The organism is Staphylococcus sp. URHA0057 (assembly GCF_000620265.1).
GTDB classification, from domain to species: domain Bacteria; phylum Bacillota; class Bacilli; order Staphylococcales; family Staphylococcaceae; genus Staphylococcus; species Staphylococcus pasteuri.
The window spans coordinates 1-57,671 of sequence record NZ_KK211097.1; the positions used below are offsets into that span (position 1 = coordinate 1).

Genomic DNA, 57,671 nt, shown 5'->3' on the forward strand with positions numbered 1-57,671 from the left:
GGCCGTCTTTCACTATTGAACCATGCGGTTCAAAATCTTATCCGGTATTAGCTCCGGTTTCCCGAAGTTATCCCAGTCTTATAGGTAGGTTATCCACGTGTTACTCACCCGTCCGCCGCTAACGTCAAAGGAGCAAGCTCCTTATCTGTTCGCTCGACTTGCATGTATTAGGCACGCCGCCAGCGTTCATCCTGAGCCAGGATCAAACTCTCCATAAAAAATTATGATGTTTGATTAGCTCATAAAAACTAAATTAATTGTTGTAACTTTCGTTACATTATTGGAATTAACGTTGACATATTGTCATTCAGTTTTCAATGTTCATTTCTTTACCGACAAGAATTAATTATACGCTTTATTAACTTTAAAGTCAACAACTTTTTATAATTAATTTTTGAAGTGTTTTGTGTGTGTTTCGCTTTGTTCCGCTCAACAAATATATACTATACAGGCTCACAAAGCTTTTAACAACAGTAAAATTTACACTTTCTTAACAAACGAGAACTCCTATTTAATCATATGCCGAACGATATAGACTATCCATTATATAAAGTTCATTTTTTTATTATACATTCCATAGAACTACTTACTTATCCCTAAGATAAATCTTTAATTTACAAACTTTATCTTTTTTTAAAATTTTTATTAAGAAATACAAAAAAACGCTGATACTATACATATCAGCGTTTAAACTACATTTCAGTTCTACCGGCAATTGCTTTGGATAAGGTCACTTCATCAGCATACTCTAAATCTCCGCCAACTGATAAACCTTGGGCTAAACGCGTTACTTTTATTCCAATAGGTTTTACAAGTCTTGAAATATACATCGCCGTTGACTCACCCTCTAAGTTAGGATTCATCGCTAAAATTAATTCTTTAACTTCATCACTTTTTAGTCGATCGACTAATGCAGGTATATTGATATCTTCCGGACCTATACCATCCATTGGAGAAATAGATCCATGTAACACATGGTATAATCCTTTAAATTCTCGCATCTTTTCCATTGCGATAACGTCTTTATCATCTTCAACAACACAGATTACTGAACGATCTCGTTGTTTGTCTTCACAAATGTAACAAGGATCTTTCTCTGTAATATGTCCGCAAACACTACAATAAGTAAGTTCACGTTTAACATCCACAAGTGCTTTCGCAAATTGAACAACGTCGTCTTCTTTCATATCTAATGTATGAAAAGCCAGACGTTGAGCTGTTTTAGGGCCAATGCCTGGCAATTTCATAAAACTATCTATAAGTTTGGATATTGGTTCTGGATAATGCATGTTATCACATTCCAGGGATGTTTAAGCCTTGAGTATGTTTACCTAGACGTTCTTGTGTTAATTTATCAGCTTTATTCATTGCTTCATTTGTAGCAGCTAATACTAGGTCTTGTAACATTTCAACATCATCTGGATCTACAGCATCTTCTTTGATTTGTACGTCAACAACTTCTTTGTGGCCAGTAACTGTTACAGTAACCATACCTCCACCTGCTGTACCTTCTACACGTTCTTCTTTTAATTTCTCTTGTTCTTGTTCCATTTTCTTTTGCATTTTTTGCATTTGTTTCATCATTTGTTGCATATTTCCGCCACCGCGCATAATTCCGTTTCCTCCTTATAATCCTTCATATTCTTTAAATTATTACTTTGTTTATATTATACATACGAATATTAGCCTTGTCATGTGTGGCTATTCATCTATCATATGAACTGTTTCTTCGCCAAATAAATCTTTTGCTTTTTGTGCTATATCCTCTTGTTCTGGTTCTTTTTCATTTTCTTCCGCTTCATGATGTTGATCTTGTTTACGATTTTGGAGATACTCAGCTCTAACACGTAACCATTGGTCTGAAGGCACGCCTACCACTTTGACTGTTTTATTGACGATATTACAAACAACACTTTCTATATTATTACGTTTTTCATCGTCTTTATTAACAATTTCGCAATGAATTTCTTCTTCAAACTTAACTAGTACATGATCTTCACTAGCAGCAACAGGTTCTGAATTTTGAAGTAAGCTCACTAAAGATTTTTTGTCATTATTTTTGGCATGATCAATTACTTCTTGCCAATGATTTTTAAGTAACTTAATGTCATCCTTATTCGCTTTATCTAAAACTTTTGCAATTTGTTGCATTGAAAATGCGTTTTTAGAGCGTTGTTGACTACGCACAGGTTTTTTAGGTTGTTGCGTTTGTCCTGATGTAGCCACTCCTTGAGATTTCAAGGTTTTAAGTTCTTGTTCTAATTGTTCCATACGTTGTAATAAAACATCATTATTAGGCTCTGTGGCAACTTGTGTAGTCGCAACATTTTGTACTGTTTCTGGTTTAGCTTTAATCATTTCCGCTAATTTTACTAACAGTACTTCAAAGTGAACACTTTGATTTACACTAAAACGTATAGAAACTAATGTGTCATTAATGATATCAATCATACGATATAAGGTATCTAAGTCAAAATGAATAAGTGCATCATATTCAACGTCTTGGTTAGACGTTTTGTTCATAATAGTATCTCTAACAAAATAAATCATATCATTAATCAAACGATTAACTTCTTTACCTTCTGTAACAAATTGGTGATATCTATTAAATGATTCTTTAACATCACCTTCAACTATATCTTTAAATAATTCATTAAGTGACGCTTCGTCAACGCTGCCTGTAACATTTAACGCATCTTGTAAAGTTAAGTGTTCATCTCCGAACGCAATAGCTTGGTCCATAATACTTAACGCATCTCGCATACCACCTTCAGATGCCTTGGCAATAAACTCTAAGGCCTCATCATCGTATGGTAATGATTGTGAATCAGCTACATATTTCAAACGATCAACAATTTGATTTAAACTGATTGCTTTAAAATCAAATCTTTGTGCTCTTGAAATAATCGTTGGTGGAATTTTATGAGGTTCAGTTGTCGCTAAAATAAAAATCGCGTGTGCAGGTGGTTCTTCTAATGTTTTTAACAATGCATTAAAAGCCCCAGTAGTCAGCATGTGAACTTCATCTATAATATAAATTTTATATTTTGATTCGCTTGGAGCATATTTAACTTTATCTCTAATGTTTCTAATTTCGTCTACACCATTGTTACTTGCGGCATCAATTTCAATAACATCAGAGTTAGTACCTTGCGTAATGCCTTTACAAATTGCACACTCATTACATGGTTCTCCATCCGAACTATTTGTACAATTGATAGCTTTCGCAAATACTTTGGCAATACTCGTTTTCCCAGTTCCTCTTGGGCCACTAAATATGTAAGCATGAGATTGCTTTCCTTTAGAAATCGCATTTCGCAAAGTTTTAGTTACATGTTCTTGACCAACAACATCATCAAAACTTTGAGGGCGATACATACGATATAACGCTTGATAATTCAACTTAGCACCTCCATTAGCAATTACATTCTATTATATCACGCACGTAAACTTGTTCATCAATAAAATTGTGTTAACGCATAATACTTGGATATTGTACTTTCCCAATTGGTGGATCTATTAAGTTATCCCATAGAAATTTCACTAATAAAGGTTGTGACTCATCTCCATATTCTGAATATAAGCCGAATTCACTAGCTAATTGATAACCTAACTTTTTAAAATAGTCTTGTTCTCGGTCAACAACAATCGTTGTATAATCTTGGGATTTAGCTCGTTCTTCAACAGCTTGCATAAGAGCTTTACCTAATCCTTGATTTCTTAATTCTTTTTTTACTGATAAAGACGCGATGGTTAAAGCTGTATATTTCTTTTCTTCCGATGTAACACTTACTTCTATTAGTAATGCATGTCCAATAACCTTATTTTGCTCATTTTTCGCAATGACTTCTAATTCATAATTATAGTCATCTGATTTTCTTAATTTTTTAACGAGTGCTTTTTCTTGCCAACTCGTTTCAGGTTGATCATCATAGTTTTCTTCAATACTATTCAACGATTCTTCATAATCCACTTCGGTTAAGGTACTCAAGTATATTTGCATTGTTTCACCACCATGTTTGTCATTAGCTATTGCACTTATATATCGCTTTAACTTTATCAAATTATGTCATATTTATCTATTTATAAAAAAGAGAGCGACTCATCGAAAATAAGTCGCTCAAATCTATATTTTGTATAATTAGTTTTTTAAAATTAAAAACCGTGCACCTTTGTATCGAACGTATATCACAAACGTTACCGAAGTCGTTAGCTAAATCTCGGCTACCCTACGGCACATATGATTATCCACTTAATGCTGCTTCCGTCAGGACCTGACATGATTCGTGGGTTCATATTGCATAGGACCGAAATCTTCAAACACTACGTGCTTCGGGCAGACTTCACAAAAATACGCCCTCAACAAAGGAATTAAGTCTCGCATAAAGCGGATTTCGAGTACAGGGAACCGCTACCTCCCCACCTAGCACGGTAAGATTTATAATACTATAATTCCTCTATTGTTTGCAAGTTTAAAATCTTATTCTGAAAAATATCTATTAGAACTATTATATTAAAGAAACTACTGGATAAGATTTTCACGACGTCGAGAAAACTCTTTAAATTTAAAATCTGTCGCAATGTGTTTAGATATATTGTATTGAAACTGAGTTGTATCTTTTAAGTAGACTGTACTTCTTACAGTAGCGGTATAAGGCGGATTAATATCGCCAAATACCTCATCATCTATCTTTGAAAATGGTTCAAAAGTAATTGATTTACTCGAATAACTAATCTCTAGTTGTAAATCATTTTCTAAATAATCATATATGGATTGTCTTGCTACTTCATCACTAATGTTTCCAACAATAGATTTTACGAAGAAATCTTCATCTAAAATTTTTACTTTTCCTTCTATAGAACGTGTACGAATAACATGAATTAATTTATCATCTTTTTCCAAGCCTAATTCAAATTGTACTTTTTCTGCATCAGCGGCATTTATTTCTTCATTAATCACAAGTTCAGTATGATGTTTTAAACCCAATTGATGTTGTATCTCTTTAAAACTAATTAATTCTGAAAAAGGAAATTCAGTTATCCCTTGGTATATTACAACAGAACCTTTACCTCTAATTTTTTGAATCATACCATCATTAGCTAATAAGTCCAGCGCTTTACGAACAGTTTCTCTCGAAGTTCCATATGTTGTAACTAATTCATTTTCAGAAGGTAGCTGCTCACTATATCCATATACTTCTGTTAAGATTTGATTTTTCAATTGTTCATAAATTGTGATGAATTTCTTTTGTACCATGGTGTATTCCTCTTTTAATCGTATTTACTTTGCTGTTTCTATAACAATCGCGCCAAATCCTGATATTTTATGCTGATTTACAGTTCCGTTTTGAATAATAGTATCGCCTGATATATCTAAATCATCAGGTAAAGTGACTTCATCTTTTGAGAAATTAGCTATAATTAACCAAGTTTGATGACGATAATGTCGACGATATACAAATAATTGATTGTGATCCATATACATCGGTTCTATATTACCATAAGTTAAAATATCATTTTGATGTCTTAAATTTATTAATGCTTTATAAGTATGCAGAACGGATTCGGAATCTTTCATTGCTTGTTCAACATTAATCTTTTGATAATTATCGGCAGTAGCAATCCATGACTCTCCTGAAGTAAAACCTGCATTTTCTGAATCATCCCATTGCATTGGTGTTCGAGAATTATCGCGTGATTTTTGGTCTAATATTTCTAGAATGTGTTGTTCTGAATAACCTTGGCTCTTCAAATAATGAAAAGCATTCAAAGATTCTATATCTCTATATTCCTCTATTGATTTAAAATGAGGATTTATCATACCTATCTCTTCACCTTGATAGATGTAAGGTGTACCTTGCAACATATGTAGTGCAATGGCTAAAGTTTTTGCACTTGCTTGACGTAACTCTTCTGAACTATCATCTCCAAAACGCGAAACAACACGTGGTTGATCGTGATTACACCAAAATATTGCGTTCCAACCTCCACCTTCGTAAATACCCAATTGCCAATTCATTAATATTTCTTTAAGCTGATGAAAATCCATTTTCCCTTTAGCCCATTTTTCTCCATCAGGATAGTCAACTTTCAAATGATGGAAATTGAATACGCTACTTAATTCTTGTCGATTAGGATTAGAGTATTTAACACAATGATCAATTGTTGTAGATGACATTTCACCTACAGTCATCATGTCTTTATTTCCAAATGTATTTTGATTTAACTCATGTAAAAATTCATGTACTCTTGTGCCATCTGTATAAAATTCTTTACCAATTTTTTTAGAATCTTTAAATTCACCTTTAGAAATAAGATTAATCACATCAAAACGGAATCCATCCACACCAAAGTCTATCCAATGATTTACAATTTTATATAGTGCTTGTCGTACGTCGGGATTATCCCAATTTAAATCAGCTTGCGTAACATCGAATAAATGTAAATAATATTCATCTGTTTGTTCATCATATTTCCAAGCATTCCCACCAAATTTAGATTCCCAATTGGTTGGAGGCCCCTCTTCTGATGATCTAAAGAAGTAATAATCACGGTATGGACTATCCTTAGATTTAATCGCTTCTTTAAACCATTGATGTTCAGTAGATGTATGATTGATGACGATATCCATCATTATTTTAATATTTCTTTGATGCGCCTCTTTTACTAAAAGTTTAAAGTCATCTAATGTACCAAAATTCTCATTAACCTTCAGATAATTACTTATATCATATCCGTTATCATTCATTGGTGATTCATAAATAGGTGTTAACCAAATATAATCAATTCCTAAAAATTGTAAGTAGTCGAGTTTTTCTATAATACCTTTGAGGTCACCTTCACCATTTCCCGTTGTATCATTAAATGACTTAGGATATATTTGATAAACTACTGACTTTCTCCAGTCTTGTTCTTTCATTGTAAAACCACCTTTTTGTACATTGTTTAATAATAAAAAGCGTTCAGAGGTTTGCTAAACATGAACGCTTTAATTTTATGAGTTAGATGTATCGACCATTTTTTTGGCTTTTTGATTACTAAATCTTGAAAATACTATCGTTAAAATTGCTGGGACAATCGTAGCCACTAATATAGCCGGGATATAAATCCACCAAAATTCATTTTTTATTGAAATAAATGCTGGCCAACCACCAACACCCACTTTACCTAATACTTTATTAGCACCAATGAATCCACCGAGTACACTTGATGTTAGAATTGCAGAGATAAATGGATATTTCAATGGTAAGTTCACACCAAATAATGCTGGTTCAGTAACTCCTAATACACCTGAAATACCTGAAGTAAATGCAAGTCCTTCTTCTTTAACCATCTTCTTACGTTTGTAGACAATCCATGCACCAAATGCTGCTGACCCTTGGCAAATATTAGAAATGGCTAAAATTGGCCATAAATATGTACCGCCTAAACTACTACCCATTAATTGGAAGTCAACAGCTAAGAACATGTGGTGCAGTCCTGTGATAACAAGTGGTGCGTATAATAAACCATATAAAGCACCACCTAACCAACCTGCATGTTCGAAAACATATGTTACTCCATTTGTAATTCCTGTACCTAATATTAAGGCAATTGGTCCGATAACAATAAATGCCAAGAAGCCTGTTATTAACAGTGCAACTGGACCGACAACTAGCATTTTAATGGAATCATGTACAACTTTATTAAGTACTTTTTCAATTTTTGCCAAAACATATGTAGCTAATAATACTGGTAAAACTTGTCCTTGATAATTCAATTGTTTAATTTCTAATCCAAATAAATTCCAAGTTGGTATATGTCCTTTACCGATATCGTATTGAGAGACAAGTTGTGGATTCATCAAAATAAGTCCCAATACTAAACCTAAAATCGGACTTCCTCCAAACACACGCATACTACTCCAACCAATTAACGCTGGTAAGAAAATGAAGGCTGTGTTAGCTATAACGTTAATCATATCTGAAATATCCGCAATTTGCGGGTACATTTCTATTAACTTTTTAGGACCAAAAAGACCTTCCATGGTTAAAATGTTATTAATCCCCATTAATAAACCTGCAGTTACAATCGCTGGCAAGATTGGTATAAATATATCCCCTAACAATTTAATCAATCTTTGTATAGGATTCCCCTTTTTCGCTGCAGCTTGTTTAGCGTCATCTTTAGATGCTTCTTCTGCTCCGGTTTCTGCTACAAATTGTTTATAGACTTCATCAACTGTCCCCGGACCAATAACAATTTGGTATTGATGATCTGCTTTGAATTGTCCTTTTACTAAAGGATTATCACTTAATGCATCTTTATCTACCTTGTTATCGTCTTTTAACACTAATCGTAACCTTGTCACGCAGTGTGTTGCAGTGTCTAGATTTTCTTTGCCCCCAATTGCATCTACAATGGCTTTTACATCTTTATTATTTACAGCCATAGCCGTCACTCCTTTGTTTTCTTATGCTGATTATAACTTGTCTAGACAAGTTATGTAAAGGCTTTCAGAAAAGTAGAGTTAATCGTTCAATGTTAAATTCACAAATACGCCATTATTAATATTGATTTAACAGTTAAGAACTAATTATGGACTGCGCAGATTAAAACCTGTATCTATCAAATGTGGACGGACATTACTAATGCATTAAAGATGAGGGTTTTTGACTCCAAAAACAAATAAAAAAGGCAAATACTCATTGATAAATGAATACTTGCCTTTTATATCTATTAGTCTTGGATTTAAAATTCTAATGGCGGAGGAAGAGGGATTCGAACCCCCGCGGCCCGTTAAGGCCCTGTCGGTTTTCAAGACCGATCCCTTCAGCCGAACTTGGGTATTCCTCCATTGAACACAATAAATATATTATAATAGCGTTCATTAAAAGTCAATTCTTTTTTTACACTAGAATTTTTTGATTTAAATAACTTTCAACTGCATCAGCCACTGCTCTACCTTCTTTAATAGCCCAAACAACAAGACTTTGACCTCTTCGAGCATCACCAGCAGCAAAAATTTTCGAATGATTCGTTCTAAAATCTCTATCATTAGCAATAATTTTATTTCTTTCAGTTTTAATACCAAATGATTGTGGAATTGTCGTTTCAGTACCTACAAAACCAATGGAAAGTAATACTAAATCAGCAGGCCAAAATTTTTCTGACCCTTCTCCCATTACAGTTCCATCTTCAGTTTCACTAATTACTTGTGTATAGAGTCCTCTAACATTACCAATATGATCCACATCATACCTCATCGTTTGTACACCATAAGCACGTGGTTCTTGACCAAAACGTGCTTCATATTCCTTATGAGCATAATCCATTTTAAATACTGGTAAGGCTAATGGCCATGACGTATTGGTTTCAAAAGTGATTTCTTCAGGTAATTTCGTATACTTATTAAACTGTACGACAGATTTGCAATTTTCACGTAATGCAGTAGCAACACAGTCTGCACCTGTATCACCTGCTCCGATAATGATGACATTTTTATCTTTAGCTGTTATTGTTACCTCGTCAATTTCACCATTTAAAAATTGAGTTTGTTCAGTTAAATAATCCATTGCAAAATGTATACCGTAACCCATACGTCCTTCTAAAGGTAAGTCTCTAGCATTTTGAGAACCAGTGCATAGAATTATTGCATCATACATCTTTTCTAGTTCTTCACGATTGATATCTACACCTATTTCTATACCTGTTTTGAATGTAATGCCAGCTTCTTCCATTAATTTGACACGACGTCTCACAACATCTTTATCTAACTTCATATTAGGAATACCATACATCAATAATCCACCCGGTTCTTTAGCACGTTCGTATACTGTCACTTTATATCCTCGATGATTAAGTTCATCTGCTGCTGTCAAACCGGCCGGACCACTTCCAACAATTGCAATTGTTTCATTTCTATCCGCTTCAGGATATTTCGGTTTAACCCAGCCATTGTCATAAGCTTCATCAATAATAGTTCGTTCAATACCTTTAATCGCTACTGACTCTCTATTAATTTTCATCACACATGCATGTTCACATGGTGCTGGACATACACGCCCTGTAAATTCCGGAAAATTATTAGTTTCGCTAAGTCTTTCGTAGGCAGTTTTATAGTCACCACGATAAACAAGATCATTCCATTCAGGTATGTAATTACCAATTGGACATCCTATGGTTTCATTCCCATAGGATAATCCACTTTGACAAAATGGTGTACCACAATCCATACATCTTGCACCTTGAATTGAAGCATCATCTTTTGAAAATCGATTTTGAAATGCTTTGTGGTTTGAAAGACGATCAATCAAAGACAACTCTGATAATGCTTGTTTTTCATATTTCATAAACCCTTTAAACTCGCCCATGATAATCCCTCTTTCTTAATAAACTACTGCCGGTTTTAATTTTGTATCTATACTTGTTCTTTCATCATAAAATGCTGCTAACATTGCTTCGTCTTTTTGATTATGATGACGTAATTGAATATCAATTTTTTGCATCATTAATTTATAATCTTTAGGTATCACTTTTACGACTGATTCTGAAATTTGATCGAAGCGTTGTAGTAGTGTTTGTGCTTTTGAACTATGTGTATATTTCACATGAGCTTCTAGCATTGATTTAATAAATTGCTTTTCTTCTTCATATGTCACATCACTAAATTCCATAGTAGAAAGTGCATGCTTTTCTTTAAATTCATTAACATCACTTGGGAAGATGTAACTAACACCACCACTCATACCTTGACCAAAATTCTTTCCAACGTCACCAAGAATTAATACATGTCCCCCTGTCATATATTCAAGTCCATGGTCACCAATACCTTCAACTACTACATCGACACCACTATTTCTGATACAAAAACGTTCGCCAGCTTTACCATTAATGAAAGCTTTACCTTTCGACGCACCATAGAAACAAACATTTCCTGCAATAATTTCATTTTCACGTGATTGATTTGGCGCTTGAACTATCACCGTTCCTCCAGATAAACCTTTTCCAACATAGTCATTCGCATCACCATTATGATGTATGGTTAACCCTTTAGGTGCAAATGCTGCTAGACTTTGTCCAGCATGACCTTCCGTATGTACATATATTGTATCTTCAGGCAATCCTTTTTCCCCATATTGTTTAGCAATCGCACTACCAGTAATTACGCCAACATCACGTTGTACGTTCTTAACTGTATAACTTCCTGAAAATGCACGTCCTGCTTCTATACTTTGTATAGCATCAGGATATAAATAATTTAAATCAAAACCTTCATCTAAATGATGATCTTGCGCAATTTGTTTAGTATCTGGTCCTTCTACTATGCTTAGCAAACGCTCAATATCAATAGATGCAGCCTTAGTACCAGGTGTTATATGTGAGGCACGTTGTAATAAATCTGTACGTCCTATTAATTCTTCAACTGTTCTCAATCCTAAAGATGCAAGTATTTCTCTTAATTCTTCTGCAATAAAGTACATAAAATTAACTACGTGCTGTACTTTACCTTTGAATAACGCACGTAAATCTTTGTTTTGAGTAGCAACTCCCACTGGACATGTATCATTATGACAAACACGCATCATAATACATCCAAGTACAACTAACGGTGCTGTTGCAAATCCAAATTCTTCCGCTCCAAGCGCACATGCATACGCTACATCTTTACCAGTGAGTAATTTACCATCTGTTTCTAATTTCACCCTACTACGTAAATCGTTTAATTTTAATGTTTGATGGGTTTCGGCTAATCCGATTTCCCATGGCACCCCTGCATGTTGAATACTCGTTTTAGGGGATGCCCCTGTACCTCCGTCATAACCACTGATTACAATTTTGTCAGCAAAAGCTTTAGCTACACCTGAGGCAATTGTTCCTACACCTGTTTTCGAAACAAGCTTAACAGCGATATCCGCTTCTTTATTCGCATTTTTCAAATCATGAATCAATTGTGCTAAGTCTTCAATAGAATAAATATCATGGTGTGGTGGCGGTGAAATTAATCCTATACCTGGTGTAGATCCTCTTGTTTCGGCTATCCATGGATATACTTTAGATCCTGGTAATTGACCGCCTTCCCCTGGTTTAGCACCCTGTGCTACTTTGATTTGAATTTCTTTCGCATGTTGTAAATAATCACTTGTTACTCCAAATCTACCTGACGCTACTTGTTTGATAGCACTTATTTTACTACTACCGTCTTTTCGAGGTTGATAACGTAATGGATCTTCGCCACCCTCTCCACTATTACTCTTACCACCTAGATGGTTCATCGCTTGTGCTAATGTTTCATGTGCTTCTGCTGAAATAGAACCATAACTCATGGCACCAGTATTAAATCGTTTTACAATTTCAGAGGCTGGTTCCACTTTAGATATATCAATTGGTTTACAAGACTTAAATTCCAATAAATGACGTATAAAATCTTGTCTTTGATAGTTGACCGCATCTGAATACTGTTTGAATAACTTATAATCGTTATCACGACAAGCATGTTGTAATAGAAAAATAGTCTGTGGATTGAAGGCATGATGTTGACCTTGTTGTCTCCATTGGAATGTACTACCAGGTGCTAAATAATCTGAATGATGACTCTGTCTAGCTTTATTTTCATCATCAATTTGTTGAATACTAATACCAGAAATTTTAGATTGTGTACCTGTAAAATATTTATCAATAACATCTTGTGATATACCAACAGCTTCAAAAATTTGTGCCCCTTGATAACTTTGAACTGTTGAAATACCCATTTTGGCCATTACTTTGATTACACCTTCTGATAAAACATCGGTATAAGTTTTAACATTAGCTGCAACCGTTCCTGATAATTGATTATTAATGGTTAATTGTTCTACTGTTTGTTGTGCTAAATAAGGTACAACTGCATTAGCTCCATAACCTAATAAACATGCTACATGATGTACTTCGCGTGTTTCTCCTGATTTTGCAACTATGCTTGTTTCCATTCTTAGTCCTTCACGTATTAAACATTGATGAACATGACTTACTGCTAATAACATTGGCATTGCAAATCCTTCATTAGACTCTAATAAACTATCATCTAATACAATAATTCCTGCACCATCTTTAACATGTTGTATAACCGTTTCTGCCAACAAATCAAGACTATGTTCTAAATTATCTTGATAAATTGTCGATACATATGTTGTTTTAAATTTCTTTACATCGATAACTTCTAACTGTGCTTCTGTCATTACAGGCCTTTTAAGTTGAACGCGATGTAGTACAGTTTGATCTGGTCTTAATAGGTTACCTTCTCCACCTAGATAAGATAGCTCACTTGTAACAATTTTCTCTCTATATGCATCAATAGGTGGATTAGTCACTTGTGCAAATAATTGTTTAAAATAATTAAATAGGGTTTCAGGTCTATCGTTCAAGACTGCGATAGGTGAATCATAGCCCATCGCCCCTATCGGATCTTTCTTTTGAGTTACTAAATCAACGATATATTTATTGATTTCTTCTTTCGTATAAGCGAATTGATTTTGCAATTTTAACAACGTCTTTGAATCTAAAAGACTTGAACGGTATTCAGTATTCTCAATATTAGCGTCATATTTGTCCGTATGTATCCATTTCGAATAAGGATGTTCGCTTGCAATTTCTGATTTCAAATCATTATTTTCAACTACTTTATTCTGTTTAAAATCAACTAATAATAACTTACCAGGGTTCAATTGTCCTTTAAATGCTACTTCAGATTCAGGTACATCTATAACTCCCACTTCAGATGAGAATACAATGTAATTATCTTTTGTAATCGTGTATCTACCTGGACGTAAACCATTTCGGTCTGTTAAAGCGCCAATTTTATCCCCATTACAAAATGAAATCATAGTCGGCCCATCCCATGGTTCCATTAAATAACTATAAAATTCATAAAATGCACGTACTTCTTTGTCGTTAGATTTGTTGTAAAGCCACGGTTCTGGAATTAATAACATCGCTGCTTTTTCCGGTTCCATTGCTAAAGATAAAAATTCCAATGCATTATCTACAATTGAAGAATCACTACCATCTTCATCGACAATACGGTGTATTTTATGTTGGTCTTCACCAAATAATGTACGAACTAATTTATTTTGACGTGCACGCATCCAATTCACGTTACCTTTTATGGTATTAATTTCTCCATTATGCATGAGGAGCCTATTTGGATGTGCTCGTTTCCAACTCGGAAATGTATTCGTACTAAATCTTGAATGAACAAGTCCAAGTTTAGATTGATAAGATTCATGCGTTAAATCTAGATATAAAGATTTAATTTGGTCCGAACGCAGCCAACCTTTATAAACAATCGTCTTATGGGACAAACTTGTAAAATATAGTTCCAAGTCTTCGTTTTCAGCGTAAAATTCAATTTGCTTTCTAGCTAAGTAAAGTTGTTTTTCTATATGATTAACGTGTCTAATATCAACAAATACTGGTTGAATATAAGGCATTGTATCCGCAACATGTTGTGCTACTGCTTCTTTATTGACCGGCACATCCCGGTATCCAATAATTTTTAGTCCTTCATTTTCGAAATATTGATTCAATACCGCTTCATGATTGCTTCCTATCACTCTCTCTTTTGAGAAAAACATGCCAACAGCATACTCGCCTTCATCTGGAAGCTCTAAATCAGAGAAATGTTCAAAGAATTCAAAAGGAATTTCTGTCATGATCCCCGCACCATCACCAGTCATTCCATCAGCGCCAACACCGCCTCGATGATCTAATCTACACAACATTTCCAATGATTTTCCAATAACATCGTGAGTTCTAATATTATTCATATTAGCGTAAAAACCAATACCACAAGCATCATGTTCCTCACGATAGTCGTATAATCCCTTTTTTAGCCTCTCATTATACATGATGCACACTCCCTTTTAGAATTTTCTGACAATTGATACATGATAATAAATAATATAATGTAATTTTTTCATCTGTTCAATATATAAATTAGATAATATTTATCTAAAAAAGAGAATGATTTGTGTATAAACTGTTATAATAAGTGTTAAATGTAATCAAGAAGCATGGATTGTTAAAGCGAGGGGTTTAATCATGGAAATAAAACAACTTAAATATTTTGTAGAAGTCGCTCGACGCGAACATATTTCAGAAGCTGCACTAGAATTAAACATTGCTCAATCAGCTATAAGCCGCCAAATAACCCAATTAGAAAAGGAACTACACGTCTCTTTATTTAAAAGAAGAGGTCGAAATATTTTATTAACAACTGAGGGCAAACAATTACTAGAAGAGGCAACTAAAATTTTGGATCAGTTTGATAAAACTGTTCAATTATTTCAGCATCAAAATATATTGAGTAATCAAAGTATTTATTTATCCTATAGTGAAAGTGACGTTTCCAATATACTAGGACGACTTGTCCAAACATTTGAACAGCAAACAGAAAGTCTTATTTTTCCAGACTTAAGTGAGGATGAAACTATTTTAGAAGGTGTTTTAGCAGGGGAAATAGATATTGGTATTGTTGAATTAACCGATCAAATCAAGCATCATACAAACCTAATTATGACGCCTTTATTTGAAGAACACTATCACTTATATTCAAATAAAAACAATTCAATTACGTTCACGTTACAACCACAATTGCAACAATTACAACAAGAAAATGTATACTGTCTAACAGCATTACCAGAGTCTATTAAAGCTAAATTGTCATCTTCAATCCGTACGATTACAGATATACAATTAGCACAATATCTTTTAAAGAATGAAAGAGGTGTAGTTATTACCCCCCAAACGATTTCATTAGATAAACAGTCAAACCAATGGACTAAGGTATCACTTAGTCATACGGAATTAAAGCGTACAATTTGCGTTATTGCTAAAAAGGAAAATCTCAAACCAGATTTACCAATAGCATTACAAACAATAAAAACCTTATTCAACAAAACATCTACATATCATTAAATATGAAATCATCAAATGAACTAATTTAAATAGACAACTTTTATAGACTTAAAAATTAAAGGCTACGTTAATTTTTGAAATATAAATTAAATAATCGTATAATCATTCTATTATTTCAACTGTAGAATTGAGGGTTATTGAATGCAATTCCATGCCTTTTTCAAAAATAAATTTTATTGGATCGTTATGATATTCATCTTCCTTTTTATAGGATTATTTATCTTTACGTTATTTAACGAAAAGTTCTATCAAATGCCTATAGGTAAAGTTACAAATGTCCAAAGAATCAATACACAACATGTGACTGACGAACAGCATAACAAAGATATCAAATATAAAGATCGACTTACTATCCAAATTTTGAATGGTAAATTTGAAGGCGCTAAATCAACGATTACTAACGACTATGTTAAGTCACAGGCTGATTCAGAACGTTTTTCTAAAAACGATAAAGTTTTATTACATATCTCTAAAAAACCGAATGATGCTTATATTATTGAAAAAAAGCGTGATAGTCTTGTCGTCCTTATAACCGGTGTTTTCCTTATTACTATACTATTAGTAGGTAGACAAGTTGGCTTGCAATCCATTCTGTCACTCATATTAAATTCAATAGCAGTATTAGGAGCCATATACATTCATAATCAAATAGGTAGCACTAGTCTATTCTTATTAATGGTAATAGCTATGATTGTATCGACAACGCTCACTCTATTACTCGTTATTGGATGGCGAATGCGTACACTTATCACTATTATCTCAACATTAGCCGGAACCTTCCTTTGTATAGGTATTGCTGAGCTAGTCATTCGTATGACACATGGCAACGGTATTAAATATGAAACGATGAGTTTCCTAACATTACCACCTAAAGATGTATTTTTAGCTTCTGTGTTAATTGGTTCACTAGGAGCTGTGATGGATGTTGCTATCACTATTGCTAGTGGTATGAATGAAATACTCCAACGCACACCACAAATTAGTATGAAAAGATGGGCTCTTGCTGGAAGAAACATTGGGCAAGATATTATGGGAACAATGACAAATATTTTATTATTTTCCTATTTAGCTGGTAGTTTGCCTATGTTCCTTATTTATTTAAAAAATGCTAATACCATTACTTATACTATTTCTATGAATTGGTCATTAGAAGTTGCCCGCGCTCTAATAGGTGGTATTGGTATTGTCTTAACGATTCCAATTACGATTGCTCTAATGGAATTATGGTTTAAAGTAAGGGGGCATCAACGATGAGTGCTATTACTATATTAGGTCTCTTATTATTAATATTAATGATTATTTTTGGTGGTAAAAAAGGATTAATATCATTTGCTACATTATTCTTAAACTTTATTGTACTCATTATTAGCATCTTAATGATTATCTTTGGAGTCCCTATCTATCTCACGACAATTATATTTTGTATCGTTGTAGCTGCATGTAATTTATTCATCTTAAACGGTTACGACGTTAAAACACAAGCCGCCTTTATAGGCACACTTGTAACGACAGTAATTTTAATTTTAGCCATATACATCTCAGTAAATGTTGGTCATTTACAAGGTTTCGCTACAGAACAACAAGACGAAACATATGTATACTCAATGAACATTGGCATCAACATGGTCCAATTCATGATATTTACTATCGTTTTAGCAGTGATAGCTGCAGTGATCGACCTAGCCATAACCATTAGTTCACCTATGTACGAACTCAATGAGACGAACCCAAATTTAAGTCAACATCAATTATTCCAATCAGGGATGCGTGTAGGTAGAGAAATTTTAGCCACATCTGCAAACACAATATACTTGGCCTATTTTGGCGGTCAGTTGACTTTGTTTTTCTGGTTCTTCAAACTCAATTATTCATTCGGTCATATCATTAATTCAAAAATATTTGCACAAGAATTTATCTCAATCCTATTCGGTGGTATCGCTGTTGCTATAAGTATCCCTATCACCGCATGGATAACTGCATTTTTAATTAAAAGAAAAATAAATCAGCCAAATACAAAACAATAAAACAAAGCAGAACGTAGGAATGAAACATGCTTCATCATTCTTATCTACGTTCTGCTTTTTAAATTGTATGTGACATAACATAAACAGGTTTACCTATCATTGTAGATTTACCTGTATGTCGATAGCCAGCTTGTTCATATATATATTTTGCTTTTGGATTATCAGTATTTACAACTAAAACAATTTCATTAATATGCGGATATACTTCTTTAATGTACTGATCAAGTTGTTGTATTACATATTTACCAATGCCTTTACCACGATAACGAGAATCTACAACAAATGATCTAAAGAAAATGGCATTAGGATTAGATGAATACGATTCTGGGCCATCACCTTCATGTAAAGTAAAGAAAGCCAAACATTGCTGACCTTCCATCACTAGAGTAGGATGTCTATTTTCATTTTTCCTTGCAGATGCTAAGTTTTCTAATGGCGGTTTAGCAAATCGTAAATCTTCTTCTAATAGTTCTATTGATTTTACTGCATCATAATATTTAGTTTCATATTTCAATATATTCATAGTCTCACCTATTTACTCTGTAGACATTTCATTAATCCATTTTAAAACGGCAGGTGCAATCATATCAACATCATCTTTATCAAACCACTTAATATCAGTAATCTCATTATCTGTATGTATATTATCCCAATTGATTGTTGTTGTAGCACGATATCCGTTTAGTTCTGTAAGCATATTTTCCTGAGGATACGCCTTTCCTACTACTGTACCTATATATGATAACTCAGTTTCTGAAAGGTGAAGATTCAATTCTTCTTTAAGTTCTCTGATTAGTGCTTCTAATTGTGTTTCTCCTTCATCAATTTTACCACCCGGGAAATAATATTTTTCACGATGACGCACTTGTACAAGTAAAATTTTGTCTTTGGTTTCTTCAACTAAACAAACACACTTAATCATGTCATTAACTCCCTTATCAAATATTTTAAAATTCAAAATATATTTAGTATTATGTTATCATAATTCCCCTAAAGGTTTGTTTCATCATTTTATAATTTTTAGTGTATAATTAATAAAATATGGGTAATCAGTATAATCAAAAGTTTTACATTGGAGGGAAAATCATGGCAACAAAATCAAGTACAACACGTTTATCAAATTTATTTGGAATCGCAGGCTTTATTGTTGATGGATATAATGGTATTAGATATGATGCAAAAAATAAACAACTTGTTTATTTATCATTAGGTTTAAGTGCATTAGGAACAATAATAGACTTCTATGTATCAATTAAATCTGCTAGTAAATTCCGTAAATTAAACGCTTTAGTATCTTTTGCAATTAATGGTACTCGTTTATTTACTAGCTTTAGAAAAGTTAAAAACGAATACTCAGATGATTTCAAATAAGCACAAATAAAATTTTTAGTAGCCTAGGACATCGAAGTCTTAGGCTATATTCATTCATATCAACCAATTAATATCTTTCTTCTTTTTACATTTTACTTCAAACAACTATTTATCAAAATATTTGTAATTTTCATTAAAAAATCTTACTATGACAATAATTCAAAATTGAATAATGTTGAATTTATCATTTTATAATAATCTATGGATACTACCGAAAGGAGCTTGCAACATGATTTATACAGTCACGTCCACTTTACCTCCCTCACACGGTGGTAGAACACAAGCCTTATTAAGAAGAATAAAGTTAATCGATGAAGAATTTAATGTACCGACTAAAATTTTGACGACGAATTATAATAGAAACTACCCCAATATTTATAAAAAATTTTTAGAAGATCATAAAGTTACAGATAATATAGAATTTGAAAATATTTATGAATGGTTAACAAATTTCAAAATTTATGATGTTCCAAAGACCAAAATTTTAAAGAAACCAAAATATAACAAAGTATCAAAACGTATTTCTGGTCTTAAAGCTGAAAAAAATCCTCAAAATCATGAAATTAAATATTATGACAAAAATCATCAATTAGTACGTTTTAGAAAATATTTTTCTAACAACTCAATATTACATTACGAAGATGTTATCTCTCCAGAAACAGGTATGAAAACAATGCGTCATGAATACAACTCTTATGGTTATTTACATAGAGTACTTCACTATTTTGACGGTTCAAAAAAGAAAAGCCAGGAAATGATGTTTTACCCTGACGGTGAAATGTACTGTGAACGTCATTTTAAAGATAATGATAAAAATAGTGTGAATCTTGTTAAATTACTTAAAAACGGAGAAGTCTATGAAACTTTCTCTGACGACAAAGCTTTTGCAAAATACTATTTTGAACATAAATTCAATGATGATGATATCGTATTCTGCGATGCTAGACTTTTAGACGATCCGCTACTCTCCCAATCACATCAAACACGAAACATATTAGTTCTGCATAGTTCACACTTATCTGGTGAAAAAATTAAAAAATCATTTAAATACGCCTTTGAACATAAAGAAAATGTAGAAAAATTTATCGTTTTGACTCAGCAGCAAAAAGAAGATATTCAACAAATGTACGATATTGCAGATAACCAATTTACACTTATACCACATTTTATTGAGGATACTACAGCTAAAGAGCCAACTAAAGACGATGAAAAAGAAGACCGCTTCGTGTTTATAGGTAGATTCAGTAAAGAAAAACAATTAGATCACTTACTCAAAGCTTATAATGAATTTCTTAAAAGTGGTCATCAGACCAAATTGGCGCTTTTCGGTAGAGATGTGGATAATCAAAGAGCAATGATGGATGATTTAATTGAAACATATCAGTTAAATGACAAAGTGAGTATTCACAAATATACATCGAATCCATTAGCAGAATTCAAAAAATCTAAAGCATCTCTCTTAACAAGTAGCTATGAAGGATTTGGTTTAACGATTATGGAAAGTATTTCAATGGGTTGTCCAGTTGTTTCGTACGATGTTAGATACGGTCCGAATGAAATTATTGACCATGGTCAAAACGGTTACTTAGTAGAAGCCAACAATATTAATCAGTTGGCTGAATATATGACTCAAATTATCGAACATCCATTAACAAATGTTAAAAATAATGAAAAACTTTATTATTCATCAGCAGTAAATAACTATAAGCAATTGCTTGAACATTTAAATGTAATTTAATGCTAAACATCCATCTTACCTATTCAAAGGTGAGGTGGATGTTTTATTTGTGAATAATATAATTGATTGAATTCTCTACAATAGTCATTACTTCTAATTTCACGTATCCAATTTATATGAATAAAAAATAAAACTACTGAAAAAGTTAATTAACTTAATCAGTAGTCCATTGTTATATCTATTTATTAGTGAATGTATCGATATGAGCTTACTTGATATGATGGAATTGTTCTATATGTTACAATTCCAGGTTTAGCAGCCCAATTCATTTCTGAAATTAAAATACTACCATCACTGTTAACACGTTCTACAAATGCTACATGACCATAATATCCTGCATCACTTTGTGCGATTGAACCAACAGTTGGTTTACCATCAATTGTGTAACCATCAGCTGCTGCTGCGTTATCCCAATTGTTAGCGTTCCACCAATATGTACTAATACCTTTACCGATTTGAGCACGACGGTTAAATACATGATAAGTACATTGTCCCCATGTATATAAGTTTTGATGATTGAAAACAGGTGTTTTATAACCATTATTACTTGCACTTGCATTACTAGAACCAGTGTTAGATGCAGTAGCACTTCCTGTTACTTTTAACTTTTGTCCAGGATGAATAGTAAAGCTATTCAAACCATTCAATTTCATTATGTTTTGATAGCTCGTTCCATACTTAGAAGCAATTGAAGATAATGTATCTCCTGCTTTAACTGTATAAGTAGATGAACTACTTGTTGAAGTTGAATTACTTGGTTTGCTCGTACTACTAGTTGATCCCGATAATTTTAAAACTTGATTTGGAAATATTATATTAGATGTCATTCCATTTAATGATTTTAATTTCGAAACGGAAACACCATATTTATTCGATATAGACCAGAGTGACTCTCCACTTTTAACTTTATGTGTCGTTGTTGCTGCATCGGCTTGCGTTGCTGCAATAGCGCTTACTCCACTAGTTCCAACGATTGCAGCAATAATTTTTTTATTCAATTACTTATTCCTCCTAAAATACTCTATTTATATCTCGGATTATTTATACAATATCTATTATACTTGTTTTATATGTATATGATATTTGTATTTCATGACATTATGATTACAAATATAATAATATTATCAAATTGATTCTTACATAAAATACATTTCTACTATATAAATTGCACATTTCCTCTTTACACTTTAAAGTTACAAATTACATTTTATTTTTCATAATGTTACTTTTAAAATTATTTGCTTTCATAAAATAAACATCGAGAAAGTAAGGCAAATACATTTTTGTTATAGTTTCTAACAATTTGAAAATGTATACTTCTTACTATCTCGATGTAAGACTAATCATTATTCTTTTAGTTCTTTTTCAATATCTTTAATTTCTTTTTGAGATAAATCTACAGGTTTTTCGCCATCTTTAGTATCTTCTTTCAATGCTTTTTGAGCTTCTTTTGAATGATATAACTTAACTATTTTTTTGTAAGTTTTATTATCTATGTCTTTTGAATTAACTGCAATAATATTAATGTACGGTTGTACTGCATCAGAATTCTGATCTTCTAAATAAATTGGATCTTTCTTTGGATTCTTTCCTGCTTTTGTCGCCACACCGTTATTAATAACTGATATATCTACATCTGATAATGCGCGTGCAGTTTGCTGTGCATCGACTGCTTTAATTTTTAAATTTTTAGGGTTATCAACTATATCTTTTGTAGTGCCATTTAAACCAAAATCCTTTTTCAATTTAATTAAGCCTGCTGATTCTAATAATTTAAGTGCACGTGCTTGGTTTGATACGTCATTTGGTATAACTACTTGAGCTCCTTTTTTCACATCTTTTATATCTTATCTTATCTGAATAAATACCTAAAGGTGCTAATACCGTTGTACTCATTGCTGAGATTTTTGCATCTTTATGTGCTTTCTTATATTGGTCTAAAAACGCAAAATGTTGAAAGGCATTCATATCGATGTCTCCATCACTTAATGCTTTATTCGGAACATTATAATCAGAAAAATGCTTGATTTGTACATCGATACCATCTTTTTTAGCTAGTTCTTTCACTTTTTCCCATGCTTTAGTGTCATTAGATGCTACACCAACTGTAACTTGTTTGTCGTTCTTCCCACCACAAGCAGATAATACTAATACCGCTAAAATAATTACTCCTAAAATTTTCTTCATATTGTTTACGCCTCCTATATCATGGAAATAAATAGATTTTAATTTCTTCTAATTTTACGTGAAATAAAATTACCGAGTGATTGAATAATTTGTACAATTATAATTAATACAACTACAGTTATGACGATGACGATTGTATCGAAACGTTGGTAACCATATACAAGTGCTAAATCACCTATACCTCCGCCACCAACAGCTCCAGCCATTGCTGTGCTTCCTATTAAGCCTATAATGGCAGTTGTAATTGCTAAAATAAGTGATCCTAATGCTTCTGGAAGTAGGAAATAACGGATAATTTGTATAGGAGACGCTCCCATTGCTTTTGCGGCCTCTATGATACCATCATCCACTTCTAATAATGAGTTTTCTACAAGTCTTGCAATATAAGGTGCAACATACACTGTTAAAGGAACAATTGCAGCAGTCGTACCTATAGAAGTGCCTACCAACATTTTGGTGAACGGTATAATTGCAATTAGTAAAATAATAAAAGGTATAGATCTTAATATATTTATGATGGGGTTAAGTATTTGATGTAAAATCGTATTGGGCCAAATCCCATTTTTTCTAGTAATAACTAGCAATACACCTAATGGTATGCCGATTAATGCGCCAATTACCAATGCTACTGTAACCATATAAAGTGTTTCATATAGTGCTTGCATTAATTGTGATGAATCTAAACTAGAACCAAACATTTATCTAAACCTCCTCATAATGTATTTTGTTATTTTCAAAAAATGAATTAAGATTAAATTTCTTGTAATTTTCATCTTTTTTGATACGAATCCACATATAGCAAACCGTATCTCCTTGTATTTCAGACATAGATGAAAACAAGACATTCACATTTAAATGATAGTTGTTTATCATTTCATTTAATAAAGGATATTCAATTTGTTCTTGATCAATAAATAATTTTAAATCAATATCACTTTCATTTTTATAACGATTAAAAGAATCTATGAGTGATTTAGAAGGTTCCATATTGACTACAGTAGTTACAAAGTTATGAGCGGTCTTGGTTTTAGGATTGCTAAATACTTCTTTAACGTCACCTATCTCAACTACTTCACCATTTTCCATAACTGCTACTCTATTACAAATTTTTTGTATAACACTCATATCATGTGTGATCATCATCACTGTTACGCCAAATGTTTTATTTACATTACTCAATAAGTTTAATATTGAATTGGTTGTAGCAGGATCAAGCGCACTTGTTGCTTCATCACATAACAACACTTTAGGATTAGTTATTAGGGCACGAGCAATGGCAACTCTTTGTTTCTGTCCACCCGATAATTCATCAGGAAATTGATTCTTTTTATCACTTAAACCAACAAATTTTAATATGGAATCCACTCTTTCTTGGATTTCTTTTTTATCTTTCCCGCTTAAAATTAAGGGCATTGCTACATTTTTAAAGACTGTTTTAGAATTCAATAAATTAAAATGTTGGAATATCATACCGATATCTTTTTTAACTTTACGTAATTCTCTTTCCTTATATGTATTAATTTCATGTCCATCAACTATTACTTGTCCATCAGTAGCATGTTCTAATTGATTCACCAATCTAACTAAGGTACTTTTACCTGCGCCACTATACCCTATGACACCGAAAATATCATATTGATTAATCGTGAATGATATATTTTTCAATGCATGTATCTTTTCTTTCTTTTTATGAAATACTTTATTTACATTGTTAAATTCAATCAATCATAACCCTCCTCCTGTTTTAATCCCGATAATTATTATCTGAATATTTGCATTATATTGTAAGGGTGTGATCTAGTCAACACCATTTTCTGATTTTTCTAAAAATATCAATTATTTTAACTTCTTTGTTTTAGATATTCCTTAATATTTAACAGATTTCAACAACAACCCCATTTCATCTATACCGATTATCTATCAATTATTAACATTAATTATAATTCTTACTTTACTTATATAGTTTATGGGTGTATAGTTAATCTAACGTAATAAAAGGTCGTGAATTTGATTGAAGTTTATTTGTTTAGAATATACTCCTTTTGATTAATGAAATTTGTTACAAATATTTAGTGAAAAAGCACATGGAGGTATTCGATATGAATAACGGTACAGTTAAATGGTTTAATGCAGAAAAAGGTTTTGGTTTCATCGAAAGAGAAGATGGAAATGATGTATTCGTACATTTCTCAGCAATCGCTGAAGATGGATACAAATCATTAGAAGAAGGACAAAAAGTTGAATTCGACATCGTTGAAGGCGATCGTGGAGAACAAGCAGCTAATGTCGTAAAAATGTAATAACATTTTCAAAGCAACCGTAATGGTTGCTTTTTTTATGCTTAAATTTAATAAAATACTAGTCAGTCTTCTTATACATCTATTATTAGAAAATATATCTTTTACATTTTTGTTATAACTATTAATACATAAAGGAATGATTTAACTTTGAGTTTACTCTCAATTATTTTGATACTACTTGTAGCAATTGAGTTTATCTTTATTATGATACTTCAAACATTTATGACAAGCTCTAAAAAAACTAGTCAAACTTTTAAAATGAGTCAATCTGCATTAGAAGATAACAATTTAAATACATTAATGAAAAACCAAGGTATTTATAATGGACTTCTCGGTCTTTTCGTAATTTATGCGACATTTTTTAGTAATCATCCTAGAGAACTCATTATATGTATTCTTGTATATATGATTATAGTTGCAATCTATGGTAGTTTAACAAGTCAAAAGTCTATCATTATTAAACAAGGTCTATTACCAATTCTAGCTCTCTTATCATTAATTTTTTAATTATTTCCGTTAAATCGAAACTCGATTCAACGGTTTTTTTATAATAAAAGGCCCATTCCAAAAATGGAATGAGCCTTGTGATATCAATATTTCATTTTATTATTTATTTTCTTCTTCGTCTTCATCTTCTCTACGACGTTTGAAGAATAAGAATAGTGCACCTAGTCCGGCTAATAATGTACCGAACAACGTTCCTTTATTAACTACATCTTGTCCTGTTTCAGGTAGTTCACTCTGACCTTTACCTTGATCTTTATCTTTGTTTGTTGATGATTTCGTTGATTTTTCTACTTGTTGTCCATTCATATCTACTACTTTACTACCATTATTTTGGTTAGAATTAGTTACTTCGCTGTTGTTATCTGTTTGTGCTTGTTCTTCAGTATCTCGTTGAACTGAATTATGGGTTGCTTTATTGCTTCCATATGCACGAGTTGATGATGTTGATTTACTATCATTTGACGGTGCTGTTGGTTGAGTTGTATCTTTTGTTTCTTTCGGTTCAGCCGGCTGACTAGGATTTGTTGAATCATCAGAATCTGTCGGTTGTTTTGTATGATTTGGATTTGTTGGGTCGACTGGTTTTGTTGGCTCTGTTGGTTGATTTGGGTCGACTGGTTTACTGTTATCAATAACTGTTCCATCAGTAGATGGTGAGATATTACCGTCTGCATCCGTTGCTGTTACTCCGATATGATCTCCACCTTTTAGTTCTTCACCAGTAGGAATATTTATCACATAATTACCATCTGCATCTGTTGTTGCACTCGCTGTTGTTCCGTCTGGGAACGTCACTGTTACTGTTGAGTTTGGCTCTGCTTTACCTGTAATTTGTGTATCATCACTCGTCACTGGATTGATTGTTGGTGCATCTGGTGCTGTTGTGTCTGTTACAACTGTTGTTGCTGGGTCAGACTCGTTACCATCTTTATCTGTTGAAGTAACTGGTAACGTTTCTCCGCCTTTTAAGTCTTCATTAGATGGAATGTCAATCACATAATTACCGTCGGCATCTGCAGTTCCAGTTGCTGTCGTTCCATCTGGGAATGTCACTGTTACTGTTGAATTTGGTTCAGCTGTTCCTGTGATTGTTTTATCTTCACTTGTTACTGGATTAACAGTTGGTGCTGTCGGTGCTGTTGTGTCTGTTACAACTGTTGTTGCTTTATCAGAAGTATTGCCATCCTTGTCTGTCGCTGTTACCGGTAATGTTTCTCCACCTTTTAAATCTTCGTTAGATGGAATGTCAATCACATAATTACCATTATCATCTGCAGTACCAGTTGCTGTTGTGCCATCTGGGAACGTTACTGTTACTGTTGAGTTCGGCTCTGCTTTACCTGTGATTTGTGTATCGTCACTTGTCACTGGGTTTACAGTTGGTGCTTCTGGCGCTGTTGTATCCGTTACTGTTGTTGTCGCTGGATCTGATTGGTTACCGTCTTTATCTGTTGCTGTAACTGGTAATGTCTCTCCACCTTTTAGATCTTCATTCGCAGGGATATTAATCACATAATTACCATCTGCATCTGTTGTTGCACTTGCTGTATTGCCATCTGGGAATGTCACTGTCACTCTTGAGTTTGGCTCAGCTGTTCCTGTGATTGTTTTATCTTCACTTGTCACTGGATTGACAGTTGGTACTGTCGGTGCTGTTGTATCTGCAACTGTAGTTGTTGCTGGATCAGACTTATTCCCATCTTTATCTGTTGAAGTAACTGGTAATGTTTCTCCGCCTTTTAAGTCTTCATTAGATGGAATGTCGATGACATAGTTACCATTATCATCTGCAGTTCCTGTCGCTGTTGTGCCATCTGGGAACGTTACTATTACTGTTGAGCCTGGTTCTGCTTTACCCGTAATTGTTTTGTCTTCACTTGTTACTGGATTCACAGTTGGTACTGTTGGTGCCGTTGTATCTGCAACTGTAGTTGTTGCTTGATCAGATTTATTTCCATCTTTGTCTGTTGCTGTAACTGGTAATGTTTCTCCACCTTTTAGGTCTTCATTCGCAGGTATATTTATAACATAGTTACCATTGTCATCTGTAGTTCCTGTCGCTGTTGTGCCATCCGGGAACGTCACTGTCACTGTTGAACCTGGCTCTGCTTTACCTGTAATTTGTGTATCGTCACTTGTCACTGGATTGACAGACGGTACTGTCGGTGCTGTTGTGTCTGTTACAACTGTTGACGCTTTATCAGATGTGTTGCCTGCTTTATCTGTTGACGTTACTGGCAGTGTTTCTCCACCTTTTAAATCTTCGTTAGCTGGAATCTCAATCACATAGTTACCATTGTCATTTGCTGTACCAGTTGCTGTTGTGCCATCTGGGAATGTCACTGTTACTGTTGAGCCTGGTTCGGCTTTTCCTGTGATTTGTGTGTCATCACTTGTCACTGGATTCACTGATGGTACTGTCGGTGCTGTTGTATCTGTAACTGTAGTAGTCGCTTTATCAGATGTGTTGCCTGCTTTATCTGTTGAAGTAACTGGTAGAGTTTCTCCACCTTTTAAGTCCTCACTAGATGGAATATTGATGACATAGTTTCCGTCTGCATCTGTTGTAGCACTTGCAGTTTTACCGTCTGGAAACGTTACAGTAACTGTTGAATTTGGTTCTGCTTTACCTGTGATTTGTGTATCGTCACTTGTTACTGGATTGACAGTTGGTGCTGTTGGCGCTGTTGTATCTGCCACAGTTGTTGTTGATGGTTCTGATTTATTTCCATCTTTATCTGTCGCTGTAACTGGTAATGTTTCCCCGCCTTTTAAGTCCTCACTAGATGGAATATTGATGACATAGTTTCCGTCTGCATCTGTTATTGCAGTTGCTGTTGTTCCATCTGGGAATGTCACAGTTACCGTTGAACCTGGTTCTGCTTTACCAGTGATTTCTGTATCATCACTTGTCACTGAATTCACTGTTGGTACTGTCGGTGCTGTTGTGTCAGCTACAGTTGTCGTTGCTGGGTCTGATTTGTTACCGTCTTTATCCGTTGCAGTAACTGGTAACGTTTCTCCACCTTTTAAGTCTTCATTTGAAGGGATATCAATCACGTAATTACCATCTTCATCTGCAATACCTGTCGCTGTTGTGCCATCTGGGAACGTTACTGTCACTGTTGAACCTGGCTCTGCTTTACCTGTAATTTGTGTATCGTCACTTGTTACTGGATTTACTGTTGGTATTGTCGGTGCTGTTGTATCTGTCACTGTTGTTTTCGTTTCTCCAGATGTATTACCTGCTTTATCAGTAGCAGTAATTGGTAAATCTTCTCCACCTTTTAAATCTTCATTCGCTGGAATATCAATGACATAATTGCCATCCGCATCTGTTGTACCACTAGCTTTAGTACCATCTGGGAATGTTACTGTCACTGTTGAATTCGGCTCTGCCTTACCAGTAATTTGCGTATCATCACTTGTTACTGGATTTACTGTTGGCGCATCTGGTGCCGTAGTATCTGTTACTGTTGTTGTTGCTTCTCCTGACGTATTACCAGTTTTATCTGTAGCGGTAACTGGTAATGTTTCTCCGCCTTTTAAGTCTTCATTAGTTGGTATATTAATTGTATAGTTTCCATCCGCATCTGTTGTGGCACTAGCTGTATTGCCATCTGGGAATGTTACTGTCACTGTTGAGCCTGATTCAGCCTTACCTGTGATTGTTGTATCATCGCTTGTTACTGGATTTACTGTTGGTGCATCTGGTGCTGTTGTATCTGTCACTGTTGTTGTTGCTGGGTCTGATTTATTACCATCTTTATCCGTTGCTGTAACTGGTAATGTTTCTCCACCTTTTAAATCTTCGCGACTTGGGATATTAATCACATAGTTGCCATTCTCATCAGTTATACCTGTTGCTGTTGTGCCGTCTGGGAATGTTACTGTCACTGTTGAACCTGGTTCGGCCTTACCTGTGATTGTTGTATCATCACTTGTTACTGGATTTACTGTCGGTACTGTCGGTGCTGTTGTGTCTGTTACGACCGTTGTTGCTGGGTCTGACTTATTACCGTCTTTGTCTGTTGCAGTAACTGGTAATGTTTCTCCACCTTTCAAGTCTTCATTAGATGGAATATCAATGACATAATTACCATCCGCATCTGTAGTGCCTGTCGCTGTTGTGCCGTCTGGGAACGTTACCGTTACTGTTGAACCTGGTTCAGCTTTACCCGTAATTTGTGTATCTTCACTTGTTACTGGGTTTACTGTTGGTACTGTCGGTGCTGTTGTATCTGTCACCGTAGTTGTCGCTTCATCTGATTTATTACCAGCTTTATCTGTTGCTGTAACAGGTAGTGTTTCTCCACCTTTTAAGTCTTCACTTGATGGAATATTGATGACATAGTTACCGTCCGAATCTGTTGTTCCTGTCGCTGTTGTTCCATCTGGGAATGTTACTGTTACTGTTGAATTTGGTTCGGCTTTACCTGTGATTGTTGTATCTTCACTTGTCACTGGATTCACTGTCGGTACGACCGGTGCTGTTATATCTGTCACTGTCGTACTAGCTTCATCTGATGTGTTACCTGCTTTATCTGTCGCGGTAACTGGTAGTACTTCTCCACCTTTTAAGTCTTCATTTGATGGAATATCAATCACGTAATTACCATCAGCATCTGTTTCAGCAGTAGCCGATGTTCCATCTGGGAATGTCACTGTTACTGTTGAATTTGGCTCTGCCGTTCCCGTGATTGTTGTATCTTCACTTGTCACTGGATTTACAGTTGGTACTTCTGGTGCTGTTGTGTCTGTAACTTCTGTTGTTGCTACGTCAGATTTATTGCCAGCTTTATCTGTTGATGCGACTGATAATTCTTCTCCGCCTTTTAAATCTTCATCTGTTGGAATATTAATAACATAATTACCATCTGTATCTGTTGTAGCTGTCGCAGTATTACCGTCTGGGAACGTCTCTGTTACTGTTGAATTTGGTTCCGCATGACCTGTGATTGTTGTATCTTCACTTGTTACAGGATTAATAGTCGGTACTTCTGGCGCAGTTATATCTGTGACAGTTGTTGTTGCTTCTCCAGATTGATTACCTGCTTCATCTGTTGATGTGACTGGTAACGTTTCTCCACCTTTTAAATCCTCATTTGATGGAATATCAATTGTATAGTTGCCATCGCCGTCTGCATTAGCTGTTGCTGTTGTGCCGTCTGGGAACGTTACTGTTACTGTTGAATTTGGTTCTGCTGTTCCTGTAATTTGTGTATCTTCACTTGTTACAGTATTGATTGTAGGTTCATCCGGTGCCGTTACATCAACAACTGTTGTATTAGCGTTAGTAGATTTATTACCTGCTTTATCTGTTGAAGTAACGTTTAATGTTTCTCCACCTTTTAAATCTATATTAGTTGGAATTGCAACTCTATAACTACCATTTGATGTCGCAATTGCTTCCACTTTTGTTCCATTTGGGAACGTGATTGTTACTGTTGAGTTTGGTTCTGCTGTTCCTGTAATTGTTTTATCTTCACTTGTTACTCTATTAACAGTAGGTTGATTTGGTGCTGTCGCATCTGTGACTGTAATATTTGAATCCACAGATTTATTACCTGCTGCATCTTTAGCAGAAGCTTTAATTGTTTCTCCACCAGTGAAATCTTCATTTGATGGAATATTAACAGTGTAATTACCTGACGCATCAGCAGTAGTAACTTGTGTTGTTCCATCTGGGAATGTCAATGTTACTGTTGAGTTTGGTTCCGCTTTACCTGTAATCGTTGTATCTTCACTTGTTACAGGATTAATAACCGGCGCGTCTGGTGCAGTTGCATCTGTTACAGTTACTGTTGGTGATACTGCACTTGTTTTTCCATTTTTACTAGCAGTAGATGTTAACTGAGTACCTGCTGTTAATGGTTTAGATAATGTTAATGTACCTGTCGTACTATTAGCCCCTAATGTAACTGTGCCTATCACATTATTATTGTTATCTTTAACTGTAATTGTTGAACCAGCCGTACCATGAACACCAATAGTCGTATCATTATCGTCTACAGGATCCACTAAAGGCGCAGGAACAATTGTATTATCTATAATATTAAATGTATTTGTTTCATCGTTATCATAGTTAGATGCATCAATAGCTATTGTGTACTGACCTGCTGCTGATTTAGGGATAGTAACTGAGAAAGTTCCATCGCTATTCACAGTAGATGTACCAATAACTTGTCCTGCTGAATTAATTACTTTAGCAGTTTGAGTACCTGCATTTGCTTTTAAAGTGACTGATCCACTTACTTTTGTATCATTAATTGTAATATCGGCTGCAGTTGGTTTACCTACTAATGGTGAAGTTTTATATGTCTTAACCTCATCTCCATCATTTTTAGAGTCATCATCTGTATCTGCATCATTTGGATCTGTTAATGATACTTCTCTTTCATATCTATCTAAAAGACCATCTTGATCATAGTCTTGTAATTCTAAAGAAGATGTTCCTAGCGTATTATTAATAAGTTGGCCAGCATTATCAGTAAGATAGCCAGCAAATGTAAAGTCTTCAACTTGATCAGCTGTAGAAGTAATTAAATTGCCATTTGCGTCATATTGTGCATCTTTAGTTAGAATGTTATTAGCACTTTGATTTAATTTAACAACAATTCTCATACCCACTGTTTCAGGTAATCCATTATTAAATTCAATTAAATTATTTAAATCACTAGCAGTAATCGTACCATTACCATTCGCATCTATAGACAAATCGGCCACTTTATTAGAAGCTTTATAAGTTTTGTCAAATCCTTTTAAACCATCATAGTCATATCTATCTAATTCAACACTTTGGATGAATGGAATTAAGTCTTTATCGATTTGATAGTTATAACTCCATTGTTTGTTTGAAGCACCACCATAACCGAATGTGCCATTTTTAACGATTTGTTGGTCAACAATAATCGCTCCGTTATCTCCAACTTTTGTATCTAAAATAGCTGTACCACTACTTGCTTTAAAATCCTTTGAATTAGCTGTAGATGTATTATTATTTAACTTAACTAAATCATCATCAGCTGATGTAAGGAAATAACCACTACTTTCTGATGAACGTACGATTGTGTTTGCGGAAGAATCTCTAACATAAATTTGATAATTAAGTTTATTATTACTTAAATCTCCTGCTTCATTAAGAATATTTTCAACAGTATCATCTAATTCAATTTGACCACCAGCTGCTGTTTTAGATGCTAAAATTTCCGCACCAGGGAATAAACCACCACTTGCACGAATATAGTTGACTTCCCAAATATTAGACGGTGTGCCATCATCATTTTTTAATCTCGTAAATGTGACTTTAGTGTTATTTCCAGCTTGGTTTACCGTTATATTAGTAACATGTTCTGCAATTTTAGAGTCTAGATTTAAATCAATTTTATATCTAGAACCTGAGTTAGAACCAGACATATACGCATGAATATTAAATGGAATTGATGTACTATTTTTAACTGCGTCAGAATCTAAAGCTTCAGGATCAAATACTAGTGACGCAAATGTATAGTTATCAGAATAATTTAATGATTTTTGCGCTTTTTCGTCACCACTAACAGCGGCAGCAAGCATTCTAGGTGTAGCCATTGCGCGCATAAATGTTCTAGTTCTAGGCTGAGTAGCTAATGTTTCTGTGCTCTTTTGTTTGTCTACCATTTCTTTTAAAGCAGCTTGTAATACAGCTTGATTGATTTCTTCATCAGTTGCTTTGTTAAAGTCTACATCTGTATTTTTTAATATTTCTTTTGCTTCAGTTGTTGAAACTTGATTATTTAAAAATGATTGCACTGCTTTTTCTTTATTTTTAGATTTTGCCAATTGTTTTGTTAATTCAGTAGTTTCTTTTGCTGTTGTTTTAGTTGTTTTAGTAGACTTACTAGAATTTTTAGATGTTGTTTCTTTTTTGCTTGATTCAGTTTTTTTAGTTGATGTTTAACAGTAGCCTTTTTAGATGTTGCTTTTTCTTCTTTTGCTTTTTTAGCATCTTGTTTAGATGTTGAATCTTTAGTTGCTTTAGTTGTTTTTTCTTCTGTTTTAGATGTTGTTTTATTGGAAGTTGTTTTGTCTACATTTTTAGTTGATGTTTTATCTGCAGTATTATTCTTTTCTGAAGAGGTTTTGTCTGAAGTCGGTTTATCTGAAGTTTGATTTTCTTTAGAAGTAGAATTAGTTTCACTATCTTGTTTATTTATAGATTCATCGTCTTTATTTGACTCTACTTGTTTGTCATCTGTAGATGTTGTTTTGTTCTCAGAAGTTGCTGACTCTGTTGTAGATTCATCTTTTGTTGTCGATGCTTTTTTGTTTGAGTTATCAATTGTGTTTTGTTCAATACTTGAGGATTCTTGTGCTGATGTTTTATCTGAAGAAACGTTGTTTGAATTCGCTTGTTCGGTACTTTGCTTATCGCCAGTATTATTTGTTGTTTTCTCCTCTACATCTTTATTAGTTGTAGTAGTTTGTTGGTCACTATTAGCATTGTCTGTTTGAGTAGCTGTTTTGTCTGTGGCACTCGTTTCTGTACTATTTGTTTCATTACTATTAGTGAGTTCTGTTATATCAACAGGTTCACTTTTATCTTTGTTGCCATCGCTATTTTGAGAAGATGCATTATCTAATTCATCTGCTCTAGCTACATTTCCTGCTCCAAATACTAATGTTGCACCTATTAATAGTGATGCTGTTCCTGCTGTGAATTTTCTAATTGCATATTTATTTAGTTTGTGTGGTAAAAAGCCTTGTTTGTTCTTCATTTATGAATCACTTCATATATTTTGCACAATTTTAATATTGTATATACATATAATACTTAATTGATTTACTTTTTACAAATGTTACAAAACTATATATCTGTACAATTTTTATCCAAATTTATATTTATCATTTTTTAGTAATAATATGAATAAATATATAAAATGGATTTGACAAAACTATTTTGTACGCAATTAAGTTTGTCGAAATTTCAATTAATACAGATATACATTTTATGTTTTATTTTTTATATGCTTTCTCTATTCAATAATAAAATTGTACTTTGATAACTTTCCTTTATCCGGATATATGATTTATAAACCCGAATAACCAAAATCATTTTCGATTATTCAAATTTGTTAAAGTAATTTTTCAAAATAGCAGTTATTACTTCAAGTTGAGTATCATATCTCATCAATTTCATTACACAATTAAAAAGGGAGTTAGACAGAAATAATATTTTCCTAAAATTTATTTCGTAGTCTAACCCCGGCAATGTTGACTAGAATTTAAAATAAAGTATCACTACTATTTTTAAATAGTTTAGTGATACTTACACATTAGCTTTAGCTAAGGTGTTCCACTAAGGATTACATGAGTTAGCACTCATGCATAAGTAATTCTAATTTCTAAAGAAAAAGAATTACTTTATCAGTCAACTACTGCCAATATAAAATTGTAGCCTGAGACATTTATTTATCCCAGGCTACAACAATTCTATATTTTATTTCATCATTTTTATTTTCTAATATCATGAATACGTGACATTTGATTCATACGTGTTTCAGCAAAATGTTGTGAAGCTTCTAATGGTGTCTTATTTTGAGATTTAGCTATATCGAATATATGTTTAACAATCTTATCGATACCTTCAATACTTTCTGTCGCACGCGCTTCATTGTAACCATTTAATTCGTCAGCTGTATTGATTACACCACCACTATTAACAATATAGTCTGGTGCATATAATATACCTTTTTCTTCTAACATTTTACTATGTTTATTTTCATCTTTTAATTGGTTATTCGCTGAACCACATACGGCTTTAACTTTTAATTGAGGAATAGTATCATCATTTAAAATACCCCCAAGTGCACATGGTGCGAAAATATCCGCTTCTACTGAAAAGATGTCATCTGGTTCGACAAATTGTGCATTAAATTCATCAACTGCTCGTTGTGCGTTATTTTTATTGATATCAGTCACAATTAACTTAACTCCGTCTTCATGTAATAAGCGACAAAGTTCATATGATACGTGACCTACACCTTGGACGGCTACTGTTTTACCTTCGAGTGATTCACCATTAAATTGTTCCATAGCCGTACGTTTCATTGCTATATAAATACCATAAGCAGTCATTGGACTAGGATTACCTGCTGATCCAAATGATTGACTAGTACCACAAACATATGGTGTTTCTTTATAAATCAAATTCATTTCATGTTCAGATGTACCAACATCTTCTGCTGTATAGTAACGACCATTTAATGTATTAACATAGCGACCTAATGCTCTATAAAATGCTTCTTCATCTTCTTTATTAGGTGAACCCATCACTACTGTCTTACCTCCACCAAGGTCTAAGCCAGCAGCTGCATTTTTATATGTCATACCACGTGCTAAATTCATAGCATCTTCTATTGCTTCTTCTTCAGAATTATAATCATTTCTAACGCGGCAACCGCCTAATGCTGGTCCAAGTGTCGTATCATGAATACAAATAATTGCCTTTAAGCCTGTTGCTTTATCTTGGCAAAAAACCATTTGTTCATAGTCTTCTTGTTCCATAGTTTCGAAAATCATTAAAAATACTCCTCTCTATAATTCAATGTACATTATTCGCATACCCTGACAAAATAGGAATAATCTTAATTTAAAACACGCACAATATTAGCCAAATTGAGAATTATATGAAAATTTGTTTACACTGAATTTTCTATTAAAAATAAAAAACTGACGACAAAATTTGATTCTTTGTCGTCAGTTTATACTAATCTTAATCTATTAATGTTGTGCATTATTAAATGAAAGAAAGATACGCTTATATATGACTAATTAGATTTAATTTAATGTGTTAAGTGCTTGTTTTAAGTCATTGACTAAATCATCTGTATCTTCAATACCTATTGATAAACGAATTAAGCCGTCAGTAATACCTTCTTTAGCTCGCACATCTGATGGGATAGACGCATGTGTCATTAAAGCAGGTACTGAGATTAAGCTTTCAACTGCACCTAAACTTTCAGCTAAAGTGAAATATTGTGTTGCGTGAATCACTTTTTTAGCTGCTTCAGTATCTTTCACTTCAAAAGCGATTACACCTGTATGACCGTCTGCTTGCGCTGCATGTATATCATAATTTAGGTGACTTTTCACACTTGGATGGAATACTTTTTGTACACTGTCATGAGATTGAAGCATATCAATAACCGCTTCAACATTACGATTAATTTGTTCCATACGTAAGCCAAGTGTTTTGATTCCTCTTACTAATAAATAACTATCTTGTGGTCCAAGAACGCCACCTGTTGAATTAGAAATAAAACCAATACGTTCTCCTAATTCATCGTCAGCAGTTACTACTAATCCAGCTACTACATCACTGTGTCCGCCAATGTATTTAGTAGCAGAATGTAAAACAATATCAATACCAAAGTCTAATGGATTTTGATAATAAGGTGTCATAAATGTATTATCTACAACAGAAATCAAATTGTGTTTTTTAGCAATTTCTACAGTACCTTTAATATCTGTTACACGTAATAATGGGTTAGAAGGTGTTTCAATATATAACATTTTAGTTTCAGGTTTAATATATTTTTCAACTTCATCAATATTTGTAGTATCAACAAAATCAACATCTAAACCGAATCTTGTAAATACTTTAGTTAATGCACGATATGTGCCACCGTATACATCAGAATTTAATATAAGGTGATCGCCTTTATCTAATAACATGATAACTGCACTAATTGCAGCCATACCTGACCCAAATGCGAAACCATGTTTACCATGTTCTAAATCTGCAATGACACTTTCTAATGATGCACGCGTTGGATTGGCTGTACGAGAATATTCATAACCTTGACGTAAATCTCCAATATCATCTTGTAAGTAAGTACTTGTTTGATATATAGGTGTTGTTACAGCACCTGTATATTCGTCTGTAGTATGTCCGCCATGAATCATTTGTGTTTTTTTATTCATTATCATCCATCTCCTTATAATTAAATATTTGTTTTGACATATATCGATCACTACCATCAGGGAATATGGTTACGATTACCCCTTTGTCTAATTGTTGTTTTAATTCAAGTGCACCTTGTAATGCTGCACCAGATGAACTACCTACAAGTAATCCTTCATTTTTAGCAATATTTTTTACGTTTTCAAAAGCATGTTTATCACTAATTGTAAAAATACCGTCTACTAAAGTTTTCTCTAAAAATCCAGGCCACTTCTCTGAACCAATACCCTCTGTGTCATGAGCATGACTTGGTCCACCATTTAATATCGAGCCTTCTGGTTCGACAATATAGCTTTTAACACCTAAAGGTTGTAAATGTCTTGCTACACCTGTAAATGTACCACCAGATCCAGCACCAGCTACGAAATAGTCAATATGATTCAGTTCATCTGTAAGTTCTTTCCCCAAGGTGTGTGTATAGGCATCAGGGTTATGTTTAGTTTCAAACTGATTCATATAAATGGATTGTGTGTCAGTAGCGTATTGTTTGGCAACTTGTTGTGCTCCAATCATACCTTCATCTTTAGCTGTTCTTTTTACATCAGCACCTAAAGCACGCATAATTGAAATTTTCTCTTCAGAAAAGCCTTCAGGTGCAAATATGACACATTTTAAATCGTAGCGATTAGCTGCTATTGCTAATCCTATACCTGTATTTCCAGCCGTAGCTTCCACTATAGTATCACCACGTTGAAGACGCCCTTCTTCTATTGCTTGTTCAACAAGATACTTTCCTAGCCTATCTTTGACACTGCCTCCAGGATTAAATTGCTCAAGTTTAGCATAAATTTTAACGTTTTCATCACTATAACTTTCTAATAAAACAAGTGGTGTTTGTCCAATCAAATCGTATGCAATCATGTTATATATATACATCTCCTATGTATTTTAAGGAAAACTATACAATGCCTTTTCCCATATTCCAATAATTCTTATTTAACAGGTATGAATTATAAATGATTTTAGAATATTTTGCAATTTCACTGTTTATAATAAATCATATTTTTATATTTCTATTTTCAAACTCAATCAAATGTGCCAGAAGCCATCTCATGTTATGATGAATAACGTATATTAATTCTATAAATTTATATTTATTTTTCCTGTATAAGAAAAGACATATCATTTAATGCTAGTAAAGGAGTTTGTAATTATATGGCAAATAAAGACTTATCGTTATCTGTATTCACTCAAGAAAACTATAAAAATGTAAATCATAATTCAACTAATTTTAGAAATTCTATGTACGATGAATTAGAAGTTAATAAAAGTCGTTTTAAAAATTGTAATTTTAATGAAGGTATATTTAAAAATATTAATGCTGTCTCAAACAGTAAATTTATAAATAGTAGTTTGAATGACTGCATATTCGAACAAGTTAATTTTTACAAAAACCAATTTAAAAACATTAACGCAGAAAATACGACGTTTGATGAAACAACGATTAATAATACAGTCTTTCAAGACGTTGTATTTGATGGCAATACGTTTAGTGAAGTTAAAATCACTGATACTACATTTAAAAATGTCACTTTTAAAAAAACAGAAATTAACCAATCTGTATTTGAAAATATAAAATTAAAACACTGCTTCTTTGATCATGTGACATTTAAAAATACTAAATTACCTCAAAATATTGCAGAAGAACTTCAAAAACAAAATGTAATTTTTGAAAATGTACAATACATCTAATTCAAAGTGTACACTTAGACCTTATAATGCTGTCTTAGTGTACATTTTTTATATTAAAAGAGAGACATGTAGCTATTGGTATATGTTTATGAGGTATCTTACAAGGTAATAAACATTACAAACCTACGAAAGAAGGAATTGAATATGACTCAAGACACAAGTGAATTAAGTAAAGTGCCAACGCTTGATAAAGCGGAGGATAATGCATTTTTCCCTTCTCCTTATTCATTAAGTCAATATACAGCACCTAAAACAGACTTTGATGGTGTCAAACATAAAAATGCTTATACTGGAGGTAAATGGAAAGTATTAATGATTGCCGCAGAAGAGCGATATGTATTGTTAGAAAACGGCAAAATGTTCTCCACAGGTAATCACCCAGTAGAAATGTTATTACCATTGCATCATTTAATGGAAGCAGGTTTTGATGTCGATGTAGCTACATTAACGGGTTATCCTGTAAAATTAGAACATTGGGCTATGCCTGAAGAAGACGAGGCTGTTCAAGCGACTTACAATAAATTAAAAGAAAAACTACAACAACCAAAAGTGTTATCAGACGTAATTAAAAATGAACTCGGTCCTGATTCAGATTATATTTCCCTATTTATACCTGGTGGACATGCGGCTGTAGTTGGCATTTCCGAAAGTGAAGATGTACAACAAACGTTAGATTGGGCATTAGATTATGATAAGTTTATTATCACATTATGTCATGGTCCTGCTGCATTATTATCTGCTGGTTTAAATAGAGAATCATCACCATTTGAAGGTTATTCAGTTTGTGTGTTCCCTGATGCGCTTGATGACGGCGCTAATATCGACATTGGTTACTTACCGGGTAAACTTAAATGGTTAGTTGCAGACTTATTAAGCAAACAAGGACTTAATATTGTAAATAAAGAAATGAGTGGCCAAACACACCAAGACCGTAAGTTATTAACTGGCGATAGTCCATTAGCTTCAAATAATCTTGGTTTACTTGCAGCAGATACATTAGTCGAGGCCACAAAAGAGTCATAATCGAATTTGTTAATCTCAATTTTAAAATATATGTTTCATAGCCTAAAGCATCTAAAATACTACTGCTTTGGGCTTTTTTATGAGAACAATCCCTAATAAAATATTTAATATTGAAAAGTATATATGTCTTCCGTATAATATTTTTTAAATATTCAGATATTTAAACTTTTTAAGATAACTATTCTAGCTCATAAAAAAGGGGTGCTATTATGCAACCTATGATTCACGGATTCTTACTTGCTTTAGGTCTTATCTTGCCATTAGGTGCTCAAAACGTATTTGTATTTAACCAGGGAGCTAATCAAAAGAAATTAACCAAAGCATTACCAGTCATTATTACAGCAGGTTTATGTGATACGACTTTAATAGTATTAGCTATATTAGGTGTTTCACTCGTTTTAATGTCACTACCTATTTTACAATTAGTAATTTATATTATTGGCCTAGCCTTCTTATTATATATGGCTTGGTCATTGTGGAATGAAAAGCCAAATAATTTAGAACATATGGAACCTATGAGCGCTAAGAAACAAATCGGATTTGCACTCTCTGTTTCACTACTTAACCCTCACGCGATTATGGATACAATCGGCGTCATTGGTGCTAGCGCTTCTATGTATCAAGGTAATGAAAAGTTATTATTCGCAGTGGCTACTATTTCAGTCTCTTGGATTTGGTTTATTTTTTTAGCAGTCCTTGGAAAAATGTTAGGATCTGTTGATAAAACTGGTAAATACATCATTATTTTAAATAAAATCTCGAGTATTATCGTTCTCATTGTCAGTTTACTTATCATCAAAAATATTTGGCATATTTTGGTTAGATAACATAAAAAGGCTTATCGAAATTCGTAGTTTCGATAAGCCTTTATTGCTATATTTTTATCTAAAATCTAGTTTTAAAATAACTGAACTATAAATACTAAAATAATTACGATTGGCATGACAAATTTAATTAAATAATACCAAGGTAAAAATAGTTTGAATTTGTCTCTACCAAAGTTTTCTCTTAATAAATTTTTATCTAATAATTGGCCTACAACAAGTGTAGTACCTAGCGCTCCTAATGGCATTAGAATATTAGATACAATAAAATCCATGTTATCGAATATAGTGCCAGCGCCAAATTTAATTCCACTTAAACTACCGAACGATAAAGTGGCTGGGATACTAATAATAAATACGAGTATACTTGCGATAAGTGCAACAGGTCGACGTTTAGTATTATCATTTTTTGTAAAATTAGAAACGTTTAACTCTAATAATGAAATAGATGATGTTAATGCTGCAAATAAAAATAAAATTAAAAAGATAAGATAAAAGACGATACCGAAATGCATTTTATCGAATACTAAAGGTAGCACTTTAAATAATAAACCGGGCCCTTCTTGCGGCTGGTATCCGAATGTTTTTAACGCTGGAAAAATAGCTAATCCCGCTAAGACTGAAACTAAAATATTCATCAATACAATTGAAATAGCCGATGATTTGATTGTCATAGCTTTCGGAGCATAACTTGCGTAAGTAATCATCCCAGTCGTTCCCAATGATAATGTAAAGAAGGATTGTCCAAGAGCAAATAAGATGCCTTCCATAGATATATCTTTAATTCGGGGTTGCAATAAATAACGTACGCCTTCCATAGAACCGTCTAAAGTTAACGATTTTCCAACAACTATTATTAGAAAGATAAATAATAACGGCATCATGATTTTGGAAGCTTTTTCTAAGCCTTTTTCGACACCGAGCATGACTATAATCATTGTTAAGAAAATAAAAATGCCCTGTCCTGTCACTGTTAACCATGGATTACTAATAATCGCTTCAAATTGAATTTGACCAAGATCAGATGTATTCGACGTAACTATTTGCCAAATGACATTAGCCATATAGATTATAATCCATCCGCCAATAACACTATAGAAACCGAATAAGATAAATACTGCTAAGTTACCATTCCACCCTATAATATTTAACCATTTTTTGCCTGTAAGTTTACTATATATTTGTGTGGTATAGGTTCTTCCCATTTTCCCAACTGTAAATTCCATAACTAATAATGGTAGTCCTACAAATATGGTGAAGATTAAAAACATTAATAAAAATGCGCCGCCACCGTAAATGCCTGCCATATAAGGAAATTTCCACATTGCTCCTAGACCTATTGCAGAACCAGCACTTGCCAATATAAAACCAGTTGATGTCTTCCATTCTGATTGTTTGCTCATATCCGATCACTTCCTTTAGTGCGTTAAAGCGTTTATGTATTTAAGTAACACTTTACCATTTATAGCATTTATGTGCAATATCCATCTAAATTGTCAGAATAATAAAAAAATAGCCTTGCTCACCTTTTTCAATTTGTTTTTAAATATAAACTGAAAATGAATGAGTTATGGCTATTTTCCTTATAACATTATTTTAAATTTTTAGCTTTTCATATTTTAACTGCTATAAGTGATTGACTGTCCATCATGTACTTCTTCAATCTCTAAACTTTCAATGTGATCAACATTGATATAATGGATGCTATTTCCCTTTTCTAAATATAAATATGGCAACTCATCAAATTCATCTAAAATTCGTCTCACACATTTATCTTTATCTATGCCATTTTCAAATGTCTTAAATTCTGTATATGTTTTACCCGAAGTCGTTATATATGTTAATAAAAAAGTCCTTTTCATCTATGAACACGCCCTTTTATAAAGATATTATTGCTCAGTGAAGAACTTAACAATATCTTGCTCCAATTCGTCTCTACCCTCACCATGCGTCATCAAGTGTTGATTGCGTGGGAATTCTTGTATCGTTTTATGTTCACTACTGATTTGGTTGAAAATATAGTGGGCACTGTCTTCATAAGCCGCTTCATCCTGACCACCATATACTATTCTTGCAGTTGCAGTAATTTCATTCAAATGTGACATAATATCATTAATAACCTCTTGGAATGTTTTTATATCATTTTGATAGTCCTCTATTTGCGCTAATTCATGAGTGCTTTCACTTTCTGATAATCTCATTATGTCATTCATACGTTTCCCATATTTTTCCAAACGCCAAGAGATACCTGCTTTCGTCTTTTCGCTTGGTGCAGACATGACTACAATACGGTTTAACTCAACGTTTTCAGCTAAACGTAATGTGAATAAACCACCTAATGAGACGCCAGCAGCATTAATTTTCTCAAATCCTTCACTTTTTAAAAATTGATACGCTTCTTGCACGCAATGCCACCAATCTTCAACATTGTACGCTACAAACTGAGTCACTGGTAGTCCGTGACCAGGATAATTAGGTACATAACAAGTAAATCCTTGTTCATTCAATGTTGTCGCAAGGTGTTTTACATCTTTAACAGTACCTGTAAATGAATGTAATAATAATATTGCTTGATTGTTTGTACCTTTTAAATAAAGTGGACTTGGTGATTTAATATTCATCATGTCGTACTCTCCTAACTTTTAAAATTTAATACGTATATAATATCACTTTTAAAAAGACATTAACTATTTGCCTTTTAACTTTAATTTTTTAAACAATGGATATACAGCAAGCCATAGTGCGATCCAGGCCAATGCTAATGTGACACCACCAATGACGTCTGTAAGGTAGTGCGCATGAAAGTATAATCTACAAAATAATATACTTAACCACAATATGATCGCAATAACGAGCATTGCGTACCTCAATATAGCATGGCGAACTACTGGTATAATCACAAAAATCATTGTTACAAATAATAGCGTACTGGCATTAGAATGACCACTAGGGAATGAATATCCTTTATCAACGACTAAATGATTAAACGGTCTTGTACGTTCTATTGTCATTTTGATTAATATGTTCATTAATGTGCCACTTAAAATCGTTAAAATAAACCATAAAGCAATATGTTTATATCTAAACATTAAAACTACTGTAATAATAAGTGACATAATAATTACACCACTGACGTCGCCTATAGTGGCAGAAAATGTCATATAATGATTGAACCAATTACCTTCAAAATTTCGATGTGGTGTACCAAATTCCTGAGTAAGCCAATGTAATGACTTTAAATCAAGTGTTTTTAAAAATGCGCCTTCATGAGTAATACGCAATGCAACAAATATAAACAAGCACACACTGATCAAAAATAAAGGAATGGTAAATTTTCCTGTCGTTATTTTGTTGTTTATCATATAATCTCCTCTATCTCTTACAAACTTTAGTTACTTAACTCTTATATCATATACAAAATGACCATATGTTGGGCTCGGCCTTATGTCGGATTTTAATTATGTTAGATTTGCTATTTGATAACTGTGTCCATCAAAATCTCTTGGACTAAGCCATCGTTTGTACCATTATTTAAACGTCGATTATTTTGACCTATATTCATTATATTTCGTTAATGATATTTTTTGTGCTTTCAACCATTACATGTATTATATACGATTCAATCGCTTAAAGTGAGGTTGAGATACCATTTATAATTGATATTAAATGACTATAGTGCCTTTGAATTCTCATACCTTTTGCATATAAATTATTGTATAATTGAAATAATAATAATAAAAATCTAAAAATATAGCTATCACACGTTAAAAACGTATTCAAATATAAGTACTGTAATCATTCAACTGTACCCATTTATGTTTGATAGTTAGAAAGGTATCCTTTATGAGCAAAATAATATTAATCTATTGTGCCTTGTTAATTACATTATTTCGCTTTTTCTTACCTATTCATCCCTCATTTGACACACTATTATATTGGTTATTCATTCTCTATATGATACCTATTATTTTATGTATTGTCGGTTTCAAAGGTGATAAATTACTAGCATCTATGATTATTTTTCCGAATTTATTAGGTATCATTTATAGACTTTATGTTTACGTGATGTACTTATTATATTTAAAATAAAAAACAGTATGACCTTTGTCTATTAACGTAAAATCATACTGTTCCTATATAAATCAAGCTTGGTTGATTAATTTTTCAAAGTTGTCTTTTAATTTAAAGACAATCACACGTTCACCTGTAACGGTACTTAAATCGCTATGAAAACTGACTACTTCAATTCCTGTAATTTGATGAATAATGTTATTAAGATCATTTTGACCCGATTCAACTAATTCAGATCTTGTGCGTTTAATATTCAATAAACCTTCATTCGTCTCACAAACGCGATATTCTGCAGGTGTTAATATTCCTTGCAAATTGATAATCACCATATCTCTTAGTATGTCAGTTTTAACAGATAAAGAACCTCTTCCTAAATAATCCTTTTCCCATTGAGTGATCGCTTTACTAATTTCAGCTTCATATACACCTTTAGACTTTTTCATATAGACGACTCCTAATTATTGATTACATATAGTTTAACATTTTCCATATTATTCGAAAATAACATCAAAAACGCCATAACCAATTGTTATCTCTTAAGTAAGCTATCTATATTTACATTTACCAATCTTTCCAACTATGATTTTCATCAATACTTGCTAAACGTACCCATCCGTTATCAACTTTTTGAGCGAATTTTTGATTATCTGCTAATAAACGTTGAATATGCGTATCAGGTGCTTGAATAACGACTAATAAACGTATTGGCGAATGGTAAATTTCGTTATCTTGAGCCATTACTGATTGCCAAGGCAAACCGTACATTAAGTCACTAGAGTTACCTTGCATGACACCAAGTCCAGATGTGACTGATTGAGTTCTCTTATTACCACTACCATAGTAATGTGGTGCTACAGTTGAAGCATAATATTGTAGGTTAATCCATTGTGCAACTAGTGCTGGTCCAGAAATAATTGTATTGAGTAAATGACCATCTTGATCCTGTGTCCAATCATAATTATGCAAGAATGCTCGCGCTTCTAAATTACTATTTTCAGTAATTGAACGTTTACCAATAACAAACTCAGCATTTTTAGCTAACCCCCATTCGGGTCTTATCTCGCTCCAATCACTCGCATATTGATATGCTGCTGCTACTGGATCTTTATGCTCTTTATTTAAGTTAGGCAAGTTTGCCAAACGTTCTAAATTAGCTTTATAACTTACTTGTGGCATAAGAGATTCTATTAAATCAAACGCTTGTTGTGCACTTTCTGTTAATTCTGGGACATATATCCATTCCAACTTATCTACTGAGGTCTTATGTTCTGCCGCAACAAAGACAGTTTCATCAGGAATATTAATGTTATCTTGTTTCAGTGCTTCTCTTACAGAAGACATATTGCATAACATCGCTAACAATTTAGCATTAAATCCACTTGAAGCCCCTCCACAAGCACCACACTCTAGTGAAGAATGATAAGGATTATTATGAGATTCACTACCGTGTCCACCTAATACGACAAGTGGAGCAAAATCTTTCGTTAAATCCATTAATTGTAGTGCTTGTTTACTAAATTGAACTTGCTCTTCTTCCGTTAAACCAATAGGAAGTTCTGAATATACATGATGCTCTCTATCAATGGTTAACTTTGTTTCAGGTTTGTTAAGCCATTTTTTAGTGAACCGATGCGCAAATTGTCTTGCATTTGTTGGTATTAACGTATTGGCAATGGTATTTAGACTTAAAAATGGCCCACTTAATTCTGGTAATAATAGACTAGGTAGAACATTATGTTTCATTAATTTAAACGTATAAAGCATTGATGTAATTGTATGTTGTTGTTGCTGATAATATTCTAATTTATGGCGATCTGCGTATTCTTGAATTTTGTACGCTGGTGGTACCATGACAGGTAAAGATTCATGATCGAATTGTGCGTCAATAACTTCTTTTTTAATAGGTAAACCAAAGAAACCGGCAATACCTATTGTTTCAAATGGGCCTTCTCCTTCGAGATGACGACGAAACGGTTCAGAACGGACATCGATACAAAACGCTAACTGGGCTTGTGTCTTTTGTGGTTCACTATCTGAATTTGACGACTCATAAATTGTATCTACTAAATCACGTTCATGTGTTTCTTCCCATGCATCAAGCCATAATTTTTGGAAATACTGTCTATGATATGTTCTCGCAAAATCTAAGTATCTTATTTTATCTTCTTTAGATAATTGATCCCACTCTTCAAGTGATAAATGACCATAAAACATTAATGCTATAACTAAATCTACGTCTTTATAGTGATAAATATTAGACACGTTGTATTGTTCTTTAGTTGTTGATAATAAAATATATTCAGTGGCTAATCTTATTGCTATGTAATCTGTTAAGAGTTGACGCTCTGATTCATTTTCTTCTGCTCTATAATACATCATCCCAGCCCAACCTGGTAAAGCTAACAACTGTCCTTCTATATAAGCTTGCCAGTCTGCACTTTGAATATTCAAATCTGTTAATACTTGGCTAATCATTTCGTGTGAAGTAGATGCACACTGACGAACAAGTTGTCTTGCTTGTTTAGACAGATTAGGATCATGTTGTGCTAAATGTAACCATGCAGTATAAAAGCCTTGCTCTCTCTTAGGCATAGTCCAACTAGATTGAAACTGGTCTAAATACAGTTTAGACCACTTAATCATATGCATATCTACCTCATCAATTAATCGTTCACCTTTTGCATTAACACTATCCGCACTCTTAGGTCGGTATAAATCTTGATTTACATCTCTGTTTGAAACCTTAGGTAAAGTTTCAAAGATACGATGACGCATAGTAGTATTTAAAAGATCATCTGAAATTGGTTCAATATGTTTAATGTTATCTATATAACTTTTTTCAAATTCGGTTTCTACTTTGATATTAGACGATTGAATCGCTTCATTTAATAATGTTTCAAAGATTTCTTCATCTATCTCACCATGTTGTACAGCATTTTCAATCGCTCTATAATTAGGATAAATATCGACATCTCTTATATCTTTTAGCCATGTAGCTATTTCGTTAAATGTTTGTCCTTCCAAACCTTCCCAAGGATTTCTCGCAGCAAAAATAGAAATTGGTGATAACGGTGTAATGATACGCTTAGCCTCAGAGACAATCATTTCGATATTGTTATTTTGTTGTGAATTAACCATAGTTTTTCACCCTTTTATAAATACTTTTTCAAATATGTTGGATGGCTTTCAACTGAAGCTGATTTCGCCTCACCCAATTTAACTAACCATAAATACAATACAGCAAATGCATGCGAGTTACGATGTCGTGATACCCAAATACTAAATACACTTCCAAATACTAAGATAGCAATGCTTATAATGCTACTTATAATCGGTGGATGCGTCACACTAATATCCACTGTGCTTAATAAATATTTAAAGAAATGATGCGTCACAATATAAACTACAGCAACAATAATAATCATACAAACACCAACCACTTTACCCATAATCGTCTTACTAAAGGCAACTAGTTGATTCCATGACACCATTAACGACCATGCTAGTATAAGCGAGCTAATTAGCTCATAAGCGCTATGATCACTATTCATCCAAAATAGCACTGCAATCACTAACGCCAATAGTCGACCTAACAAGATCCATCCATATGATCTTTTAGCACTAGGTGGCGTTGGTATATTAAATCTGCCAACTACAGATCCAGATTGTAAAAATAATGTTGCTTTAAATACGCCGTGTAACACAAGATGAATAATAGCTGCCGAATATGCACCTAATGCACATTGAACAAGCATAAAGCCCATTTGACTCATTGTAGATCCTACAAGTTGTCTTTTATAGTCGACATGAACCAAACTGATTCCTGAACCAAGTAACACTGAGACACTCGCAATCAACAATAAAACTGTAATCGCTATTGCATTATCAAATACAGGTGCGAATCTTGTTAATATAATCCCACCAGCATTGACTATTCCGGCATGCATAATAGCTGATACAGGTGTCGGTGCTGCAACAGATTCAATTAACCAACTTTGGAAAGGAAACTGTGCTGCGGGAATAATTACAGCAAGTACAATACATAAATCTATAATTAATTTCATACCAAAAGATAAATGACTATAATCAACTGCTACTTCATCAATATACCAATGACCTGTAAAAATATATAACAAACCAACAGCTACAACTAATGCTAGCCATCCAATTAAAAATAATTTAGCAGAAATTTTAGCAGCCTCATGTGGTACTTTCCAGAAACGATTAACTCTAATTAATAACGTAAGGCATAATAATGTTGCGCCCCAACTTACAACCATAAATCTTAAATCACCACTTAACCATGCAACAGATGCAAAAACGGTAATCAAAGTGAATAATGGGAAATATTGACGATAATTTTTATCTCCAAGCAAATAACGAACACAAAACTTTTGGATAATAAAACCTAATATTAAAATGAAACTTCCCATTAACCAAGCCAATTTATCTAATTTAAAAGGGCCAATGATAAGTTGATTTGTCGTTGAAAATAATCCAATCAGTCCTACAATGATAGGTAAGACAAGTATATACATATGTATCTTAATATATTGAGTGGGAACTTTAGCAGATAAAAATACTAAACCACTCAACATAGCAATGAGTAAAGTGATAAGGAACACAATTAAGAGTGCATTCATACTTAACATCGATACCTCCTCTGTTTAAATTTACGTACTATAAAAAGCCTACAATAGACAATATCCCACACTCTGAATTATGAGAAACATGCTACTATAGGCTTCATTTCAACTTGAAATATCATCAACATTACGACTTGAATTTTAAATAAGTTAGCGGTCTTTACTCCTTGTGAAAAAGTCGACTTAACTTTTCATTTTCCTCGCATTTTAAATCTACGTATGTATTTTAATCTTAGAATGATGTTATTTCCTTTTAAAAAGCTACCTTTTTAATTTTCTGTGTCCGGTCAAAAGCCAACTATTCTTTCACTCTCGATAAACACTATAATTTTATAGCAATCATCGCTAGCTAAAGCTTAATTCTACTTTTGAGCATATTAATATTAATATAGTCGATGATATTAACTATGTCAAATCTCATACCAATAAGGACGCTAATTTTATATGAAAATTCAATATCTTTACAACTTCAAAACAGCCATGTAAAGCTTTTGTAAAGGCATTTAATAGTTAATACACTTTGGCATGAAATTCTGTGAGTTATTCAATGAAAACGCCCAGTTATGACCTTCAAAATACAAGTTAGGAAATTTCGTCATAAACCACCCTTTATCTCGTTACAATGTATTTAACAAGTCAAACAAGGGAGGTAATTATAATGGAAATCATCTCAGGCATTGTTTCTTTAGTAAAAACAATCATCGACCTTGTAAAAGGTAATAAATAATTCGTCTTTAATGACGATTATATGTATTTAAATAACACTAATCCATTTAAAAGGGAGGGCTTTACATGAGTATTATTTCAGGTATCGTTTCTTTAGTGAAAACAATCATCGATCTTGTAAAAGGCAATAAATAATCTAATATTATTCAAAAATTGCACTAACCCAATAAATAACTCATTCTGATTGAAAAGGAGGACTATCAATGGAAATCGTTACAAGCATCATTTCAATCATCAAAACTATCATTGGCTTTTTCAAATAAAGACAATAAATATATAAAAGAGGCGAGACATTAGGTCTCGCCTCTTTTAGTTTGCATTACAATAATACGGAAATGAACGGTTCAAACAGTTTACACCTTATTAGATATAATATGTCCATCTCATTCGTTCCTATTGATTGTGTCATTAAAAAACATCTAACTCTACATGAGAGCTAGATGTAATCGGATAAAATGATTTCTTTGTTACAATAAAAAATATCACATTTATATAAGAAAAGATATAGATATTTAGTGAATTATTCTTTAAAGCAACATTTTTATGATTCGAAAAGTCGTTGTTTTATTTTATGCAGTAATTAGCAATTTATATTATTGCTATTATTGTTACATTTTACATATTTATTATTATTAATTAATCAATTACTATAAATTTTAGATTTTCTATTGTAATACAACTTATTTCACATATAATGAAACTGATTGATGATAATAAATTTACAATAATCATTATTTTATTTTGACTTTCTTTAAAATTTCGTATCAACTTTAAAAAACAAAGGGGACTTCTATTTTGTCATATTTCAAACCAATAAAAACGATTATTAGCAGTGTCATGATCACTACAATTGCGTTGACAGCCACTGCAACATTTTCTCAACAAGCGCATGCTGAAACAGATCATTACTACCGTGATGGATTAAATTCTCCATCTGACCAACAAGCTTATCCCAAAGCTAAGAAAATAAGTAAAAACTCAATCAGTATTGAACATTATACAAAAGCTAATAAAAATAATTTAAAAGCAATTGGTCGAGTTTCTAATATGAATGGCCATAAAGGTAAAGGCAAAGATTCAATGGGCACAGGTACAGTTATCGGAGATCATACGTTTGTTACAAATGCTCATGTTATTGATGATAAAAATGGGAAAGCCGCTTCAGCGAAATATATCTCATTCGCAATGAACCGAGATGGGAAGCATATTCCTTATAAATTCCATGCCTCTGATGTAAAAAAATTATCAGGTTATGATATAGCTGTTGTTCATACCAAAGAGAAAATGTCTAAATATGTTAAGCCAATACGATTAGCAACTGACAAGGAAATCAAAGGATTAAAATTTAATACACCATTATATTCATTAGGATATCCATGGCAAAATGGCGACAATACTAAAGCTTATTTTAGTAAATTAAGATTCGTCCAATTTTCAGCAAATGGTACTGAAATTATGACAAAAGATATTTTCAGAGCTGGTGCTTCTGGTTCTCCTATGTTAGATGGGAAATATTCAAAAATTTATGGTCTTCGTACTTATGGTTATAATTTATGGAATAATTCTACAGATAAATATGCCAAACAAGAAATGGCTGGCGGAGAATCATTTAAAGGAAAAGCCGGTAAATTTGTAAAAGATAATATTAAATAATTTAAAGGTACGCTCTTGTACTACTGTTACTTTATAAGTAGTACAAGGGAGTATCTTTTTTATATGTAGTTTTCACGTGAAACTTTATTTTTTAAAATCTAAATTATTGGGATGTAATCGTCCAATGATACGGGTCTGACAATTGTGACCAATCTGCATCAATTTCATTACTATTGATTAAACATTGATCTAAATCTTTAATGATTTGCTCTTGATTCAAATTTGTACCGATAATAACAAATTGTGTATGACGATCTCCATATTCTAAATCCCATTCTTCTGCAACATCAGGTCTTTCTTCTAAAATCATTTCCTGTTTTGCACGCGGCATACTCGCTACCCAGTATGTTACTGGATATATCGATTGAGACGATCCAGCTTGAGAAAATAGACATGCAACTTGATTATATTGAGCTAACCAGACTATTCCTTTAGCTCTAACAATATTTTCCGGCATGTGTTCTAACCATTCATTAAATCTTTCAGCATGGAAAGGTAATTGTCGTCGATATACAAATGAAGAAATTCCATATTCCTCGGTTTCTGGTGTATGTTCCGCATGGCCCCCTTCTGTTAATTCTTTAATCCAGCCCGCAGATTCACTTGCTTTTTCAAAATCAAAACGTTGTGTATTTAATACTTCTGATAAATCAACCTTAGCATTTACAGTTTTAATCACTTTCGCTTCAGGTTGAAGTGTCGTTAAAATTTGTTCTAATCGATTTAATGCATCTTTTGATACTAAATCTGTTTTATTAATAATCATCACATCGCAAAACTCTACTTGGTCAATAAGTAAATCCGCAATGGTACGTTCATCTTCATCACTTACACTTTGATCACGATCTATTAATAAATCTTCGGAATTAATATCATTAATAAATCGATTAGCATCTACAACCGTTACCATTGTATCCAATCGACAAATGGCTGTTAAATCAATCCCTAATTCTTCATCGATATAAGAAAACGTCTGTGCAACAGGTACTGGTTCAGAAATACCTGTGGATTCAATCACTATTTGATCAATATCACCCTTTTTAACAATACGTTCAACTTCTTTTAGCAAATCATCGCGCAACGTACAACAAATACAACCGTTTGATAGCTCGACTAATTTTTCATCAGTTCGAGATAAACCTCCACCTTCTGCTACTAAGTCTTTGTCGATATTCACTTCGCTCATATCATTAACAATAACCGCAATTCGTCGTCCCTCACGATTTTGTAAAATATGATTCAATAATGTTGTTTTACCAGAACCTAGATACCCACTTAACACAGTTACTGGAATTTTAGCCATAATAAACTCCCTTTCTTTTTCTGTTATGTAAATAGTAATTATTACGTTTTACATTCTATAGGATTATTTCCGATTAATCAATAAAGATTTAAAATAAGATTATCGAAAACAGTCCTTAAAAATATTGAACAATTTATACATGGCTTATTCAAAGCAAAATAAAAAGGCTAGAAAAACCGCTAATATAGGGTTTCTAGCCTTAATTTTAAATTATTTTATTATTCCCACTCTATTGTACTAGGTGGCTTAGAAGTAATATCGTAGACAACGCGGTTAACGTGGTCAACTTCGTTAACAATACGGCTTGAAATCTTTTGTAAGACTTCCCAATCGATACGAGCAAAGTCACTAGTCATACCATCAATTGATGTTACAGCACGAATTCCTACTGTATGATCGTATGTACGATAGTCACCCATAACACCCACAGATTGAATACCTGGAAGTACAGTGAAGTATTGCCAAATGTCTCTTTCAAGACCTTCTTCTCTAACTACTTCTCTTAATATCGCGTCTGATTCACGTACGATTTCTAATTTATCTTCAGTAATTTCACCAAGTACACGGATACCTAAACCAGGACCTGGGAATGGTTGTCTCCATACTAAATGTTCTGGAATACCTAACTCGATACCTAAAGCACGTACTTCGTCTTTAAACAACGTGTTAATTGGTTCGATTAATTCAAATTCCATATCTTCAGGTAATCCACCTACATTATGGTGAGATTTAATTGTTTGAGCTGTTTTAGTACCTGATTCAATTACATCTGTATAAAGTGTACCTTGCGCTAAGAAATCTACGCCTTTTAACTTAGATGCTTCATCATCAAATACATAAACAAATTCATTACCAATGATTTTACGTTTTTGTTCTGGGTCTGATACACCAGCTAATTTATCCATGAAACGATCTTGTGCATTAACACGAATAATATTCATGTTGAAACCTTCACCAAATTGTTCCATAACCATGTCGCCTTCACCTTTACGAAGTAAACCATGGTCGACAAAGATACAAGTTAATTGATCACCAATCGCTTTGTGTAATAATACAGCAACAACAGATGAGTCTACTCCGCCACTCATGGCACATAGTACTTTTCTGTCACCTACACGTTCACGAATTTTTTCAATTTCGATTTCAATAAAGTTCTCCATTGTCCATTCGCCTGTACAATTACAAACACGACGCACAAAGTTTCTTAATAAATCATTACCGTATTCAGTATGACGTACCTCTGGATGGAACTGAACACCATAAATACGACGAGATTTATCTTCGATAGCTGCATAATCTGTGCTTGGGCTATCAGCAATAACTTCAAATCCTTCTGGAATCTCGATCACTTTATCTGAATGACTCATCCATACAGTTTGTTCTGATGGTAAGCCAAAGAATAATTCATCAGATTTCGCATTAATGATTGCTTTACCATATTCACGTTCATTGGCACGCTCAACTTTACCACCTAATAATTTAGTAGTTAATTGCATACCATAACAAATACCTAATACAGGAATACCTAAGTTATAAATTTCAGGGTCGATAGTAAATGAACCTTCTTCATAAACTGAATTAGGACCACCTGATAATATAATACCTTTTGGATTCATACGTTTAATTTCTTCAATAGAAATTTCATGGTCGTGTAACTCACTATATACACCCATTTCACGTATACGTCTTGTGATTAATTGGTTGTATTGGCTACCAAAGTCTAAGACAAGAATTAACTCTTGCTCTTTCGCCATTTCCATAATTGTCGTTCTCCTTTAAATCTTATTAGAATGAATAGTTTGGTGATTCTTTAGTGATTTGAACATTATGTGGGTGGCTTTCTGCTAAACCAGCTGGTCCCATACGTGTGAATTGTGCTTCTTCACGTAATTTTTCAAGATTTTCAGAACCAGTATAACCCATACCAGCTCTTACACCGCCCATAAGTTGATAAACTGTATCTTGTAAAGGTCCTTTATAAGCTGTACGGCCTTCAATACCTTCTGGTACGAATTTCTTAGGCGTTTTATCTTCTTGGAAGTAACGGTCATTTGAACCTTTTTCCATAGCACCTAGAGATCCCATACCGCGATATACTTTGTATTGTCTACCTTGGAATACTTCAGTAGCACCAGGACTTTCTTCAGTTCCTGCTAATAAGCTACCTAACATTACAGCGTGTCCACCAGCTGCCAATGCTTTAATGATATCTCCAGAGAATTTAATACCGCCATCTGCAATAATTGCTTTGCCTTGTTTACGTGCTTCAGTTGCACAATCATAAACAGCTGTAATTTGTGGTACACCAACACCTGCAACTACACGAGTTGTACAGATTGAACCTGGTCCAATACCAACTTTAACTACATCTGCCCCCGCTTCAAATAGTGCTTTAGTCGCCTCAGCAGTTGCCACATTACCAGCAACTAATGTGATGTCAGGATATTTTTCTTTGATATGTTTAACTTGTTCGATAACACCTTTTGAATGACCATGTGCAGTATCAATAACAAGTGCATCAACGCCTGCTTCTACTAATTTTTCAGCTCTAATATCAGTATCTTTAGAAATACCAATAGCTGCCGCTGCTAATAAACGACCATTAGCATCTTTAGCTGCATATGGGAATTCTAATACCTTTTCAATATCTTTAATTGTGATTAGTCCTTCTAAACGGCCATTTTCTACTAAAGGAAGCTTTTCAATTTTATGTTCTTGTAAAATTGATTCTGCTTCATCTAACGTTGTACCTACTGGAGCTGTAATTAAGTCTTCTTTAGTCATTACATCTGAGATTTTAATAGAAAAGTCTTCAATAAAACGTAAATCTCTATTAGTAATAATACCTACTAATTCTCTATCTGTTTTATTGTTAACAATTGGAACACCTGAAATACGATATTTACCCATTAAAGCTTCTGCTTCAAAAACACTTTCATCAGGAGTTAAATAGAACGGATTACTAATAACGCCATTTTCTGAACGTTTTACTTTTTGTACTTCATCAGCTTGCTCTTCGATACCCATATTTTTATGGATAACGCCTAGTCCACCTTGTCTTGCCATCGCAATTGCCATTTTAGATTCTGTAACTGTATCCATACCAGCAGAAATAATCGGAATGTTCAATTGAATTTTATCTGATAAACGAACGCTTAAATCAACATCACTTGGTAACACGTCTGATTGAGCTGGAATTAATAATACATCATCGAATGTTAATGACTCTTTAGCAAACTTATTTTCCCACATTTAAAAACAGCCTCCAATATTATATAGTTTGTTCTATTATTTCACATTTTCTTCACTTTGTTTATAGTTTATACCATTAAAAAAGAAATTTAGGATAATTGCTGAGATAGCACCTAAAACAATTCCATTTTGAGTTAACCATGCAAATTGTTCTCCTAAACCTTTAAATGCTTGTGGTACGGCACTAATTCCTGTGCCTAAACCAACTGATACAGCAATAATTAATAAGTTATTTTGATTTGCAAAATTAATTTTACCTAAAATACTCACACCATATGCCATTACCATACCAAACATTGCTATCATAGCACCACCTAATACTGGTAATGGAATAATGTTAGCTAAAGCACCTAATTTAGGAATACATCCGCAAATAAGTAATAAGATTACCATTCCATAAATTACTTTATTCTTCTTAGC

At 33.2% G+C, this 57,671-nt stretch carries 44 protein-coding genes, 1 tRNA gene, 1 rRNA gene, 1 other RNA gene and 1 pseudogene (1 of these 48 running past the window's edge); 14 read left to right on the forward strand and 34 right to left on the reverse strand.

Going from position 1 to position 57,671, the window contains the following annotated elements:
* The 12 genes from N524_RS0111335 to gltB all read right to left on the reverse strand — a co-directional run.
* A 16S ribosomal RNA gene (locus tag N524_RS0111335) occupies window positions 1-218 on the reverse strand; the annotation flags it as partial.
* Window positions 219-692: 474 nt separating this feature from the next.
* Window positions 693-1,289: a recombination mediator RecR gene (gene recR / locus N524_RS0111340; protein ID WP_017638323.1), complete on the reverse strand. Its 597-nt coding sequence runs from the start codon at window positions 1,287-1,289 to the stop codon at window positions 693-695.
* Between the two features lie 4 nt (window positions 1,290-1,293).
* The gene (locus N524_RS0111345) at window positions 1,294-1,611 is read right to left on the reverse strand and encodes a YbaB/EbfC family nucleoid-associated protein (RefSeq protein ID WP_017638322.1); all 318 of its coding nucleotides are present in this window, start codon (window positions 1,609-1,611) and stop codon (window positions 1,294-1,296) included.
* A gap of 90 nt (window positions 1,612-1,701) precedes the next feature.
* Window positions 1,702-3,402 (reverse strand): DNA polymerase III subunit gamma/tau, encoded by a 1,701-nt coding sequence (gene dnaX, locus N524_RS0111350; RefSeq protein WP_017638321.1) that lies wholly within the window; start codon window positions 3,400-3,402, stop codon window positions 1,702-1,704.
* Between the two features lie 70 nt (window positions 3,403-3,472).
* Window positions 3,473-4,003, reverse strand: coding sequence for a GNAT family N-acetyltransferase (locus N524_RS0111355; RefSeq protein ID WP_029056559.1), 531 nt, complete (start codon window positions 4,001-4,003; stop codon window positions 3,473-3,475).
* Window positions 4,004-4,162: 159 nt separating this feature from the next.
* Window positions 4,163-4,432, reverse strand: an RNA gene (ffs, locus tag N524_RS13295) — signal recognition particle sRNA large type.
* 90 nt (window positions 4,433-4,522) lie between these two features.
* Window positions 4,523-5,257: a trehalose operon repressor gene (gene treR, locus N524_RS0111360; RefSeq protein ID WP_017638319.1), complete on the reverse strand. Its 735-nt coding sequence runs from the start codon at window positions 5,255-5,257 to the stop codon at window positions 4,523-4,525.
* 24 nt (window positions 5,258-5,281) lie between these two features.
* Window positions 5,282-6,919, reverse strand: coding sequence for an alpha,alpha-phosphotrehalase (treC, locus tag N524_RS0111365; protein ID WP_029056560.1), 1,638 nt, complete (start codon window positions 6,917-6,919; stop codon window positions 5,282-5,284).
* Between the two features lie 75 nt (window positions 6,920-6,994).
* Window positions 6,995-8,431, reverse strand: a complete 1,437-nt coding sequence (treP, locus tag N524_RS0111370) for a PTS system trehalose-specific EIIBC component (protein ID WP_029056561.1) — start codon at window positions 8,429-8,431, stop codon at window positions 6,995-6,997.
* A gap of 311 nt (window positions 8,432-8,742) precedes the next feature.
* A tRNA-Ser gene (locus N524_RS0111375) sits at window positions 8,743-8,835 on the reverse strand.
* A gap of 53 nt (window positions 8,836-8,888) precedes the next feature.
* Window positions 8,889-10,352 (reverse strand): glutamate synthase subunit beta, encoded by a 1,464-nt coding sequence (locus tag N524_RS0111380; RefSeq protein ID WP_017638316.1) that lies wholly within the window; start codon window positions 10,350-10,352, stop codon window positions 8,889-8,891.
* A gap of 15 nt (window positions 10,353-10,367) precedes the next feature.
* Window positions 10,368-14,864 (reverse strand): glutamate synthase large subunit, encoded by a 4,497-nt coding sequence (gene gltB, locus N524_RS0111385; RefSeq protein WP_029056562.1) that lies wholly within the window; start codon window positions 14,862-14,864, stop codon window positions 10,368-10,370.
* A gap of 193 nt (window positions 14,865-15,057) precedes the next feature.
* Here gltB and gltC point away from each other — a divergent pair, with 193 nt between their 5' ends.
* The 3 genes from gltC to N524_RS0111400 all read left to right on the forward strand — a co-directional run bounded on the left by gltC (window position 15,058) and on the right by N524_RS0111400 (window position 17,957).
* Complete coding sequence (gene gltC, locus N524_RS0111390; protein WP_029056563.1) at window positions 15,058-15,933, forward strand: glutamate biosynthesis transcriptional regulator GltC; 876 nt, start codon at window positions 15,058-15,060, stop codon at window positions 15,931-15,933.
* A gap of 141 nt (window positions 15,934-16,074) precedes the next feature.
* Window positions 16,075-17,187 (forward strand): YibE/F family protein, encoded by a 1,113-nt coding sequence (locus tag N524_RS0111395; protein WP_029056564.1) that lies wholly within the window; start codon window positions 16,075-16,077, stop codon window positions 17,185-17,187.
* Window positions 17,184-17,957, forward strand: a complete 774-nt coding sequence (locus tag N524_RS0111400) for a YibE/F family protein (protein ID WP_017638312.1) — start codon at window positions 17,184-17,186, stop codon at window positions 17,955-17,957. Before N524_RS0111395 ends, N524_RS0111400 begins: the two co-directional genes overlap by 4 nt.
* 58 nt (window positions 17,958-18,015) lie before the next feature.
* On the opposite strand, the gene N524_RS0111405 is transcribed toward N524_RS0111400, so the two are convergent.
* Together N524_RS0111405 and N524_RS0111410 are read right to left on the reverse strand one after the other, a co-directional pair.
* Window positions 18,016-18,480 (reverse strand): GNAT family N-acetyltransferase, encoded by a 465-nt coding sequence (locus N524_RS0111405; RefSeq protein WP_017638311.1) that lies wholly within the window; start codon window positions 18,478-18,480, stop codon window positions 18,016-18,018.
* A gap of 12 nt (window positions 18,481-18,492) precedes the next feature.
* Window positions 18,493-18,879, reverse strand: a complete 387-nt coding sequence (locus tag N524_RS0111410; RefSeq protein WP_017638310.1) for an NUDIX hydrolase — start codon at window positions 18,877-18,879, stop codon at window positions 18,493-18,495.
* Window positions 18,880-19,043: 164 nt separating this feature from the next.
* Here N524_RS0111410 and N524_RS0111415 point away from each other — a divergent pair, with 164 nt between their 5' ends.
* Complete coding sequence (locus N524_RS0111415; protein WP_017638309.1) at window positions 19,044-19,328, forward strand: hypothetical protein; 285 nt, start codon at window positions 19,044-19,046, stop codon at window positions 19,326-19,328.
* Between the two features lie 229 nt (window positions 19,329-19,557).
* Entirely contained in the window at window positions 19,558-21,066 is a 1,509-nt protein-coding gene (locus N524_RS0111420; RefSeq protein WP_029056565.1) for a glycosyltransferase, read from the forward strand.
* A gap of 185 nt (window positions 21,067-21,251) precedes the next feature.
* Here the strand turns inward: N524_RS0111420 and N524_RS0111425 are convergent, their stop codons facing one another.
* The 4 genes and pseudogenes from N524_RS0111425 to N524_RS0111440 all read right to left on the reverse strand — a co-directional run bounded on the left by N524_RS0111425 (window position 21,252) and on the right by N524_RS0111440 (window position 24,978).
* Window positions 21,252-22,064: a LysM peptidoglycan-binding domain-containing protein gene (locus N524_RS0111425; protein WP_029056566.1), complete on the reverse strand. Its 813-nt coding sequence runs from the start codon at window positions 22,062-22,064 to the stop codon at window positions 21,252-21,254.
* Between the two features lie 348 nt (window positions 22,065-22,412).
* Window positions 22,413-23,253: pseudogene (gene gmpC / locus N524_RS12935) on the reverse strand (dipeptide ABC transporter glycylmethionine-binding lipoprotein).
* A gap of 38 nt (window positions 23,254-23,291) precedes the next feature.
* A complete protein-coding gene (locus N524_RS0111435) occupies window positions 23,292-23,951 on the reverse strand; it encodes a methionine ABC transporter permease (protein ID WP_029056567.1) in 660 nt (219 codons plus the stop codon).
* 4 nt (window positions 23,952-23,955) lie between these two features.
* Entirely contained in the window at window positions 23,956-24,978 is a 1,023-nt protein-coding gene (locus tag N524_RS0111440; protein ID WP_017638304.1) for a methionine ABC transporter ATP-binding protein, read from the reverse strand.
* A gap of 374 nt (window positions 24,979-25,352) precedes the next feature.
* Between N524_RS0111440 and N524_RS0111445 the strand changes: the two genes are divergently transcribed.
* Complete coding sequence (locus tag N524_RS0111445; RefSeq protein WP_002461971.1) at window positions 25,353-25,553, forward strand: cold-shock protein; 201 nt, start codon at window positions 25,353-25,355, stop codon at window positions 25,551-25,553.
* 147 nt (window positions 25,554-25,700) lie between these two features.
* A complete protein-coding gene (locus N524_RS0111450; RefSeq protein ID WP_029056568.1) occupies window positions 25,701-26,060 on the forward strand; it encodes a DUF1304 domain-containing protein in 360 nt (119 codons plus the stop codon).
* 99 nt (window positions 26,061-26,159) lie between these two features.
* On the opposite strand, the gene N524_RS13055 is transcribed toward N524_RS0111450, so the two are convergent.
* The 5 genes from N524_RS13055 to N524_RS0111475 form a co-directional block, all read right to left on the reverse strand.
* Window positions 26,160-33,878, reverse strand: coding sequence for an Ig-like domain-containing protein (locus N524_RS13055; RefSeq protein ID WP_029056569.1), 7,719 nt, complete (start codon window positions 33,876-33,878; stop codon window positions 26,160-26,162).
* Window positions 33,879-33,886: 8 nt separating this feature from the next.
* The gene (locus N524_RS13300; RefSeq protein WP_081772624.1) at window positions 33,887-34,813 is read right to left on the reverse strand and encodes a YSIRK-type signal peptide-containing protein; all 927 of its coding nucleotides are present in this window, start codon (window positions 34,811-34,813) and stop codon (window positions 33,887-33,889) included.
* Window positions 34,814-35,549: 736 nt separating this feature from the next.
* On the reverse strand, window positions 35,550-36,617 hold the full coding sequence (locus N524_RS0111465; RefSeq protein WP_017637023.1) for a Leu/Phe/Val dehydrogenase: 1,068 nt from the start codon (window positions 36,615-36,617) through the stop codon (window positions 35,550-35,552).
* 258 nt (window positions 36,618-36,875) lie between these two features.
* Window positions 36,876-38,021, reverse strand: a complete 1,146-nt coding sequence (locus tag N524_RS0111470; RefSeq protein ID WP_017637022.1) for a bifunctional cystathionine gamma-lyase/homocysteine desulfhydrase — start codon at window positions 38,019-38,021, stop codon at window positions 36,876-36,878.
* Window positions 38,014-38,922 (reverse strand): PLP-dependent cysteine synthase family protein, encoded by a 909-nt coding sequence (locus N524_RS0111475; RefSeq protein ID WP_017637021.1) that lies wholly within the window; start codon window positions 38,920-38,922, stop codon window positions 38,014-38,016. Before N524_RS0111475 ends, N524_RS0111470 begins: the two co-directional genes overlap by 8 nt.
* A gap of 294 nt (window positions 38,923-39,216) precedes the next feature.
* Between N524_RS0111475 and N524_RS0111480 the strand changes: the two genes are divergently transcribed.
* The 3 genes from N524_RS0111480 to N524_RS0111490 all read left to right on the forward strand — a co-directional run bounded on the left by N524_RS0111480 (window position 39,217) and on the right by N524_RS0111490 (window position 41,603).
* Window positions 39,217-39,753, forward strand: coding sequence for a pentapeptide repeat-containing protein (locus tag N524_RS0111480; protein WP_029056570.1), 537 nt, complete (start codon window positions 39,217-39,219; stop codon window positions 39,751-39,753).
* 144 nt (window positions 39,754-39,897) lie between these two features.
* Window positions 39,898-40,776, forward strand: coding sequence for a glyoxalase III HchA (gene hchA, locus N524_RS0111485; RefSeq protein WP_029056571.1), 879 nt, complete (start codon window positions 39,898-39,900; stop codon window positions 40,774-40,776).
* A gap of 206 nt (window positions 40,777-40,982) precedes the next feature.
* Window positions 40,983-41,603: a LysE/ArgO family amino acid transporter gene (locus N524_RS0111490; RefSeq protein ID WP_029056572.1), complete on the forward strand. Its 621-nt coding sequence runs from the start codon at window positions 40,983-40,985 to the stop codon at window positions 41,601-41,603.
* A 71-nt stretch (window positions 41,604-41,674) separates the two neighbouring features.
* Here N524_RS0111490 and N524_RS0111495 read toward each other — a convergent pair whose 3' ends face one another.
* From N524_RS0111495 to N524_RS0111510, 4 genes are all read right to left on the reverse strand, one after another.
* On the reverse strand, window positions 41,675-43,003 hold the full coding sequence (locus N524_RS0111495) for a sodium-dependent transporter (RefSeq protein ID WP_029056573.1): 1,329 nt from the start codon (window positions 43,001-43,003) through the stop codon (window positions 41,675-41,677).
* Window positions 43,004-43,219: 216 nt separating this feature from the next.
* Entirely contained in the window at window positions 43,220-43,462 is a 243-nt protein-coding gene (locus N524_RS0111500) for a hypothetical protein (RefSeq protein WP_017637016.1), read from the reverse strand.
* A 27-nt stretch (window positions 43,463-43,489) separates the two neighbouring features.
* Complete coding sequence (locus N524_RS0111505) at window positions 43,490-44,221, reverse strand: alpha/beta hydrolase (protein WP_026083469.1); 732 nt, start codon at window positions 44,219-44,221, stop codon at window positions 43,490-43,492.
* A gap of 66 nt (window positions 44,222-44,287) precedes the next feature.
* Complete coding sequence (locus N524_RS0111510; RefSeq protein WP_017637014.1) at window positions 44,288-44,962, reverse strand: phosphatase PAP2 family protein; 675 nt, start codon at window positions 44,960-44,962, stop codon at window positions 44,288-44,290.
* 481 nt (window positions 44,963-45,443) lie between these two features.
* On the opposite strand from N524_RS0111510, the gene N524_RS13305 reads away from it, so the two are divergent.
* Complete coding sequence (locus N524_RS13305) at window positions 45,444-45,689, forward strand: hypothetical protein (RefSeq protein WP_026083468.1); 246 nt, start codon at window positions 45,444-45,446, stop codon at window positions 45,687-45,689.
* A 53-nt stretch (window positions 45,690-45,742) separates the two neighbouring features.
* On the opposite strand, the gene N524_RS0111515 is transcribed toward N524_RS13305, so the two are convergent.
* The 3 genes from N524_RS0111515 to N524_RS0111525 form a co-directional block, all read right to left on the reverse strand.
* Window positions 45,743-46,114 carry a DUF2294 domain-containing protein gene (locus tag N524_RS0111515; protein WP_029056574.1) on the reverse strand — a complete coding sequence of 124 codons (372 nt, stop codon included), beginning with the start codon at window positions 46,112-46,114 and terminating at the stop codon, window positions 45,743-45,745.
* A gap of 118 nt (window positions 46,115-46,232) precedes the next feature.
* Window positions 46,233-48,809: a DUF2309 domain-containing protein gene (locus N524_RS0111520; protein ID WP_029056575.1), complete on the reverse strand. Its 2,577-nt coding sequence runs from the start codon at window positions 48,807-48,809 to the stop codon at window positions 46,233-46,235.
* A 14-nt stretch (window positions 48,810-48,823) separates the two neighbouring features.
* Window positions 48,824-50,323, reverse strand: coding sequence for an NADH dehydrogenase subunit 5 (locus tag N524_RS0111525; RefSeq protein ID WP_029056576.1), 1,500 nt, complete (start codon window positions 50,321-50,323; stop codon window positions 48,824-48,826).
* Window positions 50,324-50,975: 652 nt separating this feature from the next.
* Here N524_RS0111525 and N524_RS13910 point away from each other — a divergent pair.
* The 3 genes from N524_RS13910 to N524_RS0111530 all read left to right on the forward strand — a co-directional run bounded on the left by N524_RS13910 (window position 50,976) and on the right by N524_RS0111530 (window position 52,696).
* Window positions 50,976-51,044, forward strand: coding sequence for a hypothetical protein (locus N524_RS13910; protein WP_225307062.1), 69 nt, complete (start codon window positions 50,976-50,978; stop codon window positions 51,042-51,044).
* A gap of 65 nt (window positions 51,045-51,109) precedes the next feature.
* Window positions 51,110-51,178, forward strand: coding sequence for a hypothetical protein (locus N524_RS13915; RefSeq protein ID WP_219906379.1), 69 nt, complete (start codon window positions 51,110-51,112; stop codon window positions 51,176-51,178).
* Between the two features lie 660 nt (window positions 51,179-51,838).
* Window positions 51,839-52,696: a trypsin-like serine peptidase gene (locus N524_RS0111530; protein ID WP_029056577.1), complete on the forward strand. Its 858-nt coding sequence runs from the start codon at window positions 51,839-51,841 to the stop codon at window positions 52,694-52,696.
* Between the two features lie 103 nt (window positions 52,697-52,799).
* On the opposite strand, the gene N524_RS0111535 is transcribed toward N524_RS0111530, so the two are convergent.
* From N524_RS0111535 to pbuX, 4 genes are all read right to left on the reverse strand, one after another.
* The gene (locus tag N524_RS0111535; RefSeq protein WP_029056578.1) at window positions 52,800-53,999 is read right to left on the reverse strand and encodes a GTP-binding protein; all 1,200 of its coding nucleotides are present in this window, start codon (window positions 53,997-53,999) and stop codon (window positions 52,800-52,802) included.
* A gap of 218 nt (window positions 54,000-54,217) precedes the next feature.
* The gene (gene guaA / locus N524_RS0111540; RefSeq protein ID WP_017638437.1) at window positions 54,218-55,759 is read right to left on the reverse strand and encodes a glutamine-hydrolyzing GMP synthase; all 1,542 of its coding nucleotides are present in this window, start codon (window positions 55,757-55,759) and stop codon (window positions 54,218-54,220) included.
* Between the two features lie 25 nt (window positions 55,760-55,784).
* Window positions 55,785-57,251, reverse strand: a complete 1,467-nt coding sequence (gene guaB, locus N524_RS0111545) for an IMP dehydrogenase (protein WP_017638438.1) — start codon at window positions 57,249-57,251, stop codon at window positions 55,785-55,787.
* A gap of 36 nt (window positions 57,252-57,287) precedes the next feature.
* On the reverse strand, window positions 57,288-57,671 hold the end of the coding sequence (pbuX, locus tag N524_RS0111550; protein ID WP_017638439.1) for a xanthine permease PbuX. It continues 885 nt past the right edge of the window; 384 of the gene's 1,269 nt are visible here — the last part of the coding sequence; its start codon lies off the right edge, out of view; it ends in the stop codon at window positions 57,288-57,290.

Coding starts and splice junctions, on each gene's coding strand:
- recR (WP_017638323.1), bottom strand. CDS start 1,289: ATGCATTATCCAGAACCAATATCCAAACTTATAGATAGTTTTATGAAA.
- N524_RS0111345 (WP_017638322.1), bottom strand. CDS start 1,611: ATGCGCGGTGGCGGAAATATGCAACAAATGATGAAACAAATGCAAAAA.
- N524_RS0111355 (WP_029056559.1), bottom strand. CDS start 4,003: ATGCAAATATACTTGAGTACCTTAACCGAAGTGGATTATGAAGAATCG.
- treR (WP_017638319.1), bottom strand. CDS start 5,257: ATGGTACAAAAGAAATTCATCACAATTTATGAACAATTGAAAAATCAA.
- treC (WP_029056560.1), bottom strand. CDS start 6,919: ATGAAAGAACAAGACTGGAGAAAGTCAGTAGTTTATCAAATATATCCT.
- treP (WP_029056561.1), bottom strand. CDS start 8,431: ATGGCTGTAAATAATAAAGATGTAAAAGCCATTGTAGATGCAATTGGG.
- N524_RS0111380 (WP_017638316.1), bottom strand. CDS start 10,352: ATGGGCGAGTTTAAAGGGTTTATGAAATATGAAAAACAAGCATTATCA.
- gltB (WP_029056562.1), bottom strand. CDS start 14,864: ATGTATAATGAGAGGCTAAAAAAGGGATTATACGACTATCGTGAGGAA.
- gltC (WP_029056563.1), top strand. CDS start 15,058: ATGGAAATAAAACAACTTAAATATTTTGTAGAAGTCGCTCGACGCGAA.
- N524_RS0111395 (WP_029056564.1), top strand. CDS start 16,075: ATGCAATTCCATGCCTTTTTCAAAAATAAATTTTATTGGATCGTTATG.
- N524_RS0111400 (WP_017638312.1), top strand. CDS start 17,184: ATGAGTGCTATTACTATATTAGGTCTCTTATTATTAATATTAATGATT.
- N524_RS0111405 (WP_017638311.1), bottom strand. CDS start 18,480: ATGAATATATTGAAATATGAAACTAAATATTATGATGCAGTAAAATCA.
- N524_RS0111410 (WP_017638310.1), bottom strand. CDS start 18,879: ATGATTAAGTGTGTTTGTTTAGTTGAAGAAACCAAAGACAAAATTTTA.
- N524_RS0111415 (WP_017638309.1), top strand. CDS start 19,044: ATGGCAACAAAATCAAGTACAACACGTTTATCAAATTTATTTGGAATC.
- N524_RS0111420 (WP_029056565.1), top strand. CDS start 19,558: ATGATTTATACAGTCACGTCCACTTTACCTCCCTCACACGGTGGTAGA.
- N524_RS0111435 (WP_029056567.1), bottom strand. CDS start 23,951: ATGTTTGGTTCTAGTTTAGATTCATCACAATTAATGCAAGCACTATAT.
- N524_RS0111445 (WP_002461971.1), top strand. CDS start 25,353: ATGAATAACGGTACAGTTAAATGGTTTAATGCAGAAAAAGGTTTTGGT.
- N524_RS13300 (WP_081772624.1), bottom strand. CDS start 34,813: ATGAAGAACAAACAAGGCTTTTTACCACACAAACTAAATAAATATGCA.
- N524_RS0111465 (WP_017637023.1), bottom strand. CDS start 36,617: ATGATTTTCGAAACTATGGAACAAGAAGACTATGAACAAATGGTTTTT.
- N524_RS0111470 (WP_017637022.1), bottom strand. CDS start 38,021: ATGAATAAAAAAACACAAATGATTCATGGCGGACATACTACAGACGAA.
- N524_RS0111475 (WP_017637021.1), bottom strand. CDS start 38,922: ATGATTGCATACGATTTGATTGGACAAACACCACTTGTTTTATTAGAA.
- N524_RS0111480 (WP_029056570.1), top strand. CDS start 39,217: ATGGCAAATAAAGACTTATCGTTATCTGTATTCACTCAAGAAAACTAT.
- hchA (WP_029056571.1), top strand. CDS start 39,898: ATGACTCAAGACACAAGTGAATTAAGTAAAGTGCCAACGCTTGATAAA.
- N524_RS0111495 (WP_029056573.1), bottom strand. CDS start 43,003: ATGAGCAAACAATCAGAATGGAAGACATCAACTGGTTTTATATTGGCA.
- N524_RS0111500 (WP_017637016.1), bottom strand. CDS start 43,462: ATGAAAAGGACTTTTTTATTAACATATATAACGACTTCGGGTAAAACA.
- N524_RS0111505 (WP_026083469.1), bottom strand. CDS start 44,221: ATGAATATTAAATCACCAAGTCCACTTTATTTAAAAGGTACAAACAAT.
- N524_RS0111510 (WP_017637014.1), bottom strand. CDS start 44,962: ATGATAAACAACAAAATAACGACAGGAAAATTTACCATTCCTTTATTT.
- N524_RS13305 (WP_026083468.1), top strand. CDS start 45,444: ATGAGCAAAATAATATTAATCTATTGTGCCTTGTTAATTACATTATTT.
- N524_RS0111515 (WP_029056574.1), bottom strand. CDS start 46,114: ATGAAAAAGTCTAAAGGTGTATATGAAGCTGAAATTAGTAAAGCGATC.
- N524_RS0111520 (WP_029056575.1), bottom strand. CDS start 48,809: ATGGTTAATTCACAACAAAATAACAATATCGAAATGATTGTCTCTGAG.
- N524_RS0111525 (WP_029056576.1), bottom strand. CDS start 50,323: ATGTTAAGTATGAATGCACTCTTAATTGTGTTCCTTATCACTTTACTC.
- N524_RS0111535 (WP_029056578.1), bottom strand. CDS start 53,999: ATGGCTAAAATTCCAGTAACTGTGTTAAGTGGGTATCTAGGTTCTGGT.
- guaA (WP_017638437.1), bottom strand. CDS start 55,759: ATGGAAATGGCGAAAGAGCAAGAGTTAATTCTTGTCTTAGACTTTGGT.
- guaB (WP_017638438.1), bottom strand. CDS start 57,251: ATGTGGGAAAATAAGTTTGCTAAAGAGTCATTAACATTCGATGATGTA.